This window comes from Candidatus Ichthyocystis sparus, from assembly GCF_900078745.1.
In the GTDB taxonomy this organism is placed as follows: domain Bacteria; phylum Pseudomonadota; class Gammaproteobacteria; order Burkholderiales; family 2013Ark19i; genus Ichthyocystis; species Ichthyocystis sparus.
The window spans coordinates 1-57,671 of sequence record NZ_FKII01000044.1; the positions used below are offsets into that span (position 1 = coordinate 1).

The 57,671-nt window shown below is 36.6% G+C and carries 33 protein-coding genes and 1 tRNA gene (1 of these 34 running past the window's edge); 5 read left to right on the forward strand and 29 right to left on the reverse strand.

Going from position 1 to position 57,671, the window contains the following annotated elements; translation table 11 throughout:
* From A6733_RS01505 to A6733_RS01565, 12 genes are all read right to left on the reverse strand, one after another.
* Positions 1-295 (reverse strand): hypothetical protein (locus tag A6733_RS01505; protein ID WP_141663438.1); only part of this gene is annotated, 295 nt, incomplete at its 3' end.
* Positions 296-1,158: 863 nt separating this feature from the next.
* Positions 1,159-3,144, reverse strand: coding sequence for a ShET2/EspL2 family type III secretion system effector toxin (locus tag A6733_RS01510; RefSeq protein ID WP_092411236.1), 1,986 nt, complete (start codon positions 3,142-3,144; stop codon positions 1,159-1,161).
* 661 nt (positions 3,145-3,805) lie between these two features.
* Positions 3,806-5,818 (reverse strand): ShET2/EspL2 family type III secretion system effector toxin, encoded by a 2,013-nt coding sequence (locus A6733_RS01515; protein WP_092402825.1) that lies wholly within the window; start codon positions 5,816-5,818, stop codon positions 3,806-3,808.
* A 505-nt stretch (positions 5,819-6,323) separates the two neighbouring features.
* Positions 6,324-8,372 (reverse strand): ShET2/EspL2 family type III secretion system effector toxin, encoded by a 2,049-nt coding sequence (locus A6733_RS01520; RefSeq protein ID WP_092460303.1) that lies wholly within the window; start codon positions 8,370-8,372, stop codon positions 6,324-6,326.
* 483 nt (positions 8,373-8,855) lie between these two features.
* Positions 8,856-10,895 (reverse strand): ShET2/EspL2 family type III secretion system effector toxin, encoded by a 2,040-nt coding sequence (locus A6733_RS01525; RefSeq protein ID WP_092411235.1) that lies wholly within the window; start codon positions 10,893-10,895, stop codon positions 8,856-8,858.
* Between the two features lie 745 nt (positions 10,896-11,640).
* Positions 11,641-13,467: a ShET2/EspL2 family type III secretion system effector toxin gene (locus A6733_RS01530; RefSeq protein WP_092411234.1), complete on the reverse strand. Its 1,827-nt coding sequence runs from the start codon at positions 13,465-13,467 to the stop codon at positions 11,641-11,643.
* A gap of 922 nt (positions 13,468-14,389) precedes the next feature.
* Complete coding sequence (locus A6733_RS01535; protein ID WP_092460305.1) at positions 14,390-16,288, reverse strand: ShET2/EspL2 family type III secretion system effector toxin; 1,899 nt, start codon at positions 16,286-16,288, stop codon at positions 14,390-14,392.
* An 866-nt stretch (positions 16,289-17,154) separates the two neighbouring features.
* Positions 17,155-19,035, reverse strand: coding sequence for a ShET2/EspL2 family type III secretion system effector toxin (locus A6733_RS01540; protein ID WP_092411232.1), 1,881 nt, complete (start codon positions 19,033-19,035; stop codon positions 17,155-17,157).
* Positions 19,036-20,275: 1,240 nt separating this feature from the next.
* Positions 20,276-22,600 (reverse strand): ShET2/EspL2 family type III secretion system effector toxin, encoded by a 2,325-nt coding sequence (locus tag A6733_RS01550; protein ID WP_176696754.1) that lies wholly within the window; start codon positions 22,598-22,600, stop codon positions 20,276-20,278.
* Between the two features lie 1,298 nt (positions 22,601-23,898).
* Positions 23,899-26,058, reverse strand: a complete 2,160-nt coding sequence (locus A6733_RS01555; RefSeq protein ID WP_092402595.1) for a ShET2/EspL2 family type III secretion system effector toxin — start codon at positions 26,056-26,058, stop codon at positions 23,899-23,901.
* Positions 26,059-26,644: 586 nt separating this feature from the next.
* Positions 26,645-27,331 carry a nucleotidyltransferase family protein gene (locus A6733_RS01560; protein WP_175330598.1) on the reverse strand — a complete coding sequence of 229 codons (687 nt, stop codon included), beginning with the start codon at positions 27,329-27,331 and terminating at the stop codon, positions 26,645-26,647.
* The gene (locus tag A6733_RS01565; RefSeq protein ID WP_092402599.1) at positions 27,324-28,343 is read right to left on the reverse strand and encodes an aminoglycoside phosphotransferase family protein; all 1,020 of its coding nucleotides are present in this window, start codon (positions 28,341-28,343) and stop codon (positions 27,324-27,326) included. Before A6733_RS01565 ends, A6733_RS01560 begins: the two co-directional genes overlap by 8 nt.
* Positions 28,344-28,464: 121 nt before the next feature.
* On the opposite strand from A6733_RS01565, the gene A6733_RS01570 reads away from it, so the two are divergent.
* The 4 genes from A6733_RS01570 to A6733_RS01585 all read left to right on the forward strand — a co-directional run bounded on the left by A6733_RS01570 (position 28,465) and on the right by A6733_RS01585 (position 33,085).
* Complete coding sequence (locus A6733_RS01570) at positions 28,465-29,772, forward strand: peptidylprolyl isomerase (protein ID WP_092414915.1); 1,308 nt, start codon at positions 28,465-28,467, stop codon at positions 29,770-29,772.
* Positions 29,765-30,769 carry a 4-hydroxythreonine-4-phosphate dehydrogenase PdxA gene (pdxA, locus tag A6733_RS01575; protein ID WP_092402603.1) on the forward strand — a complete coding sequence of 335 codons (1,005 nt, stop codon included), beginning with the start codon at positions 29,765-29,767 and terminating at the stop codon, positions 30,767-30,769. Before A6733_RS01570 ends, pdxA begins: the two co-directional genes overlap by 8 nt.
* On the forward strand, positions 30,756-31,520 hold the full coding sequence (gene rsmA, locus A6733_RS01580; RefSeq protein WP_092402605.1) for a 16S rRNA (adenine(1518)-N(6)/adenine(1519)-N(6))-dimethyltransferase RsmA: 765 nt from the start codon (positions 30,756-30,758) through the stop codon (positions 31,518-31,520). The genes pdxA and rsmA overlap by 14 nt, the downstream gene beginning before the upstream one ends.
* Before the next feature lie 191 nt (positions 31,521-31,711).
* Positions 31,712-33,085, forward strand: a complete 1,374-nt coding sequence (locus tag A6733_RS01585; RefSeq protein ID WP_092487499.1) for an O-antigen ligase family protein — start codon at positions 31,712-31,714, stop codon at positions 33,083-33,085.
* Here the strand turns inward: A6733_RS01585 and bktB are convergent.
* Positions 33,003-34,187: a beta-ketothiolase BktB gene (gene bktB, locus A6733_RS01590; protein ID WP_092402609.1), complete on the reverse strand. Its 1,185-nt coding sequence runs from the start codon at positions 34,185-34,187 to the stop codon at positions 33,003-33,005. The two genes, A6733_RS01585 and bktB, sit on opposite strands and share 83 nt — an antisense overlap.
* Before the next feature lie 157 nt (positions 34,188-34,344).
* Positions 34,345-35,733, reverse strand: coding sequence for a cysteine--tRNA ligase (cysS, locus tag A6733_RS01595; RefSeq protein WP_092402610.1), 1,389 nt, complete (start codon positions 35,731-35,733; stop codon positions 34,345-34,347).
* 207 nt (positions 35,734-35,940) lie between these two features.
* On the opposite strand from cysS, the gene A6733_RS01600 reads away from it, so the two are divergent.
* Complete coding sequence (locus tag A6733_RS01600; RefSeq protein ID WP_139057512.1) at positions 35,941-36,810, forward strand: UDP-2,3-diacylglucosamine diphosphatase; 870 nt, start codon at positions 35,941-35,943, stop codon at positions 36,808-36,810.
* Here A6733_RS01600 and A6733_RS01605 read toward each other — a convergent pair.
* From A6733_RS01605 to A6733_RS01675, 15 genes are all read right to left on the reverse strand, one after another.
* The gene (locus tag A6733_RS01605) at positions 36,807-39,680 is read right to left on the reverse strand and encodes a hypothetical protein (RefSeq protein WP_092411229.1); all 2,874 of its coding nucleotides are present in this window, start codon (positions 39,678-39,680) and stop codon (positions 36,807-36,809) included. The two genes, A6733_RS01600 and A6733_RS01605, sit on opposite strands and share 4 nt — an antisense overlap.
* 110 nt (positions 39,681-39,790) lie before the next feature.
* Positions 39,791-40,915, reverse strand: coding sequence for a molecular chaperone DnaJ (dnaJ, locus tag A6733_RS01610; RefSeq protein WP_092401417.1), 1,125 nt, complete (start codon positions 40,913-40,915; stop codon positions 39,791-39,793).
* 81 nt (positions 40,916-40,996) lie between these two features.
* Entirely contained in the window at positions 40,997-42,952 is a 1,956-nt protein-coding gene (dnaK, locus tag A6733_RS01615; protein WP_092401420.1) for a molecular chaperone DnaK, read from the reverse strand.
* A gap of 92 nt (positions 42,953-43,044) precedes the next feature.
* Positions 43,045-43,605, reverse strand: a complete 561-nt coding sequence (gene grpE, locus A6733_RS01620) for a nucleotide exchange factor GrpE (RefSeq protein WP_092401423.1) — start codon at positions 43,603-43,605, stop codon at positions 43,045-43,047.
* 98 nt (positions 43,606-43,703) lie between these two features.
* Positions 43,704-44,585 (reverse strand): FHA domain-containing protein, encoded by an 882-nt coding sequence (locus tag A6733_RS01625; protein WP_092401426.1) that lies wholly within the window; start codon positions 44,583-44,585, stop codon positions 43,704-43,706.
* An 18-nt stretch (positions 44,586-44,603) separates the two neighbouring features.
* Entirely contained in the window at positions 44,604-45,305 is a 702-nt protein-coding gene (locus A6733_RS01630; RefSeq protein WP_092401429.1) for a YjbE family putative metal transport protein, read from the reverse strand.
* A 79-nt stretch (positions 45,306-45,384) separates the two neighbouring features.
* Positions 45,385-46,266: a succinate--CoA ligase subunit alpha gene (gene sucD, locus A6733_RS01635; RefSeq protein ID WP_092401432.1), complete on the reverse strand. Its 882-nt coding sequence runs from the start codon at positions 46,264-46,266 to the stop codon at positions 45,385-45,387.
* A 17-nt stretch (positions 46,267-46,283) separates the two neighbouring features.
* A complete protein-coding gene (sucC, locus tag A6733_RS01640; RefSeq protein ID WP_092401578.1) occupies positions 46,284-47,447 on the reverse strand; it encodes an ADP-forming succinate--CoA ligase subunit beta in 1,164 nt (387 codons plus the stop codon).
* Positions 47,448-47,496: 49 nt separating this feature from the next.
* Positions 47,497-47,569, reverse strand: a tRNA-Phe gene (locus A6733_RS01645).
* A gap of 490 nt (positions 47,570-48,059) precedes the next feature.
* Entirely contained in the window at positions 48,060-49,715 is a 1,656-nt protein-coding gene (gene groL, locus A6733_RS01650; RefSeq protein ID WP_092401435.1) for a chaperonin GroEL, read from the reverse strand.
* Positions 49,716-49,746: 31 nt separating this feature from the next.
* Complete coding sequence (locus A6733_RS01655; RefSeq protein ID WP_092401581.1) at positions 49,747-50,040, reverse strand: co-chaperone GroES; 294 nt, start codon at positions 50,038-50,040, stop codon at positions 49,747-49,749.
* 199 nt (positions 50,041-50,239) lie between these two features.
* A complete protein-coding gene (tldD, locus tag A6733_RS01660; RefSeq protein WP_092401584.1) occupies positions 50,240-51,682 on the reverse strand; it encodes a metalloprotease TldD in 1,443 nt (480 codons plus the stop codon).
* Positions 51,683-51,703: 21 nt separating this feature from the next.
* Complete coding sequence (locus A6733_RS01665; RefSeq protein WP_092401438.1) at positions 51,704-52,486, reverse strand: nitrilase-related carbon-nitrogen hydrolase; 783 nt, start codon at positions 52,484-52,486, stop codon at positions 51,704-51,706.
* Positions 52,487-52,495: 9 nt separating this feature from the next.
* Entirely contained in the window at positions 52,496-56,674 is a 4,179-nt protein-coding gene (locus tag A6733_RS01670; RefSeq protein ID WP_092411228.1) for a YhdP family phospholipid transporter, read from the reverse strand.
* A 38-nt stretch (positions 56,675-56,712) separates the two neighbouring features.
* Positions 56,713-57,671 carry the 3' portion of a hypothetical protein gene (locus tag A6733_RS01675; RefSeq protein ID WP_139057454.1) on the reverse strand. It continues 325 nt past the right edge of the window, so the window shows 959 of its 1,284 coding nt (coding positions 326-1,284); the start codon falls outside the window, past its right edge; its stop codon occupies positions 56,713-56,715.

The window sequence follows — 57,671 nt, forward strand, 5'->3', positions numbered from 1 at the left end:
CATACAGATCATGAATATTACCAGGAGCAGCTCTCCTTATTGATTCCGTACTTCCCAGTAAATCATGGACTCTAAGTTTTTTAGCTTTATTATGGTATTTAATGCTTTCAGAAACGTATAAAGCTGATAAATGAGTACAAACAATACCCTCACCATCTATCTGAACCTTAGAGTTTAACGAATAAATATTACTGACATGCTTAGTAGATATATATGGATCACTCTTGTCAGAAGACAACAAGGCCTCACCAGAGAAAGAAGAAAACCGCACCGGTAAACTGTCGGAGCACGCCATATTATACATCCAAAATACTTATAGCCAAGCTATAACTGTAGGCAAAACAATAACCCTAGCAGGTTACCTAACTGAAAGAAGAAGATAATGCAATAACCTGTACGATTTAATATATGTGCAAAGTGGATCTCAATAAATTAATTCACACTGTGAAAAAAATTATCACGATCGTTATCAAAAAAGTCATGAAGTATCATCTTGATTGCCACACATGAATAGCAGATTATCTAATAATTTATCAATGTATTATTTATAATTACTATTTTATGTAGTGTCAATCCAAAGTGCTAATTGATTATGTGTACCTATAGGCAAATACGACACAACAACCCTTACTACCCAATTGCATAAAAATATTTACTACTACCATTGCCATATAACAGCAACCATTGCACAATTGTTATCTAATGAACATATGTAATATTAGTGTTGTGATAAACTTACATAATTACACAAAAAAATAGCCAAACTTACTAAAAATCTACCCAAAAATAATATCAAATTGTTACGCTTCAATAGAGTATAAAAATCTTCACATAATGTGCTACATTTATTGAGTAATTTATGAAAAATTAACAAACATCGATTTACTATCACAACAGTTAATGGCAATAACGGTATTGGTAATTCATAAAAAGTACAAGATAGCTCATCCATACCAACTTTTACTTCCTAGATTAAGCTTAGTTATTTTTAGATAATTCTCAAATTACAGAATTATCATTATTATGGCTGAACAAAATTAAAATCAATATAGTTTTTACAGAGATAATATTTACGGTGCTTAGACACAACAAAAGATGAGGAAAAAATAATAAATATAGGTGCAATATCGTAGATAATGAGAACGTAAATTTAGCGTATTATGAATTTACAATTTCTCCTAATTGCAGAAGGAAACTTTCGTATTTCACAGCCCTAGCTCTATCTTCACTTACAAGTTCTGCATACCAATTTGTATGCCTCATATTTTCTAATATAGACAGCAATTCTGACAATACATCAATAGTAAACCCCTTCAACATACTAAGATAAAAATTAACTGTTTCTTCACTTGCAAATAATATACCTGTAATTCCATGAACATTTTTGGCGGCTAATAGATCTGGCCACTTAGATTGGCTAATCGCACCCAATAAAGAACAATATTCCCTGATAGAATCTACATGATTATTTTTAAGCGCTTCAGACAAACCACTACCACGGTAAGACCTTGCTAGTAATATTTCAAACATCATCTTTTCAAAATGGTCTCTAGAAATCATATTACCCAAATATACTAATCTCTCCAATAACCTACTAAAAGAACAAATTGAAGATGCTTTGCCACCATACATGGCAACACATAATCCAGTAACACCTCTATCATCGACAGACATAAGTATAGTAAAAACCATTCTAGCAATATCTAATGCCGGCACTTCATCAGAAAGGTAGACTAATCTATCCAGTAAGCTACCAAAAGCAACAATTGTAGATGCATGTCCTCGCTGCATAGCCATAAATAACCCATTTACATCTACACAATCAGAATTCAGTATAGTAAAAATCATTTCAGCAATTTTGAATATTGAAACTTCATTAGAAAGGCTAATTAATCCATCCAGTAGTCTACCAAAAGCAACAATTGAAGATGAACTTCCCTCCTGCATAGCCATAAATAGTCCACCACCATCTTCGCCTTTACTTGTCCTAGAAACTAATAAATTAAAGATAATATCAGCCAATTTATTAGCAGGTATTCCCCCCCTCAAAGAAAGTAACATATCTAGCAAATCAGAAAAAGCATAGATAGAAGAAGCATTATCTTCTTGCATAGCCACAACAAGTCCTAATTCTCCACGTTTATTACTAGCAATAAGTAAACGTGGCAATACTCTTATCTTTTCATCATAAGATAAACCGTCTAATAAGTAACAATATGCTCGTATAGAATTATGATTATTATTAGACAAAGCAACATGCAAAGCTGAAATATCATGATTTCTACCAAAAACAACATTTTCTCTAACACTAGAAGGAAGTAAAGATAGTTTTTCAGACATCATCATTATATTTTTACTGCATATTCCCTTCTCCATTAGGTGGTATAATGCGCACTCTGAAATACCATCATGTAACAATGTTTCTAATTTTGATAGACACTCGCTTCCTATAGTATCATCACCTCTACATTCGCAGACCATTAATTCATGTTCTTTAGGAACATCTGGTAACTGTTCAAAATATTCACCGTAACAATTACTACCAATAAACTTACGTAAAGAAAACTTATCTTCATTCAAGAAAAAACTCGGATCACTAACTTCGCTGCGAGAAATAACATTAGTTTTGTTTGGATCAAAAAAATGAAGTACATATCTACATTCACTGTTGCCTAATTGATCAGTTTTTAATTTACAAATAACCCTTAATGCCATTGCATGATTACAACTAACCAACAAAAACAATCTTTGACTATTAACACCAGTATTTGTAGCTATTTCATGCAAAAAATGACCAAATCTATCGCAAACTATGATACATTTATTAGATGATTTACTTAACATCTGACCATACAGATCATGAATATTATCAGGAGCGGCTCTCCTTATTGATTCCGTACTTCCCAGTAAATCATGGACTCTAAGTTTTTCAGAATTATTATGGTATTTAATGCTTTCAGAAACGTATAAAGCTGACAAATGACTACAGACGATTCTCTTGCCATCTACCTGAACCTTAGAGTTTAACGAAGAAATGCTACTGACGTGCTTAGTAGATATATATGGATCACTCTTGTCAGAAGACAACAAGACCTCGCCAGAGAAAGAAGAAAGTCGCACCGGTAAACTACCAGAGCACGCCATATTGTACCTCCCAAATACCTATAGCCAAGATATAACTGTAAGCAACAATAACACCAGCAGGCTACCTAACTAAAAGAAAAAGATAATGCAGCAGTCTGTACAATTTAATCCATATGTACAAAGTAGATTACAAAGAGTGCATGTACAAGATTAGCACTATAGGAATCAAGTTATAGTTAAATGCAGCTCAATAAATTAATTCACACTGTTAAAAACAATTATCACGATCATTATCAAAAATAGTCGTGAAATACCATCTTGGTTACCAACACTAATAGCAGATTATCTGCATAATTTATCAATGTATTATTTATAATTACTATTTTATATAGTGTCAATCCAAAGTACCAATTGATTATGCGTACCTATAGTAAAACACGACACAACAAACCCTACTACCAAATTACATAAAAATATTTACTACTACCATTGCCATACAATTGCACAATTGTTATCTAATGAACATGTGTAATACTAGTGTTGTGATAAACTTACATAATTACACAAAAAAACAGTCAAACTTACCCCCCAAAAAATAGAGTATAAAAAATCTTCACATAATGTGCCACATTTATTGAGTAATTAACAGACATCGATTTACTATAACAACAGTTAATAGCAATAACGGTATAGTAGATAATGAGAACGTAAATTTAGCGTATTATGAATTTACAATTTCCCCTAATTGCAGAAGGAAACTTTCGTATTTCACAATTCTAGAACTATCATCACTCGCAAGTTCTGCATACTCATTTGTATGACTCATGTTTTCTAATATAGACAGCAATTCTGATAATACATCAATAGTAAACTCCTTCAACATACTAAGATAGAAACTAATTGTTTCTTCATTTGCAAACAATATACCTGTAATTCCACGAACATTTTTGGCTGCTAATAGATATGGCCACCTAGATTGGTTAATCAAACCTAATAAAGAACAATATTCCCTAATAGAATCTACATAATTATTTTTAAGCGCTTCAAATAAACCATGATCACCACTACCGGAGCTTGCCAGTAATATGTCAAAAACCATCTTTTCAAGATGATGTCCAGAAATCATAGAACCCACCGATACTAATCTCTCCAATAACTTACCAAAAGAACAAATTGAAGATGCTCTACCTTTCTGCATAGCTACACATAGTCCAGTAATGCCTCTATCGTTAACAGACATAAGTATAGTAAAAATCATCCTGGCAATATCCAATGCTGGCACTTCATCAGAAAGGCTAATTAATCTATCCAATAGTTTACCAAAAGAGTCAATTGCAAACGATTCACCCCTCTTCATAGCTATAAATAATCCATTTACACCTTTATTATCAGACTTCAGTATAGTAAAAATGATTTCAGAAATTTCGGATGCCGGCACTTCATAAGAAAGATCAATCAATCTATCTAGTAAGTTACCAAAAGCCGCAATTGCAAGCGAACACCCCCCTTGCATAGCCACAAATAGCCCACTGCCACTTGCCCCATAAGTTAACAGCTCAGAGATCATATTAGCCAATCTACTAGCAGGTATTCTTAGCCTCAAAGAAAGCAACATATCCAACAAATCAGCAAAAGCATTAATAGAATTAGTATTATCTTCCTGCATAGCTACAACAAGCCCTGATTCTCCATTTTTATTACCACCAATAAGTAACAGTGGCAACAATTTTAACTTTTCATTCTCAGACAGACTGTCTAACAAATGGCAATATGCTCGTACAGAATTATGATTATCATTAGACAAAGCAGCATTCAAAGCTGAAGTACCACTACTGCTCCTACCGAAAACAACATTTTCTCTAACATTAGAAGGAAGCAAAGATAATTTACCGGACATCATAATTATATTTTTACTGCATAACCCACTTTCCATTAAATGGTACAATGCGCACTCTGAAATACCATCGTACGACAATGTTTCCAATCTAGATAGACACTCACCTACTCCAACACCACTTCTGGATAAACACCTACTTCCTTCAATATCACTACATTCGTAGACCATTAATTCATGTTCTTCAGGAGCATCTGGTAATTCCTTAAAATATTCATCATAACTATGACTACCAATAAATTTACGTAAAGAAAACTTTTCTTGATCTAAAAAACAGTCTGGATCACTAACTTCGCTACGAGCAGTAACATTAGTCTTGTTTGGATCAAAAACATGAACTACATACCTACATTCTGCATTACCTAGATAATTAGTTTTTAATTTACAGGTAACCCTTAATGACATTACGTGATTACAACTACACAATAAAAATAATCTTTGACTATTAACACCGATGTTTGTAGCAATCTCATGCAAAAAACAACCAAATCTATCACAAACTATAATACGCCTGTCGGACGATCTGTTTAACATGTGACCATGCAAACGATGAATACCACTAATAGCAACAGCAGCTCTTCTTATTGATCCTTCATCTCTAAACAAATCGTATACTTTAAATTTCTTATCACTACTGTGGCATTTGAAATTTTTATAAACATACAAAGCTGATAACTGAGAACAACCAAGCCTCTCGTTATGCACGCTAACCACACAATTCAATGAGACAATATCACCTACGTGCTTCTTGGATATATATGGATCGCTCTTGTCAGAAGACAACAACACCTCATCAGAAAAAGAGGAAATTCTTACCGGAAAACCGCCGGAGCACGCCATATTATTACATCTCCAACATACTTATAACTGTAGGCAATAATCGCCGTTTTAGCATTCCACACCAACCATAAGAAAAGAAAAAAATAACTTAAGTGGTATAGCGTACGTAAGCATAACTCAATGAATAAATTCATAATATGCTGTGAAAAAATCATCGAGATCATTGTCAACAACTACAGTCGCATAGTGATTGCTACATGTGAATAGCGGATCATTATATTAAATAGTTTATCAATGCCTTTATTTATTATTTGGCACTAAAAAGCACCAATTTATTCTGCACACCCACTATTTTAGTACACACAATCACTGTAAAAGATGACTATGCTGGACACGGCAACCTTCGCCATATAATAGCTGGCACCACATCATCATTACTACCAAATCACACTACGTTCTAATAGAGTGCAAAAACACTCACATAAAACATCACGGCTATTAGATGATTTTCAAAAAAATATAAGTACAATATGGTATATAATGAGGGAGTAAATTTATTAGTGTATTACGAATCCATAGCACCTCTTAATTGCAGAAGGAAATTTTCATATTTCGTGACCTTCTCACTATCACTACTTGCAAGTTCTGCATACCCATTTGCACATCTTACATTTTCTAATATGGATAGCAATTCTAACAACACATCAATAGTACATCCCTTCAACATACTAAGGTAAAAACTAACTGTTTCTTCACTTGCAAACAATATACCTGTAACTCCATGAACATTCTTGGCGGCTAATAGATCTGGCCACCTAGATTGGCTAATCATACCTAATAAATGGAAATATTCCTTAATAGAATTCGCTCTATTATTTTTAAGAGCTTCAAACAAAGCATTAGTAGCACCACAACCAGATCTTGCCAACAATATGTCAAAAATCATACCTTCAAGATGATGCCCAGAAATCATACCACCAAAATGTGACAATCTTTCCAATAATTTACTAAAAGAACAAATCGTACATATATCACCTTTCCGCATTGCTACAGATAACCCAGTAACGCCTTCATAATTAACAGACATGAGTATAGTAAAAACCATTCTGGCAATGTCAATACCCAACTCTGGCACTTCAACAGAAAGGCCAACTAATCTATCTAATAGTTCCCCAAAAGCAGAAACTGCAGATGAATGTCCCTCCTGCATAGCCATAAATAATCCATTTGCCTCTCCATTATCAGAATTCAGTATAGTGAAAACCATTTCAACAATTTTTGACACTGGCACACCATGAGAAGAAAGATCAATCAATCTATCTATTAAATTACCAAAAGCAGAAACTGCTCCCGGACATCCCTCGCGCATAGCTAAAAATAGTCCAGTATTGTCCATATCATTGCTCTTACCACAACAAATTAACAACTTAAATATCATATCAGCCAATCTACTAGCAGGTATTCTAAACCTCAACGAAAGCAACATATCCAGAAAACTAGCAAAAGCATTAATAGAATCAGCACAACCTTCTTGCATTGCTAAAGCCAATCCTGATTCTACATCTTTACTTTCATCACCTGTAATAAGTAAATGTGGTAACAATCTTACCTGTTCATCTTCGGATAAACTGTCCAACAGATAACAATACGCTTGCATAGAATGATGACGATCATGATTAAAAGCAGCATGCAAAGCTAACACATTATCACCACATCTACCTAAAATAACAGTTTCCCTGACATTAGAAGGAAGTAAAGATAGTTTTTCAGACATCATCACTATATTTTTAGTGCATAACCCACTTTCCATTAAATGGTGTAATACGCACTCTGAAATACCATCGTGTGACAATGTTTCCAATTTAGATAAACATTCACTCATCCCAACCTTACTTCTAGACAGACTTCCATCTAATACAAGATCACTGTCACAACATTCGCAGATCATTAATTCATTTTCTTTTGGAGCACCTGGAGATTTATTGAAATATTCAGTGTAATGATTGATATCAATAAATCTATCTAAAGAAAATTTAGATCCGTCCAAAAAAAACCTTGGATCGCTAACTTCACTACGGGCAGTAACATTAGTTTTGTTTGGGTCAAAAACATGAACTACATACGTAAGCTCTTCATTACCTAAATGATTAGTTTTTAATTTACATACAACCCGTAATGCCATTACATGACAACAACTACTCAACAAAAATAATCTTTGACTATTAACAGCAGTACCGGTGGCAACCTCATGCAAAAAACAACCAAATTTACTGCAAACTGTAATGCACTTATTAGGTGATTTGTTTAAAATACAATCATACAAGGCAAAAATACCTCTAGGAGCAGCTCTCCTTAACGATCTAGCATCTGTAAAGAAATCATATACTTTAAAGCTCTCACCACCGCTATGGCACCTAATACTTTTATAAACATATAAAGCCGATAACTCAGGACAATTCATTACACTGCCAAATACAGTAACGGAGGAGTTTAATACTTTAATATCATCTACGTGCTTCTTGGATATATAAGGATCACCCTTATCAGAAGATAATGGAATCTCCTCACCAGAGAAAGCAGAAACCCGTACTGGAAGATTGCCGGAGCATGCCATACTACATCCCTCAAAACGCTTGTCGCCCACAATTGTAGACAACAACTGCCACCTTAGCAAACAATAACAACCGTCATAAATAACCTCAAAAACATGTTATGATTCATACTGTACGTAGAAAAGCACTGCCACGAGCGTAGTATGACAACAGCCAACACAGTTAATTAATAAATAATTCACACTATCATACGAAAAAACCGTCACAATCAGCGACAACAAATACAGTATAAAGTACCATAGTGACTACCACACACGAACAGCAGACTATTACATTAAAATAATGTACAGTCCTTACCGCCCAATTACACAAAAACACAGCAACCTTAGTCATGTAATAGCTGGCACCACATCATAATTACCACCAAAACCACACTATGCTCCTATAGAGTGCAAAACACGCACAGAATAGGTCAGAGCTATAACTTTCCCAAAATAGTTATAGTTATAGAACATGGCAGATAACGAAGTCGTAAGTGCAGTGTATTATGGATTTATAATTCCTCTTAGTTGAATAAGGAAATTTTCATATTTCTCGATCTTACTACTGTCGATACTTGCGAGTTCTGCATACTTATCTGCATGTCTCACACTTTCTAATATGGATAGCAACCCTGATAACACATCAACGGTACATCCCTTCAACATGCTAAGATAAAAACTAATTGTTTCTTCATTTGCAAACAATATACCTGTAATTCCATGAGTATTTTTAGCGGACAATAGACCTGGCCACTTAGATTGGCCAATCATACTTAATAAAGAAAAATATCCCCTAATAACACCCTCACGATTACCTTTAAGAGCTTCAAATAAACCATTACTACCGTCATAACCGCTTGCTAGTAATATATCAAACACCATCCCTTCAAGATGATCTCCAGAAATAGTACCGCCCAGTGATACCAACCTTCTCAATAGGTTAGCAAAAGAACAAATTGTAGATGCTTTACCATATTGCATAACCCCACATAGTCCAGTAACGCCTCTAGCATTGATAGACATAAGTATAGTAGAAAGCATTTTAGCAATATCCAATGCCGGCACTTCACCAGAAAGACCAATAAATCTATCCAATAGTTCACCAAAAGCATCAATCGCATGTGATCTATTTCTTTTCATAGCTACAAATAATACACTTTCACCCTGGACATCAGACTTCAGTATGGTGAAAACCATTTCGGCAATTTCTGATGCTGGCACCTCATCAGAAAGTCTGATTAATCTATCTAGTAGACTACCGAAAGCAGAAATCGCACGACAACATCCTTCACGCATAGCCAAAAACAATCCAGTAACATTACCTTCTCCTTCTCCCTCCAAATCAGAAACCAGCAACCCAAATACTATTCTAGCCAATCTACTAACGGGTATCCTTGTCCTCAACAAAAGCAACATATCCAGCAAACTACCAAAAGCATTTATGGATTCATAACAGTCTTCTTGCATAGCTAAAAGAAGCCCCGAACATCCATCCCTATCACTAGCAATAAGTAACCGAGGTAACAACTCTATCCTTTCATAATCAGATAAACTACCCAACAAACGACAATATGCCTGTATAGAATGATGGCGATTATTGGACAAAGCAACATGCAAGGCTGAAACATTGTCACTATTTCTACCGAAAACAACAGTTTTTCTAACACTAGGAGGAAGTAAAGGTAGTTTTTCTGACATCATCTCTATACTCTTAGTGCATAACCCACTTTCCATCAAAAGGTACAATGCACACTCTGAAATACTATCGTGTAACAGCGTCTCCAATTTGGACAAACAGCTCATACTCACTTCAGGATCATTTCTAGACGAAAAACACCATACTCCCTCAATATCACTACTACGACATTCGCAGATCATAAATTCATGTTCTTCAGGGGCGTCTGGAGACGACTTAAAATATCTAAAGTAAAGATTATCATCAATAAATTTACGTAAAGAAAACTTCGATTCATCCAAGAAAAAACTTGGATCACTAACCTCACTACGGGCAGTAACATTAGTTTTGTTTGGATCAAAAATATGAGCCACATACCTACGTTCTTCATTACCTAGATGATTAGTTTTTAATTTACAAACAACCCTTAATGCCATTACATGACTACAACTATTCAACAAAAATAATCTTTGACTATTATCACCGGTATTTGTAGCAATTTCATTCAAAAAATGGCCAAACTTGCTACAAACTAAAATACACCTATTAGATGATTTATTTAAGATATGATCATACAAAGCAAAAATACCGCCAGGAGCAGCTTTACTTATTGATTTCTCATCTCCAAACCAATCGTATACTTTAAATCTCTCACCACTACTACGATATCCAAGGCATTTGTAAACATATAAAGCGGACAACTCAGGACAATTCATCACGTCTCCACGCACCTGAACCGTAGAGTTTAATGCTGCGATAGCACCTACGTTCTTCTTAGATATATATGGAACAGTCTTGTCAGAAGATAACGGTATCTCTTTACCAGAAAAAGCAGAGATTCGTGCTGAAAAATCACCGCGGCATGCCATACCAACCCTCCAAAATAAAAAACCTTAGACCACACTCTTTGATCAACCACACCAACAGTAAGAAACTGGCAAGCACATATGTACAAATACGAAAGGTGAAGCAAAAATAATACAGAGGGCTAGGCTACCATAGTAAAAAACAAAGCACAGTTAAATGTACGTCAGGCATATTAATAAAGTTAATTTACTACTATGATTATGATGATAAATACTATGGTGATAATGCAATTACTGTCGCGACATTAACATATTATAGACAATCAAAAATTGAGGGTACCATCACAATTACTCACATATGAGCAGCACCGAGAGCAGCATCGAGAACTTATTTAATCATCTACAATTGCTGTTTAGTCCAACACCAACCAAAAACATTAATTAATGCGGCGCAATTGTTATGTGACAACACAAACCATCATGAAAAAATAAACTATTGTCTTACCTAGTAATGTCTCTGATATGGAATAACAAAATGTACTAACCATTAATCTATATATTAATCCAGTAATGTTACAGAGCAATGAAGCACATACCCACTACAAACACAGAAATTGCAATTTCTGCCACAAATTAAACATTAATAACGACGATCGTAGCATTGCGGAAGTACTAGCAGCTACTAAACAAAACACTTTCCTACAAAGGCTACAATATTCTTCACCTCGTTATACGCAACTATCACGTCCTAATACATCATATCTTGTAAATTAATTATCTATATTAAACAATAAAAGTGTCTAATGTATTATGAATTTATAATTTTTTCTAGTTGCAGAAGGAAATTTTCATGTTTCTTGATCAACCCACTATCTGTAAGTTTCACTTTCGTATACTTTACATTTTTCAATATAGAGTACAGCTCTGATAATACATCAACAGCAAATCCCTTAAGTATAGCAAGATAAAAATCAATAGTTTCTTCACTTGCAAACAATATGCCTGTAATTCCAAGAGAATTATTGGCTGCCAATAGCTGTGCCCACCTGGACTTGTCAATTCTAGACAACAAAGAACAATATTCTGTGATGGAATCTATGTGATTATTTCTAATCGCTGCAAATAATCCATTTCTAATTCCACCAGATCTTGCTAATAGTATGTCAAATACCATTTTTTCAAGATCATCGCTGGGGATCCTGTCACCCAAAGCCACTAATCTATCTAATAGTTTACCAAAACAGTAAACTGAAGACGAATGGCCCTCCTGCATAGCCATAAATAGTCCAGTCACACATCCCCTGCCAAAAGACATCAGTATGGTAAAAACCATTTTGGCAATATTAGTTACTGGTTCTTTATCGGAAAGAGAAATTAGTCTATCTAGTAGATTACCAAAAGCAAAAATTGCAGCTGAAGACCCCTCCTGCATTGCTATAAATAGACCTGTAGCACTTTCATTACCACCTCTCCTAGCATTTATCAAATTAAAGATAACAACAGCTAATTCACTAGCAGATATTTTCTCCTCCAACGAGATTAATATGTCCAACAGACCACCAAAAGCAATAACAGAGTCATATCTATCTTCCTGCATAGCCATAAATAGCCCTGATTCTCCATTTGAATTACTAGCAATAAATAAATGTGGTAATACTCTTATCTTTTCATCATCAGATAGCGCATTCAAAAAACAACAATATGAATTTATAGAATTATAATTGTTATTAGTCAAAGCAACATGCAAAGCTTGAATGCCAAGACTACTTCTGCCGTAAACAACCGTTTCTCTAATACTAGAAGGAAGTAAAGATAGTTTTTCAGACATCATAATTATACTATCATTACATAAGCCACCCTCCATTAAATGGTATAAAGCACACTCTGAAATACCATCATATAAAAATGTTTCCAACACCGATAAAAGCCCACTTCCTTTAATGTCACTGTTACTACATTCGTATGCCATGAGCTCATATTCTTTCGGATAACCATGTAATCTCTCAAAATATTGACTATACTCATGATTACCAACAAAATTACGAAAAGAAAACTTTTCTTTATCTAAGAAAAAATCTAGATTACCAACTTCACTACGAATAATAATATTAGTTTTGTTTGGATCAAAAAAGTGAACGACATAACTACTATACTCACTACCACTAACTTTATCAGTTTTCAATTTACGAATTACCCTTAATGCCATCGCATGACTACAACTACGCAACAAAAATACCCTTTGGCTATTAATGTCGGTATTTATGGCAATTTGATGCAAAAAAACACCAAATCTATCGCAAACAATAATATATTTATTGCATGATTTACTTACCAAATTACTATACAGACTATGAATATTAACAGGAGCAATTCTAATTATTGATTCGGCACTGCCAAATAAATCATTGATTTTAAGTTTTTTACCATTATCATGGCACTTCATACTCTCAGCAACATATAAAGCTGACAAATGACTACAGACGATGCTTTTGCCATCTATCTGAAACTTGTGGTTTAGTACGACAACGCTTCCGGCGTTCTTCTCAGATATATACGGATCACTCTTATCATAAGATGATAATGGCTCTCCTGAAAAAGCGGAAATTCGTACTTTAGAATTACTCGAGCACGCCATCTTATTTATCCTAAAAACCCATTACAAGAATAGCTTATTCTGTTAAGACACTATATAACAGCCGCTAGCAAAAACAACTGTAAAAATCTATATTATTACCCCCTAAAGATCTCAGAACCATAACTGAATATGTACTGAAATCGCTCAAAAAATAATATTTAACTACTAACATTGATATTTATGGCAGTTTTGCGCAAAAAGACACCCAATATATCGCAAACTATAATACATTTTTACATAATAATTTATTTATTGAAATAATTAGACAGATTATTAAATCTTACTATAAAGTAAGTAACTATAATTACTTATTCTATGCTTTTCAAATAAATTACTACGAACTTTAGTTTTTTTTACTATTAAATGCACTAACACCATATTCTTGCCATATATAAATCTTAGAGTTTGATGAGAAAATGTACTAAACATTTTTCTTATACATTATATGGAACGCCCTTATCAGAAGACGACTATACTCAGGCTAAATTGGTAGAAAAAATTAGCACCGAAAAATTACTGAAATACTCTATCTTGCCTATCCAAAATACTTATTACAATATAATGTATCAGACTACGAATAATAATAGATAGCACAAAAGCAACTGTAAAAAAATATATCAATATCTTACTTAAAACAGGACATCCCCAAAATGTACTGCCAATACAGTTATCATTCATTGTTAGACATATAATTTAAGTTAAAAATACTCCATCCCTAAACCAATTTTTAGTTGTATAACTTTTATATAGACAAGTGAGTTTATTATACTTGAAATTCATCCAGATCAACTTGTAAAATAAAATTAATAATTCTACTTAGATATACAACATTATTAGAGCTTTTAGTATCATCGATTGATATCGACTCAACACACTATATCCACACAATAACCACCGATGTTCTCTACTAATTAAGTAAGAATTAATGCAAGATATGTCTAGTTGAAATACATAAAATATAGTAAGCAAAAAGTATGGCTACAAGACAGCACATAATAAATGCCAAAACACCATCAAAGGCATAGTTTTTCTCAAATTCATAGTTCTTCACAGTTACAGGTAATAGCACAGATGTAGCGTACCTTGAATTTATAATTCTTTCTAGTCCTGAGAGAAAATTTGCGTAATTAACTCTCTGAGCTATATAAAGACAATTTATAGACATTCTATATTCGTTTGTACGCTCTTTAGAATTCTCCAATATGGAAAGCAAACCTGATAAGACACCAACATCAAAATCACTCAGTACGTTAAGATAAAAACCAACAGTCCCTTCATTTGCAAAAAGCATACCTGGTATCCCATTACCATCCTTAGCAGCCAACAGCTCCGGCCACTTACATTTGTTAATCCTACTTAACAAAGAACAAAATGCCTTGATAACAGACAAATCATTATTTACAAAGGCTTTAAATAATCCTCTACCAAAGCCACTAGATTTTGCTAACAATACATCAAACATCATCTGTTCAATATCACCTCGAGGAATACTACGACCCACTAATGCTAGTCTATCTAATAGGGCACCAAAAGCAAAAACTTCGTCTGAACAACCACCTTCCATTGCCACATATAAAGCTGTATCACCTGCACCACTCGCAGCAAGTATCATACCAAAAATGATAGTAGCCAATTCACTAGCAGGTACTTTCCCCCTAAGAGAAAGCAAAATATCTAAAAAATCAGCAAAAGCATAAACAGAATCAGCATTACCCTCTTGCATAGCTACAAGCAATACTGGCAATTCGTTTATATCTATGTCTAAATCTAAATCTAAACCTTGATCCAAACCTATACTTAGGGCTCTATCTAAATTACTACTAACTAACAAGCGAGGTAATAGTCTTAATTTTTCATCATCAGACAGTTTGCTCAAAAAATAACAGTATGCACGTACTGAATTATAATGGTTACTAGTCAAGGCAACACACAAAGACGTAACGCCTCCACTATTTCTACCGTAAACAATATTTTCTCTAACATCAGGTGGAAGTAGAGGTAGTTTTTCAGACATCATAACTATACTTTCACTACATACCCCACTTTCCATCAAATGATGGAGAGCGCACTCTGAAATACCATCATGTACCAATGTTTCCAGTCTCGATAGACTCTCACCACCACAATTAACATCACTATCACTATACTCACAAACCATAATCTCGTTCTCTGTGGGGGCATCTGGTGAGTACTCAAAATATTCCCTATAAGAAGAGGACCCAACAAATCTACGCAAAGAAAACTTTTCTCTATCCAAAAATTGATTTGGATCACTCACTTCACTGCGAGCAACAACATTAGTTCTATTAGGGTCAAAAAGATGAACCACATAACTACAAAATCTACCACCAAATTCATTGGTTTTTAATTTGCAAGTAACCTTTAATGCCATCACATGACTACAACTAAGTAACAAAAATAACCTTTGATCATTAGCCTTAGTATTAGTAGAAACTTCATGCAAAAAATCACCTAATCTATCGCAGACAATAATGCGCCTATCACATGATTTATTTAACATAAGATCATACAAACCATGAACATTACTAGGTGCAACTCTCCTTATTGATTCCTTGCTTCCAAACAACTCATGTACTCTAAATTTTTTACCATTATTGTGATGCTTGATGCTCTCAGAAATATACAAAGCAGACAAATCACGACACACAAGATGCTCGTCACTCACCTTAACGCTAATATTTAATGAAGCAATATCTACAACATTCTTCTTGGATATGTATGGATCACTCTTATCTGAATGTTGCAAATATTCTTCTGAAGAAGCCGAAATACGCATCGACATATTATTGGAGCACGACACATCAACCTCCCAAACAAACACCCACCCGTACGATAGGTGCCATTATCGTTATACATCTGTAAAGGCCATATACGGCAGGTGTGCAACACCGGATCGTCGGTGATACCCTATAGCAAAAAACTTCAACAAAATATAGGGTTATTTACGTAAAGCACCAGAAAGTACCACGACACCTTTGAAAAAGAAACGTACCGTTACCGCTTGCAATGTAAAAGTGCAAACCATCAGCAAAATCATTAATTATGACCACAAGCGAGCATAAAACGACATCATGATCTGTAGTAGCAGTCAAACAAATATGGGCAAAAACTTGCTAAATTTACCAAAAAATATTCCGCTAATCGTCAAAAAAAACTCGCATAACATCAATGTGGTAAATAATTATTGCACTTATCTGGTAGAGTGCAGTGTAACAACTTTGGTAATCCACATATAGGAATATCATAGGTCGTACGTGCGCAAAACTCCACAATTGCCTACCACACTAGTGCAATGTGCAAAACAGCTGTACTGTCCCCGTCACTCGCGCTAAAGATGCCACTATAACATCCTAAATTTAAAAAATGGACTTCGAAGCATTAACAAGAATATAATTATGTTGATTGAAGTTATTTTTAATATGTAAGTACGCAAATTGCAAGAATACTCTAACACCCCCATGTGTGGAGTACTTACTCTAAATTAGATAAAATTGACTCTCATTATGAGTAATTATAACGCTCTGTTACATACAGTTACAACACCGAATATAGATATAATTGCGCATGCAACAAAATACACATAGGCCACGTAAATTTACTAGAAAAAATAAAACATTTGTACAATTCAGAATAACAATAATGTAATCACAAAACATCAGTGCATAATTAGAACTTATGCGGTAGGGTAGGCAGAGCGGCCTTGGAGCGTATAATTTTTTCTAGCCCCAAAAGAAAATTTTCGTATCTAGCAGTCTCTAAACCATTACGACTATTTGCATATTCTATATATTTCCTTGTATATCTTATATTCCCCAATCTATAATGTAATTTTGATAGCACATCAATTGTAAAGCCTGACAATACATCAAGATAAAAATTTATAGTTTTTCCATTTGCAAGCAATATGCCCGGCATACCATAGTTATTCTTAGCCTCCAATAGATCAACCCACCTGTGCTTACTAATCCTACTTAGTAAAGAACAATATGCCCTAATAGCACCTAAGCGACTATTTTTAATAGCCGAAAATAATCCATTACTAACGCTACCAGATCTAGCCAATAGTATGTCAAACACCATATCATCAAGACTATACTTAGGGATATTGTTACCTACGAATACCAATCTATCCAATAGACTACCAAACGAATAAATTGAAGATGAGTGACCCTCCTGCATAGCAATAAACAGCCCACTCACTCCTCTATTATTAACAGACATTAGTATATAAAAAATCATTTTAGCAATACTATTTACTGAAACCGCACCAGAAAGGGAAATCAGTCTATCTAGCAGCCTACGAAAAGCAAAAACTGCAGATGAACGCCCTCCCTGCATGGCCATAAACAGTCCCGTATCACGTCTACCTTCTCTTCTCCTAGCCTCTATCAAATTAAAGATAGTATTAGCTAATACATTAGGAGACATTTTCCATTTCAACGAAAGTAACATGTCCAATAAACTACCGAAAGCGGAAATAGCATCGGCACTACCTTCCTGCATAGCCATAAATAGCCCCGACTCTCCCCTCATATTATTAGCAGTAAGTAAATTCGGTAATACTCTTAGCTTCTCATTATCAGACAATCCACGCAACAAATAACAATATGCGTGTATAGAATTATGACGATTATTAGTCAAAGCAACATGTAGGGCTTGTATACCGAGGCTACTTCTACCGTAAACAATGCTCTCCCTGACACTAGAAGGAAGTAAAGATAGTCTCTCGGACATCATCATTATATTTTTAGTGCATATCCCGTTCTCCATCAAATGATATAAAGCACACTCTGAAATACCATCGTGTATCAATGTTTCAAATACTAATAGAGACTCGCTACCTATAATATTATTGCTACTACACTCATAGACCATTAATTCATGCTCTTTAGGAGCACTTAGTAATTTTTCAAAATATACAGAATAATAACTCCCGGTAAACTTATTTAAGGAAAATTTTTCTTCATTCAAGAAAAGATCTGGATTATCAACTTCACTACGAGCAACAACATTAGTCTTGTTTGGATCAAAAAAATGCACTACATACCTACGTCCAATGTTACCTAAATGATTAGTTTTTAATTTACAAATAACTCTTAATGCCATTGTATGATCACAACTACGTAACAAAAATACCCTTTGACAATTAATCTTTGTATCTATAGCAATTTCACGCAAAAAAACACCGAATCTACGGCAAACTATAATGTATTTATTACATGATTTACTTATCAGACGATCAGGGAGGTCACGAATGTTATCAAGAGAAGCTCTCCTGGCAACCGTCATTATTGATGACGTACTTCCAAATAAATCATGAATTCTAAGCTTTTTACCATTGTTATGGTGCCTAATGCTTTCAGAAACATATAAAGCGGACAGATGATTGCAAACAAGACTCTCACCATCTATTTGAACCTTGGAGTTTAATGAAATAATATTACTAACATTTTTCTTAGATACATATGGCTCACTCTTGTCGGAAGATGACAAAATTTCTTCTGAATAAGCAGAAATACGTATTGCAAAATTATTAGCACACGACATCTTATTTTCCAAACTTTTACAAACAAGTACTAATCGTCACATACAAAAAATAACAGTGTATAAGAACACTAATAATAACTGATAGCAAAAAAACCAATGTATACAACTATACAGTTATTACGTGAGAAATAACAAAGCCCCAACGTACATTCATTGCTATCAGTAAAAATGCCCAGAATTATAACTGAAATATTACTGTTAGACATTTTATTTTTTAGAGAAACAACATAAAACTATTATATCTATAACAGGCTATCAAAAAAAGCACCATCTCAAATATTATTCATAATCACGTAAATACACAACCCACACAGCGAAATGTCATAATTACTAAATACCACAGAGCACCTTATAAAAGAAAAGCGTAGAGTAAAACTTATAAGTACCTATTTTATTAGGAATATAGGGCAACTTACAATTATCAATTGATCCAGATCGATTGAAATATAAAGCCAGATCAACTAAGGTATAAAGATTCATTGACAAACAATACCATGATGCCGATAAAATATTTTATAATAAGTAAATCACGTATAACATAATCACCTATCTTGTACATTCGCCCTTGCAGCATTACTTCTATAACATCTACATATTGATACCACAAATATTCCATATCAGTAAAGAAATAGCATGTCATGGTGCAACACATTTTTATTTCTTATAAGATCGCTGTAAATAATAAAATGTTATCAAGAATATGAGTTTTATACCGCTCCTAGTCAACAAGGGCTTTTGCTTAATCTTTACCTTCCATATGGGTATGGCATATACATCGTATTATTAAGATACTCAAAAAGTTTGCAAACAAAAAGTTAATAGTTAATACATTTCCATTAATTATTGTAAATTTGCACAGTTTATTTTATGTAATTACAATATGTGTGTGTGACATTTTTATAACAATAGAGCAACTTTATTTATAAAGCAGATATTACAAGGTCACGAACTAACTAAAATATATGACAAATTATATTTGTCACCAACACTTACCTGCATCATATCGATTAAAACGTACAATAATTCTCTATTATTAACCAAATATTCGTAGAGTTATTATAATAATATTTAATATTACTTTTATTATACGAGTAACTAGCATAGGAACAACTGATTGTAATTCACACTAACGGCACGGATATTAAACGGCACTAGAGTTTTTTGAGCAGCTAACCCGTTGTATTAACAATGTAGGCACACATAATGACAAGCAGGGTAATATAATACTGGCAAATAAATACTATGTACCCTCAGGGTGTACTACTCCTGGACTAACAGAATCGGCATGCTCTTTGAGCCTATGAAGTAGGATTTGATATGCCTCTATTTCTTTTTCAGTAACATCTCGCGAAAAATAGGAACTCTCTTCATATTTTAGTTTTGATATCAACGCGGCAGATGTAGTACTTGGCAACTGAGTTATTATTGTTAGATAAGCTTCCATTGTCTCTTTGTTAGAGCTCAACACGCTAGGAAATCCTTTGGAACCAATAGCTACCAATATATCTGGCAAACTAGATTCATTAATTTTCCTCAACAAAGAAAGATAAGCAATAACTGCACCTGCATGATTATTTTCTAAAGCCGAGGATAGGGCAGTCATACCATAATCAGAACGTGCAATCAGTAAATGAGAAACCATTTCTGTAAAACGTGTATTTGAAATCGTAGTTTCCAGGGATAAAAATCTATCTAATAAATCGCCAAAAGCATGTACAGTGCCAGCATACCCGTTACTCATGGCCACAAATAATCCTGTTTTACCGTTTGAATCTTTCTCCGTTAACAAATCAAAAACAAATTTTGTCATACTATCGCCAGATAACTTATCACGCAAAGACAACAACCTGTCTAACAGGCAAGCGAAAGCAGACAAAACGCTAGTGCCACCTTTGTAAATGGACATAAGCAAGCACGACAAATCATCGCAACGCTTAGCCATTAACAAACAAAAAATAACTTTTGCTAAATTATCAGCAGATACCTTTTCCTGTAAAAACAGTAATAAAATGTCCATCAAACCACCAAAAGCAGACACAGCACCTGCACAACCTTCTTGCATAGCTATAAAAAGGGAAGGAACCCCATCATTATTACTAGATAACAATAAATCAAAAATCATCTTTGCCAAACGAGAAGCAGGTATTTTTTCACTAAAAAAAAGCAGTCTTTCTATCAAATTACCAAAAGCAGATACAGCACCTGCACAACCTTCCTGCATAGCTATAAAAAGGGAAGGAACCCCTTCATTGTTACTAGATAACAACAAATCAAAAATCATCTTTGCTAAACTAGAATCAGGCATCTTCCCACTAAAAGAAAGTAATTTGTCTACCAAACCACCAAAAGCAGATATAGCATCAGAACAATTCTCTTGCATGGCCATAAATAATCCTGACGCACCACTATTGGAACTTGACATTAGTATATCGAATAGTATTGTGGCAAGTCTGTCACTATCCATTTCATCATTTAGTGATACCAATTTATCTAACAATAAGCCAAAAACACGAACAGACTCTGCATGTCCTTCCTGCAGCGCTATAAACAAACCTGGAACACCACAATGACTTCTAGCTAATAAAATACCTAGCAATAATGATGCCAATTTTTCTCTTGGAACAAGATCTAAAAGTGAAATGTATGGAGCTATAGAGTGGTGCCTATTACAAGATAATGCCATATGCAAAGCCGTCGTATTATCACTACCCCTACCATACAAAATGTTACTACTTTCACCATCTAAGCTCAGTAAAGATAATCTTCTAGACACCTCTGCAATACACGAACTACCACCGTCTTCTACTACATGATATATCAAACATTCTGAAACACCATCCTGAGACAAAGTTTCTAGCTTTAAAAATCCTTTACTATTGTTAACCTCATCCTCACTATACTCATGTATAACACATTCATCTTCTCTAGGTCCTCCAAATGTATTTTCAAAGTAATATCCGTACATGCTAGCTAAAAAAAACTTGCGTAACGAAAATTTATCTGGCAACAAAAAATTATTAAGATCACTAACTTCGCTACGAGCAACAACATTAGTACTATTAGGATCAAAAAAATGGACTACATAACTAGATACAACTTCTCCACTATTATTCACCTTTGATTTATGAACAAGCCTAAAGGACATTAGATGATTGCAACTACCCAATAGAAATACTCTCTGCCTGCCAACTGGAAGATCTCTAGCAATTTCATGCAAAAAATTACCAAACCTATCACAAACAACAACATACTTACTATGAGATCTACTGATTAAATAGTCGCATATACCATCAATATTATCTGGTGCTATACTTTCTATTGATTCTCTAGTTCCTAGTAACTCATGTACCCTAAATTTACTTCCATTATTGAACAACTCTATGCTCTTTAGCATATACAGAGATGACAAATGGGTACACCCTATTGCTTTACCATTCAATTCGATCCCTGAATTTAAATTCTCTATGCTGCTAACATATTTGCCGGATATGTATGGGTCAGACTTATCATCTGCTAGCAATGCATCTAGAGAACATGCATAAACCCTTAAATGTACATCAAACACTATGCTTACATCCAATGTCAATTTAAATTGTCGATAAAGAAAAGCCAAGCCCTATTAGTTGTAGTCAAAGAAACAGCAAATTACGAGTAAAACTGGCATCAATCTGTAGTATCATGCAACACATTACATGTTATGTTGAAATGCATTCTCTCTTATCTTGTCCATCCACACCTACTACACAACATCGTAAACTAACACATGCCCAACTAGTGTTCTGCGCCTCATGTAGTATAGTTTAAGCATAACACTTACAAACTTACAATTGATAATTTTGGCTACGGTGAAGGCACATAATATATTATATGTTATCATCCACACTATGATTTATACAATATAAAATCAAATATTATGCACAAAATATTCATAAAAATATAACTAGACATTGCCATAGTAATAATAAAATTCTACCTCATAAATACATAACACAATATCAGTATTAAGTTACGGATCATAATTTAATATTATAGCAATCAACTTCATAATATATTTGTACATTTTAAGGTTATCTATTATTCTATTCCAATAATAAATACAGCGTGTATCCATAAAATCATCGGGTGACATGTATCATCTTGATTGCACAGCACCAAAAACATCACATGAATAGTAAATTTATTTACAATTGTTATGCATAACTTACATGATTGATTATTAATTTTATCAAGTAATATGAAATTAAATTATTAATAATAAAAACTAGCTACGCACATAAATGAACAAAGCTATTATAAATAAATATTTAATTTTTTAGTAATCACAAAAGAATTATATTATTTCAAATAAGTAAAAATACTTTTTTATTAACAAACCTACAAATATATTACCAACAGTAACATATATGCTAAGAAATTGTATTTTTTATATGATCGAATACACTACCAATGTTTATATAAATAATTAATATAATCATTTATTGCACCTTCATTTGCTTCCTTTATCACACAATTATGATCATCTGTAGTGATTTTAATAAATACAAACTACTAAATAAAATAAATAGTATACTATGCCCATGGAAATACAATCTATGTTTTTACATCATAAAGATCTTTAATATGTTACTCAGACATGCATGTATCATCGTATATGCATATAAAACAACTGCTATTTTTAGTTATATTATTAATATATAAATCGGTTAGCATTAAAAATTACTAGCAGTTCATACTTAGCACTACCTAATTTAATTAGGCGTTATTACCAGAATTCTAAGGTACAAATAACATTTAATAAATGTTCACTATACCTGCTATCGCTTTAAAAGCCTATTTGTAGTAGGATCAGAACTTAATTTTTTATCAAGTAATACTATGCATGTTAGCATGTTCCTCCAGCTTACAAAGAAAATCCCTATAGCATTCAAATTTACTAACATTGGTGCTAGCATGTTCACGCATTACTGTACTTAATTTTGAATATACTACAGAAGCCACAGTAGGCGGCATACTCAACAATACAGACAAATAAAATCCAACAGTATCTTCATTTGCCATCAATACCCCTGGAATACCAGAGTCATTGGTAGCTATTAATAAATCCGGCAATCTGGACTCATCAACTCTCCTTAACAAGGATCCATAGGCTAAAATAGCATCCTTGCAGTTATTCTCTAGAGCAACTAACAAACCCGATGCAACACCTCCAGGAGCGCTTGCTACAATAAGATCATATAACATATCTGTAAAGGTCTCATTTGGCACTCTACCTCTAATAGAAAAAAGTGTATCTACTAAACCAGCAAAAGCAGATATTGCATCTTCGTGTCCCTCATGAAGGGCCATAAAAAGGGCAGACGTCCCTTCTGTACTAGGACTCTTTAGTAAATCAAAAATTATTATGATAATATCATTTCCAAACGTACCATCAATCAAAAGCAACAACTCATCTAACAAGCTGCTAAATAAACAACCAAAAGCAGTAACTGCATTAGAGTGTCCTGCCTGCATAGCCGCAAATAATCCTGGTTGTCCATTAGGGCTCACTGCCATTAGCAAATTAAAAAGCATAGCAATCAGCCTACTGCTATGCATATTACACTTAATGGATATAAGCCTATTTAATAGCAATCCAAAAGCGCTAATAGAGTCAGACTTGCCATTCTGCAAAGCCATATACAATCCTGGAGTCCCTGCATCACTCTTAGCCATTAGTAGATCAAAAATTATCACTGCAAGATCATTACCACTTACGTCAGCACACAAAACTAAAAGCTTATCTAACAAACCACCAAAAGCACAAATAGCACCGTAGTTATTATTTTGTAGAGCCATAAATAATCCAGATGATACATTAGGAACATAAGCCATCAATAAATCAGAAATTACAGTAGCAAATTTATAACAAGACATCTGCGATTTTATCAATTTAAGTATGTCTAGCAGATCTATAAAAGCCCTAACAGACTCAGTACACCCATTCTGCAAAGCCATAAATAATCCTGGGATACCCCTATTATCCCTAGCCATAAGAATATCAGGTAACAAATCTACTAACTCGTTAACTGCAAGACTTGATAGCAACTGACCATAGGCATTTATGGAATCGCTCTTTCCCCGCAATAATGCAATATGCAAAGCTGTTACGCAACAACTGTTCATCCCATAAAGAATACTTTTACCTATTTTACCCACTGGAAGTGAAGATAATCTTCCTGATAAAGATATAATATCTGAACCACTATCACCATCATTCATCAAGTGGTATATCAAACACCCCGAAACACCAACTTGAGACAAAGTTTCAAGTTTTGAAAATCCCTTATTGACTGTTTTATAATCACTATATTCGTGTATGATACACTCTCTCTCCATAGGTCCTTCTGGTGAGCTCTCGAAATAATTTTGATACGCAGTCTCCAAAATAAATCTTCGTAGGGAAAATTTTTTTGCATTTAAGAAATCACTTGGAGAAAAAACCTCGCTACGCGCGACTACATTTGTTCGGTTGGGATCAAAAAGTTTAACTACGTATACGTCCTTCGCGCAACCACCACGATCAACTTTTGTTTTGTGATAAACATTAAACGCCATTGCATGACTACCACTCCCTAACAAGAACAACCTACGTTCACCAACAAGGGTATCTAAAGCAATCTCGCATAAAAATTTACCAAAACCTTCACAAGCAATAATATACTTATTACAAGCCATATCTCTTATGTGATCGTACGTTCCACAAATATTTGCGGGGGCTTCTTTCTCTAGAGATTCTTTTGTGCCGAACAACTCATGAACTTGTAATTTTTTTCCTTCATTTTGATAATCAATACTCTTGACAATATATAAAGAAGATAAGTGAGTGCATAATGCGGTTTCTCCATAAAATTGGGCCACACTATTTAAGTTAACAATATCACTAACGTTCTTAAGAGATACATAAGGATCACTTTTATCGCTATGTGTTAATACTTCATCTGAAAAGGCGCAAAGCCTTATTGGATAGCCAGAACAATGGGCCATTACATACACATCCTAAATAATTGTCACTTACGTTACTTACTAAAATACATGAGCAAGCAACAGCTATGAAGCAATCTTAAGCTAACTGGACAAAACGATTGTACCAACAAATAAATTGATGTATTCACAAAATATATGCATTAAATATACTGACGCTAATTACACATAACATATTCTTGGATAGAAAAAAAGAAGATGTAAGCAATGAATCTATTGTACTGCATAACAGAATTTGTATTTAAATTATCTAAACAAAGGAATTGCCAAAACAAAGGCGCAGTGATTAATTTAGTAATAGTAATTTTTATCTACACTAGTTACTTACACTACTAATAATAACTCTAAACGGTATAGCAACCTCAAGTTCTACATCATATCGTCTAGCCTAATAGCAAAACACATTGTATCTAAGAACAATCATGCATAATCAATATTATTCACACTTAACTTATTATCACAAATAACTAATAACATGCCCTCATTATACACTATATAAGAATTTGAAATAGTGGTACTGTCACTACCTAACGAATTTAGGTAATCATCTTTCTACGAGAGTTACATTATGATTATTCATCTGTAACTATCATAAAAAATATGGATCTACTGTTAGTATTCTATCAATGGTGCCCATATCTTGCCAAATTCCTGGATAAACAGAACCACTAACTTTATTATCTTGAACATAATGTTTTATCATATCTCCTAGCTGAGCAGCTGATGTTTCATCATCTTGAAAGATATGTTTACGATAAAATCCCATACCACAAAAGGTGTATATATTATTTTCTTGCAAAAAAACCACCCCAGAAGAAGACAATGAAAAATCACTATTGTTGTTTATTACTTTTATCAAAAATAAATGCGCTACATATTGAACATTATTAGCTAATAAAAAATTATCCCAAGAACAAAAATCTGTCCAAACATCTGCATTGATAACAAAAAAAATATCCTCAGTCAGTAATTTTTTATCAACAGCATATCGTATTCCAGAAGCTGTTCCCAAAATACTACCGGTATCAGTAATCTCCCTAGAATAGGATATGCTTACTCCCCACTTACTGCCGTCACCAAGATATGATTCCAGCATCTCTCCTAACCATCCTGTATTTATGACAATTGAATCTACTTTCATTCTAACCAACCGTTCAATATGGTACACTACAAGTGGTTTTCCTTTTATAGAAATAAGTGATTTAGGAATTTTATCTGTTAATGGGCGTAAGCGGGAACCACGACCAGCAGCTAATATCATAGCTTGTCTACACACTATTAACTCCATCGGAACGAAGTTTTTGTGTCTGCCTATCAAAACAATAAGATAATGCATCTTTATACTTACTGTTAGGGCCAAAAAGATCGCTAACAGCGGCGGAAACGCGCCATAGAACTCGTGACAAATATGGCAAGTAATGTGACTTACCATCTCGTTTGAACAATCGCACAAAAATTCCCAGTATTTTTAAGTGTCTTTGGAGCCCCATAAAGACATACTGACGATAAAATAGCTCGAAGCTTTCATGCTTATAGGACAATAAAAGATAATATTGCCTCAAAAGATAAAATTCATCATCTTTAGAAACTAAGACATAGACATCACGAAGAAGAGAAACCAGATCGTAATATGTTGATCCTACTACAGCATCCTGAAAATCAATTACAGCTATATCTTGATTGTTAATTATCATATTCTTGCTATGAAAGTCCCTATGGACAAAAACATTGTGATGAGAAGCAACATCCTTGATCACTGATTCGAATAAATCATTCCAAACAACTGATTCATCATAAGATATATAGGGCAAGTACCATTCAACAAAAAGTAGCAGCTCTTTTTTAAGCAAATCTTGGTTATATACTGGCAACACATTATCACATGCAATACCGCTAAACTTCCGAAGAATATGGAGAGCTTGCCTATAAAGTAATAGGCGCTTTTCTTTAGTACATGAATGTGACACTACATCATAGAAGCTTTGGCACCCAAGATCCTCAAGCAATATAAATCCACGTGATATACTGCTCTCGTAAACCAAAGGAACACGTACTTCTCTGTTATCGAGAAGCTTGGCAACATTCAAAAACTCTACTACTTTCTCCCTTTCTGGGGGAGCATCCATTACTATGTAGGACCTTCCATCTGAGGTAGATAGGCGAAAATATCTGCGAAAACTAGCATCAGCGTAGGAATATTCAACTGAACAAATAGAGGCATCGACCCCCATTGCCCAAAGGTAAGCCTCCTGAGCCCGCTCGTCATTTTCGATATCAATCAGATACATAGAAGATAAATATTATGTTAGGCCGTGTTAATAAACTATACTATCGCTACTATTCAACATTGTAAGCTAAAAACTATCACCAGTGGATCTTTTCCATCGTATAATAGGCTGGCTATTTCTTATGGAGCTTCAAGATAAAATGTTGAAATACCGAAGTATTATATTATACATATTCTTTGTAATTACTACGGCCTCTTTTACCATAACACAGTCCTTAGCTGCTTCATTTGTTGAATCAGGAAAACTCGTTGGCGAAGGGCACATAGTAGCTATTGTTGACAAGGATCCAATAACTTCCCAAGAGCTAAAATGGCGAATGTTACAAATTAGACAAATGCTCCCTAACAACCTACCAAAAGGCTTATCTGAGGAGGAGATACGTAGGCGCACATTGGAAATCATGATTGATGAGCAAATTGAACTTAACTATGCCCATGAGCTTGGATTAACGGCTACTGAAGAAGAAGTGGAAGCTGCTATAAACGAGGTAGCAAAAAATAGAAAAATATCTCCTAGGGAGTTATTAGATAAGTGGATTGCCAGTGGAGCACCTGGCTCAGAGTTTAAGCAAGAAATAAAAAGACAATTGCTCCTATCGAAGCTAAAGCAGAAAGTACTTCGAGACATTGTCCGTATAACTCCTGATCAAATTACAAACTTTATCTCCCAACACAGGCATGAAAAAGAGCTACAGCTGGAAATACAGCACATACTTATTCCAATTTCTACGGACAAAGAAAAAGCAACGCAGAATGTAATTGGACTCTTTCATTCTGGGCACACATTTGACAGTTTGGTTATTCAGTTCTCTAAAGCACCGGATGTCTCCAGACATGGGTATATGGGCTGGCGCTACGTAAGCACCCTACCTTTGGAGCTTCAGAAAATTTTGCTGGGTGTTAATGTAGGTGACGTAGCACCCCCGATAGAAACACCGTTGGGAGTAGAAATCATACTGATCAAAAATAGGCGCGAGGTAGAGTCTCCATTTGCTGATCAGACGCAAAAGAAGCTGCAGGTTATAGAGTTAAGCAGGTCATCTAGTGGAGATGCCAAAGCCAAATTGGAAGATATTCGTGAAAAAGTACTGTCTGGAAAAATTTCATTTTCTGATGCTTTGAAAGAGACTTCGGAGCAAGAATACAATATCTTTGATGAACGGTGGGTAAATGTTAGTGAGTTACCAACAACAATAGCGAATGCTGTTCGTAGTCTTGGAAGCAACGGCATTAGCCAGGTTGTAGCTGATGAAGATAATTATTACCTGATAAAAGTACTAGGCAGCAGAAAGCAAAGTTTACCAATTACGCAGCAGCAATCTATAGCAACACAGATGATTATGGATAAACAGGGTGAGCAAAGGTTTGCCAATTGGCTAACATCGCGTCGCATGAAAAGCTATATCAAGGTTATAGACAGTGATGTCTGAGACGATAACAAACAAAATTGTCATAACTGCTGGGGAACCAGCTGGAATAGGACCTGACCTTTGTGTGCTTCTATCTCAAAATCCCTGCCCAAGAGGAACTAGATTTATTGTAATTGCTGATCCTATAGTCCTTGAGAGCAGAGCTAAGTTACTGCGCAAGAAGTTATACCTAGTTCCGTATGATCCTAAAAAAAATCCGGAAGGAATAATGGAGCTTATATCAATAACATATCCGGAACATCCAGTACCTGGGATGCTAAACCCTAAAAACGCATCGATAACACTAGATGGTATAGACCTTGCACTAAATGGTTGTCAACAAGGAGAGTTTGACGCCATGGTAACTAATCCTGTAAGTAAATCCAATCTAATAGCTGCGGGATTACCATTTACTGACCACACTACCTATTTGCAAAAAAAGTGCAAAGCACCCCATGTGGTCATGGTTATGTTTGGGGAACATAGCTGGTGTGTAGCTTTAACGACCGTACATATTCCGTTGAAAGATGTAAGCCGCTCGCTATCTACTGCAGGAATAGTAAGTACTTTGTCTGTCATAGACCATGATTTCTACCTATATTTGGGTAAAAACCCTAAAATCGGTGTTTGTGGGCTAAATCCACATGCTGGTGAGAATGGTCATATAGGACGAGAAGAAATAGAAATAATTTCCCCTGCGATATTGATAGCCCAAAAGCATGGAATTTCTTGTCTGGGACCTATATCGGCAGACACTGCATTTTGTGCTGAGCAGCGCAATCAGTTTGATGTGATACTGGCTAGCTACCATGATCAAGGCTTAGCTCCTTTCAAATTAGCTAACACATTCTCTGGTACAAACGTCACATTCGGACTGCCTATAATTCGCACATCTGTGGATCATGGAATAGCATTAGATAAAGCTGGTAATGGTAATATCTCATCTTCCTCTCTAGAAAGTGCAGTTAAACGTGCCATACAGTTTTGTATAACTAAGAGAACCCATGCCAAGAGCTAAGAAAAAGTGGGGACAAAATTTTCTATGTGACTCCAATGTAATAAAAAGTATAATATCTGCCATCAATCCATCATGTCATGACCCATTTCTAGAAATAGGTCCTGGTTACGGTGCATTAACAGATTATCTTGTAGACATCTCGAATAATGTAATAGCAGTTGAGATTGATCGAGAATGCGTACAATCGCTTAAAAAGAGGCATAATAACCTAGTCATTCTTAACCAAAACATACTCCATTTAGACTGGTCATGCTTATCTGGCAAAAAACGAATTGTAGGAAACCTACCTTATTATATTTCTTCAAAGCTATTAGAGTTATTCTGTAACCATCATAGTAACTTTATTGATATACACATAATGCTACAAAGGGAGGTGGCAAAGAGGATACTTAGCAACCCAGGGGATGTAGAATTTTCCAGAATTTCAATTTTCGTGCAAGCATACTTTGATGTTGAACACATATTTGATATAGAACCTGGGTGTTTTAGACCTTCACCGTCTGTTGTGTCAAGTTTTATAAGGTTAAAAACTAAATCCAATCCTAGGCCAATTAGCAATCTTTGTTATTCCATAATCAAATCTGCTTTTTCACAACGCAGAAAAATGATACGTAATAGTTTATCTTCATTTTTTTCAGAGCTTAACTTTGAAAAAATGGGAATTGATAGCACAAAAAGAGCACAAGAAATGAGTAGGGAAGAATATGAAACTATGGCTGTATTTTTTTCCAAAATTGGTAAAAATTGTTAAATATGTCATAATATTTTTATTTTTACTGCGGATCGCGAATGATCGCACGGGCATTCCTGTTAGTTTTATATGTTACTCGGCTGATACCAATAGCGTTTCTCTCATTATTCCTCGTTGCAGCGCCGTTTCTAAAGTATCTGTTTCGTAGTAGGTATTCTATAGATGCGCAAAGGCTAGGGGAGCTAATAGTAATGGCTAGTTTTTTGCCATTCATAATCTTCAAGCATGCAACAAAAAGCACCTATATCCCTAAAAGAATTGTTGTTCCTATTATTGTGGTTGTTATCCTATCTATAGCATCTGCATTATCTTCTTCATACCCAAGATCTGCTTTTCTAGAAATTGGCTTGATATCAAGCTGTTTCCTGATTATATCTAACGGGGCATATTATTTCTTTCCTCTACACAATCGTGATTCCATGATATGGATTTCTTCCATTATTGTAATAAGCGCATCTTTGGCAATAAAAAATGCCATGGTGGAGTATTTTAGCTGGATAACGCAAAGTGGTAATGATGGCATATTAACTACATTTGATATCGCATACGGGTATTCTAATCCTCGTTTTTTTAACGCCGTTCAGATTATTACTCTATGCTTTTTCCCTTTAATTATCTGCTCATTTTATAAAAGTTCTGTAAAAAAAATATTGATAATAATCAGCAGTATGTACCTATCTATACTTCTTATGACACACGGAAGAGGTGCCTTCATAAGCTGGGTTTCAGTTATTTTTATCACCCATATTGTCTATCGTCAAAAATCAGTTCAGTGGGTTAAAACCAGCTTAATAATACTATTCTGGGGCATTATATTTTACATTTTGCTAACTCAATTTCTTCCCAAATTGTATCACCATAAATATATTACAAACTATGAAACGTTTTGGAGGATAGGACAAAAAGAAGAGAGATTAGAGTTATGGGCAATTTGCCTTAAAATTATGAAGCAACATCCTTGGCTTGGGGTAGGACCAATGGGTCTGAGCAAAAGGGAATATGGAATAAACGGTCATCCTCATAACATAGTGTTACAAATAGCAACAGAGTTAGGAATACCTGCAGCCGTATTAATAATATGGATGGTATTCCTGGCCATATCTGCAGAATTAAGAAAAAGCACAGCAGAGCCCGTACTCTCGATTAGACACATAAGCACAGTTGCTGCTCTCTTAGCAGCCCTTATGTATTCTATGGTTTCTGGAGTAACGATATATCCGGTAGGGCAGACGTGGTTCTTTATGATTTCCGGTTGGGCCTATGCAAACCATGAGCAATTAAGCAGATCAATATACAGCAGCAGGGCAGTAAAAATACCAAAAAGCGTAGTTATATCACTTGTACTAGCATCATCTGCAGCTGTTTTTCAGGGAGTATGGCCGGAAGCTAAAAATATAGACAGCGCACTGGACAAGTACTGTGAAAACAACCCAGTTGAATGTAATCAGAGACGATCCCCTCGCATGTGGTCGGTTGCAGGATTCACGCCTCAACAACCATGGCAATACCCTGACCTCCACCAATACACATTGTTACCAAACCATAACGACCACCGGAGCGCTTAAGTTCATACGCTATCTTAACCATCAATATAGCTCCTGTAGCTGCTATAGGATGTCCCAAAGCGATAGCACCGCCGTTTGGATTTGTCTTGAGTGAATCAAAACCTAAATCACGAGCCACGCATATGCACTGAGCTGCAAATGCTTCATTGGATTCAATAACATCAATATCTTTTAAAGAAAGCTTAGCACGGAACAAAGCCTGTTTAACTGCCTGTATTGGACCAATACCCATGTAATCTGGATCAACTCCAGCATTGCCAATAGAAACTATCCGCAACATAGGATCAACTTTATTATCTCTAACGGCGCTATCAGACATAAGTAGAACTGCAGCAGCCCCATCATTTATTCCTGATGAATTACCAGCCGTAACAGTACCGCCTTTCTCAAACAGTGCCTTTAAACTGCTAAGTTGTTCTTTGGTCTGATCGTGACGGATACGTTCATCTTCTTTGAAGATCTTATGTTGGCGTCCATCTTTTATAGCCAATGGAACAATCTGCGTCTCAAAATAGGAATTTCGTTGAGCAGCAGATGCTCTACGCACGCTTTCCATCGAGTACTCATCCAATTCTTCACGAGTTAAATTGTATCGGCGAACCAAGTTTTCTGCTGTAACACCCATATGAATGATTTTGAATGGATCGTGTAATGCTGCAAGCACCATATCATTTACAGATGCATCACCCATACGCTGTCCCCAGCGCAATGATGGAACTATAAAGCCGCCACGACTCATGGACTCAGCACCACCAGCAATAGAAACTGACACATCTCCTATACAAATATGCATAGCTGCTGTAGCTATGGCATGTAGTCCAGAGCCACACAACCTATTTAAAGTTATAGCAACAGAATCGTGAGACAGCCCTGCAGAAATAGCGGCATATCGTGACAGATAAACGTCTATGGGTTCAGTGGTAATAACATTGCCCATGATCACTTGTTCAACTATGGAAGGATCAACACTAGCCCGCTTAACTACTTCTTTAATAACTTCAGTAGCCAAAGCAGTTGGTGAAAAATCCTTTAGAGAACCACCAAAAGAACCTATGGCAGTACGAACACCACTTACAACCCAAACATTACGTCCAGTAAACACAAACCCCCCCCTTACATCCAACAGTATAACGGCAGAAGGAAGGTATCATACTACCGGGCATAACAAAACGTACAGCAGGCCGCAATAGAATACAGGCTTTACTTTGTATTGGAACTTATTTAGTCTTAACCAAATATCTAGCAAAAAATTAACACTATCACTTGATATAACGCCAAGTAGTGTTTGACTGATTATCTTCAAGTACAACTCCCAAAGAAAGGAGTTCTTGGCGAATACGATCGGCCTCATCCCAATCTTTATTCTCACGGGCAAGAGAGCGTTTTTCAACAAGATCCTCAATAAGACTACTATTCACATCTGTAACTTTAGATTTGTATCCCAAAAACTCTCCTGGATTAAGGTATAGTAGGCCAATCGATCTTCCTAAAAATCTAAGTACACTAGATAGTTCGCTACTTGACAATCTATGGATCTCATTTGCTAACTCGAACAGTACAGAAAATGCTTCTGGGGTAGAAAAATCTTGATTCATTGCTTTAACAAAACGTGCTACATAAGAATTACTGTAATCAAAATTCTCAGGATTAAAAGAGGGCGGATAAGAATATAAAGCACGGTATAGGCGTACTAATGCTTCACGTGATTCAACCAAAGATGAATCTGAGTAATCTATAGAGCTCCTGTAGTGGGACTTTAATAAGAAAAATCTTAGCACCTCTGCATCATATTTTCTGATAAGATCTCTGATGGTATAGAAATTTCCCAATGATTTAGCCATCTTTTGCTTATCAACACGAATAAACCCATTATGCATCCAGTAACGTGCAAACTTTCCTGATGAGTACATACGAGATTGAGCAATTTCATTTTCGTGATGTGGAAACTGAAGATCTGCTCCACCACCGTGGATATCGAATGTATCACCTAGATAATGCAGGCTCATAGCTGAACATTCAATATGCCATCCTGGCCTGCCTTCTCCCCAAGGAGAATCCCATGATGGTTCACCAGGCTTAGCTCTCTTCCACAATACAAAATCACATGGACCACGCTTATCTTTATCCATTTCAACACGATGGACAGCGTTTAGTTGCTCTAAAGTATGTCCAGATAAACAGCCATAATCTTTAAATGAAGCTACAGAGAAACACACATCACCAGAAGGGGTACAGTAGGCAGCTCCCTTTTCTATCAAAGCACTGATCATTTTCAACATATCTGGAACAAATAGAGTAGCTCTTGGTTCTACAGATGGAGGTAGTATCCCCAAATTATCACAATCACTATGCATTGCCTCTATAAAAAAGGATGTAATCTCATCCACAGAACATCCTCTTTCATGGGCACGATCAATAATTTTGTCATCTATGTCAGTAATGTTACGTACAAAGTAAACATCATAAGATAAGCATCGCAACCAGCGTACAACCATGTCAAAGACCATGAAAACACGTGCGTGCCCTAAATGACAGTAGTCATAAACAGTCATGCCACAAACATAAAGACCAACTCTATTTTCCCGTTGTGGGTAAAAGGGCTCTATACGATTAGATAGAGTGTTGTAAATATGCAGGTTTCGATACATTCATCAGCCCCATAAAAGTTGGCTTAACAATTGTTTAAAGGCACATTGTAACAGGTCAACAGTACTAAAAACATGGGTTAATTATTCAAATTTCAGTTGCCTAACCAACTAATTTATGTTAATTATTTTACATGTTTTATGAGAAATATTTTAGGTATTTGGGGCAGATTTGTTATTGCGCTTAATATTTGACGGTAAGAATAGGTTTTGCCATCGTCATTACTTGGAATAAAACTTACTAGCACAAAGAACTCAGTGATGATCCAATCAGAACAATCAATTAACAAGTATCTACATAACAGGTCGTATAGCCTTTTTTTATCTGACCTTAATCTTTGCGAATCAAGACCTGAAGTCTACCAGCTGTTCATGCGTTTTATGAATTCAGAACTTGCCAAGAACGCGGAGAAGATATTTATTCTGGGCAATTTATTTAACATGTGGATTGGTGATGATGATCTTAGTAACTCATGGCCAGCCAAAGTTGCTCATATGTTAGCAATGCTATCGTCTAAGGAGGTATCTGTAAACATAATGGTTGGCAATCATGACTTCTTACTAGGACAGGAATTTTGTAACGCTGTTGGAGCTACTTTACTTTCAGACCCTCAATGTATAGATCTTTATGGAGTAAAAACCCTTATTACACATGGTGATTCTCTGTGTACTGACGACATTGAATATCAGATATTCCGAAACCGTATACGTCAATCTAGATGGAAGCGTGAATTTCTTAGTCAACCCAGTATGATTCGTAGGGCTATTAATAAACAATTACGAACCCACCACGATAATGCCTTAAAGAAAAAACCAGAAGAGTATCTAGACGTTAATCAGAACACTGTATTCGAGATACTATCGGAGACAAAGGCTCAGAGAATTATTCACGGATATACCAATAAGCCTGGAATACACAACCATATTTTTGAAGGAAGGGTCGTACGGAGATGGGTTCTTCAAAATTGGGATGTTTCTGAAGATACATCTCATGCAGGAACATTGATAGTATCTGAAAAAGAGTGTTATGGGTACAATTTTTCTGGAAAGAGCACTGAAATAAACGAGGCTGCAGTTTAGCAAATATCTCTTTTTTTGCGTTCCATCTCATTACGATACTTACTCAAAAAGTGCTTACAGTGCTTTGCTAAATTAAAATCAAAGAAATCATTAAATATTTGCACATGATCTCTAGTAACACTATCATATAGGACTTGTTCTTTACTTTTGCTTACATCTGGAATTATGTTATTTCTACTAAAAATATCATCCAATATTTTCCAAAACACAGAAAATAAAAAATAGATCTTCTGTAGAGCAGCGCTGCCTCTCTTATCTTCTGCAGTATCTAGATACACTTTTTTCATAAGAGAACGTAATAATGAAATATTATCACCATAAAAATTTTGTATAGCTTGTCTCAATAAACCTTCTTTTTTTGAGGAAATATTATTAGATAACAAATTATTTATAAATAACTGAAAACTAGATGATTCTCCAGAGTGAAGGGTTTTATTAACCAAAATAAAAAAGGAATATGATTTCTTTATTTCTTCTGCAGCAATCACTGAAAACCCAACAAAGTCCGAAGAATTGTTTCTCGATAGAGATAACAAAAGATCATCCAAAGTTACTGTAATGCCATCAAATACTGATTTCTGTCTAGCCAAAATTGCTTCAAGAAACTTCTCCTCAAGCACCTCTAATCCTCCCTTACGGGACATTAGATTCATTTCCATAAGCAAATGAAGCGGCATAGTAGACAAAAAAGTTGGATTGATAACAAACCTATGAGACAACATATGGTTAATTTTATTTACAATCTCTACTGGAATTTTATATCCAGTACTAGATGAATATGAATTAATATCATCCTTAATTTTACAAAAAGTACCAATATTGTTAATACAACTTTTGAATAATTCTGTATCTCCATTTTCTCTAAAAAATAGTTTTAATTCACTAACGCACAAATCCATACGTTGTATCATTTCATAAAAAAACAGTTCAGCATCACCAGTTATGCTATTAGAAGTATCTAATAGTACTTTACTAAAATATTTCCAAAAAGAGCTTACATCTGCACTTAATCCATAGGCTAGCAAATCATCACAAAGCATTATCATAGCAACAAAAAAGTTTTCTAAATCATGAGAAAAATCTTTCATGCTCAAAAAAACTTTCTTAATTATCAATTTGGAAAAATCGATACCTTTAACAATATCCCTTCTGGAATCAAGGTTAAATCTTTCCAGGAACAAAAGTAGAAAAACTTTCCTGATAAAATTATCTGAAGCATTAGGTCCAAAAATATAGTGAAAAATGCTATCAAAACGGTTTATAGCACTACCGGCATCAAGTCCTTGAATGGTACTGCTATCAAAATTAGAGCTAAAAGAAAAAGAAAACCTCTCAAACAATGCGTATGCTTTTCTATGAAATGAGAGATCATTAACTAAATTTGTTCTAGATTTAGTTTCTTTATTTAAAACCCCTAATAAAAAATCTAATCCTATTACTTTACATATATTTTTCAATAATTGTATGTCTGATAAGCCAATTAGTGGAGAAAATTTCGTTTCTGCAGACAAAAAATCAATCTGATACAATATATGTGCAGTTTTTTGGGTAACTTCGTCAATAATATTAAAATTAGATAAAACCACGTGGTAGTAGTATAGTATGGATAATGTTCTTATAAAGTGCATATCTACTGATAAAAAAGTACTATCAATTATGCTGGAAAACCCATTGTTACAATATTCGATTAATTCATCAACCAATCTTTTTTCTTTATATTCTATATGCCCCTTAAAATTTAATAATTTTATTTCTCTGGACAATCTTATCCAAAATTTATCATCGCAGTAAAAAATAAATTTTGGATACTCTCCAGAGTTAACATCGGAAATAAATTTTTCTAAAATTAAGTCATTATATGATGAAGTGTGGGATGTATCATTTTTAGCTAAAAACATTAGCTTAGCTAGAGCTGCTATTGGGACAAATTCAAAGAAATTTTCTTTCAGTTCTATAGGCAGGCAAGTAAAAACATAAAAAAACAGTAACGCTGACACTGTATCATGATCATTTTTATGATGAAATATATCTTCACAAATATTCCTGATATTAGAATCAATTTTTGCCACTATATCTTTGTAATGGCTATTACTTGCTTCCTTTTGATATTCTTCGATAAAAAAAGATATATTGTTTTTTACAATTTCTATAGATACAAGTAATACTAACTGATAAATGCCATTAAAAATATCTACCAGCTTATCATTTTTAGTCGCATGGTATCTAACCAAGGATAGTAGTATACCAAGGGAAGAAAATGGAACTTCCTTGTATATAAAACTCCAATCTTCTCTTTTAGATTTACTATCCTCTATGGTTTTAAGGTAATTACAGAAAAAATTAATCCAAGCATCAAATATATGGTCATGGAAAGACTTAAGGGACATGTAATCTTGTTTGTATTGCCATTCAAATAAATCAAGATGAATCTTATATAAACCTGTGCCTACCATGATCAAATCACGAAGCGAGAGTTTGCGCCAATGAAGCAAACATCTATTGCTAATAACATCTAAACCAGAAACTCCATCTATGCGAAAGGGAGAAAAAATTACATGAGCATTTTTCAAATGATAAAGTATCAGTTCATCATAATACTTACCGTAAGCATCTGGAATACAAGAACCAAAAAGGTTACCTAAAGCAAAGCTAAATTGAGAAAAAAATACAGACAACTCGCGTATGAAACCCACCCTATCCTTGAGGATGGTAGGAGAAGAAGAAACATTCAAAAAATGACTGGTATCAAATTTATCTGGAACATTAATGCCACCAGATACTCCAGTTTTATGATCAAACCTACCTAATGGAGAATCGCCAAAATCCAGCCCAACAACCTGAAGAACACCGAAGATCTTGGTGGATCCCATAGAGAAACCTCGTCACTATAATATCAGTAAGAACGAGGCATCATTTTGACGCAAAAAAAGCCACCACTAAAATTACTCAGGTCTATGGAAAGGAATTTATAAAATCATTTTCAAGAAAAAAAATCCTTAACTTTACTAAACCATGAAGCCGCCTTAGGCATATGTCGTTTAGAATCCTTGGAACTAATCTCATCAAACTCCTGTAATAATTCTTTTTGGCGATCAGTTAGGCTAACTGGAGTTTCGATGTAGACATGGCAATGCAAATCACCGGGAACAAGACTATTTACACCCTTGACGCCTTTTGAGCGCAGACGAAACACCTGTCCAGACTGAGTTTCAGGAGGAATTTTCAGCATAGCTGAACCTGAGAGAATAGGAATTTCGATCTCTCCGCCCAAGGCAGCAGTAGCTATGGTTATTGGCATCTCACAGTGCAAATCGTCACCATCTCGCTCAAAAATAGGGTGCGGTGCCAAATTAACCTTAACGTACAAATCGCCAGGAGGAGCTCCATGAGAACCGGCTTCACCTTGTCCTGACAATCGTATATGATCTTTGTTATTAATCCCAGCTGGAATATCTATAGAAATAGTTTTCTTCTTACGAACACATCCTTGCCCATGACAAGAACGACAAGGATTAGTAACAATAAATCCCGCACCCTGACAATGGGGACAGGTCTGCTGCACAGTAAAAAACCCCTGAGACATACGAATCTGCCCAGAACCATTGCAGTGCTTGCATGTCTTTTTGTCGCTACCTGCTGCAACCCCACTACCATTACAGGAGTCGCACTGGCTAGTAATGGGTAGAACAACTTCTTTTTTTACCCCTCGGGCTGATTCTTCCAAGGTAATGGTCATGCTATACTGCAAATCGGCGCCTTTGGCTCTGCTAGAAGAGGATCCGCGAGAACCAAAGATATCCCCGAAAATATCTCCAAAAGCATCAGCAAATGAGTCAAATCCCCCTCCAGTAAACGATGTCCCGGAGCCAGCGGCTCCGCCGCCTAAACCAGCATGCCCGAACTGATTATAAGCTGCCCTCTTCTTTGGATCAGAAAGAACCTCATATGCTTCCTTTATACTCTTAAATCGCTCTTCAACAGTCTTGTCATCCGGATTACGATCTGGATGATACTTCATAGCCAAACGGCGATATGCCTTTTTAATATCAGCTTCAGAGGCATCCCTAGACACCTCTAAAACTTCGTAATAATCTCTCTTCGTCATGATGCCCTATTCATATTCACACAAAAAGGAGATGCGAAACAATCGCACCTCCATAATTATCAAGAAATATTCACACAAAAATTATTTTTTATCTTCAGCTGAAGGATCAACTTCGCTAAACTGAGCATCAACAACATTAGCCTCATCTTTGCTTTGAGATTTATCATCGGAAGGTGCAGCAGATGCTTTCTGTTGATCCGCGTAGATCATTTCCCCTAATTTTTGAGAAGCTTTACCTAGGGACTCAAACTGAGATCTAATGTCGTCTATTTTGCCGGACTTAGACACTTCTTCAGATTTTTTAAGCTCAGACTCTATTTTTTCCTTATCCTCTGCTGGAATCTTATCACCATACTCGGACATAGACTTACCAACACTGTGAATCAGCCCATCCAAATCGTTACGTGCTTTAGCTAATTCAACTATGCGTCTATCTTCATCTGCGTTAGCTTCAGCATCCTTAATCATGCGTTCAACTTCCTCATCTGAGAGACCAGAGTTAGCACGAATGGTTATCTTATTTTCCTTACCAGTAACTTTATCTTTAGCAGATACATTCATAATACCATTAGCATCAACGTCGAATGTAACTTCAATTTGAGGCATACCCCTAGGGGATGGCGGAATTCCTTCTAAATTAAACTCACCCAACAATTTATTTGAGGCTGCAAGATCACGTTCTCCTTGAAGAACTTTTACTGTAACTGCGGGTTGATTATCCTCTGCAGTTGAAAATACTTGCGAAGCGCGCGTGGGAATGGTTGTATTCTTCATTATGAGCTTTGTCATAACGCCACCCATAGTTTCTATACCTAAAGAAAGGGGCGTCACATCTAATAGCAAAACATCCCGAACATCCCCCCGCAAAACAGCACCCTGAATTGCGGCACCTATAGCTACAGCTTCATCAGGATTAACATCTCTGCGTGGATCAGTGGAGAAAAACTCCTTAACTACCTCTTGAACCTTAGGCATCCTGGTTTGCCCACCAACCAGTATCACGTCAGAAATTTGCCCAGCTGACAGACTTGCGTCCTTCAGAGCAACACGACATGGTTCGATAGTTCTATCTACCAAGTCTGATACAAGGGACTCAAACTTAGCCCTTGTAATCTTGATAGCCATATGTTTGGGCCCAGAACTATCCATAGTAATATATGGCAGATTAATATCTGTTTGCTGAGATGAAGAAAGCTCTATTTTGGCTTTTTCAGCGGCCTCTTTCAGTCTTTGCAAAGCCATAACATCTTTTTTCAAATCTACGCCTTGATCTTTCTTGAACTCCTCCACCAAGAAATCTATCAATCGTTGATCAAAGTCCTCTCCACCCAAGAAGGTATCACCATTAGTGGATAACACCTCAAATTGATACTCACCATCCACCTCTGCTATGTCTATTATAGAGACATCAAAGGTCCCACCCCCTAAGTCATAAACAGCAATTCTACGGTCACCGGATACACCTGATTCCTTTTTATCCAGGCCAAAAGCCAGGGCGGCTGCAGTAGGCTCATTAATTATCCTCTTAACATCAAGACCGGCAATCTTACCTGCATCCTTAGTTGCTTGGCGCTGTGCGTCATTAAAGTAAGCAGGAACTGTAATAACTGCCTCACTAACTTCACATCCCAGATAGTCTTCAGCTGCTTTTTTCATTTTTCTCAAAACTTCGGCAGAAACTTGCGGCGGAGCAAACTGCTTATCCCCAGCCATAACCCACGCATCCCCGTTGTCAGCAGCAACAATCTTGTACGGCATTAACTCTATATCTCGCTGAACCTCTTTGTCCTCAAACCTTCTACCTATCAATCTCTTAGCAGCAAAAATAGTATTTCTAGGGTTAGTAACGGCCTGTCTCTTAGCTGGCACCCCAACTAAAACTTCCCCATCAGGCATATAAGAAATCGTAGAAGGAGTAGTACGCGAACCCTCTGAGTTTTCAATAACTTTAACCTTACCACCTTCCATAACCGCAACACAGGAGTTGGTAGTACCTAAGTCAATACCAATAATCTTGTCTGACTTTGATTTCGACATAACTATCACCTATAAAAAAATCGTTGACCTACCATAAAAACTTCCAATTTGGGATAAAAGAACACATCTGCAACTGCTAAAAAATCAGTAAGCTATGTATCCTCAGAAACAGACTCCTTAGAAACCACGACCAACGCAGCCCTAATCACCCTATCATGCAAGCGGTACCCCTTCTGCAAAACTCGCAAAACATGGTTGGGGGGCACAGTATCAGATACCTCAGTAGACATAGCCTGATGGCAATTAGGATCAAACTTCTCATTGACAGGATCAATAGCTGAAATTCCCATTTCAGTAAACAACTTAAGAAACTGCTTATAGGTCATATCTACACCGCCTAGTAAAGTCTCAAGGGTCTGTGATTCAACCCCCAAAGCCATTTCTAGGCTATCGCATATAGGCAGCAAAGAACGAGCAACACCTTCAAGGCCAAACAACCTGGCCTTTGCCAATTCATCTCTGGAGCGGCGATGGATATTCTCCACTTCCGCTTGAGCTCGCAGATACTTATCCCTCATATCTTCTAATTCTACAGAACAATCCCTGTTAACCTCATCTGGCGAAAACTCACCCTCACCCTTATCATCTTCAATTCCATCTTCTAGAGAAGATTTATCAACAACCTCTTCTAAATCTTGAGTAGACGAATCCATAGTCCTCCCAGAAAGTACTTAAAAAAACACCTTACTGAGATCTAAATATAGTATGAAATTACAAATTTTCAAGAGATTTAAGAAGATCAAAGCAACTACTATCTTGGCCAATAAAAAAATATATTCGCCGAATTAAGGGTCAGATAGTCACCATCAAAGAGACGATATAGCTCTCCTACATTACATTTTGCGCCGTTAAGTAGGGGCAATTCTGGTCCCTTCAAACACTCAAGCCAATAGCCAGAAACATCATAAGTAACGGTAAAGACACATTTGTTAGAAGCTCCAACTTTTACATATGGTTTGTTTAGGGACAATCGCCTTTCTGGAAAATTTTTATTTGATGGTTTAACAATCAGTGTTGCCCAATTTTCTGGGGCCCCAATCCATTCATCACTCTCTCTGAGTTCCAATATATCTTCTTTATGAGCAACCTCAACGGCTTCTGAAGTATATGCACTAACATCTGAAACCGACGCATCAACATCTGAAATAGACGCACTAACGTCTGGAACCGACGCACTAATATCTTTAGCTACATCACTTTCATAAGCTGCAGGATCAACAACTCCAGATTTATCAGATGAATCCAATGACAGTGATAGTGACTCCAACCAATCACTACCTGAAATATTAGAATTTAGGTTATGAACAGACGGTTCTGGTTCTACATAGGAACTCTTAGTTGGCGTATTAGGAAATTCAAGACGAATAACACTATTACCTAACCTTATAACATCATCGGGCTTAATACGCGTGAATGACACCAATTTGTCATTAATAAAAGTACCATTAGTACTACTTAGGTCCTTAATATAATGTCCAGAAAAAGTAGAATGAATCTCAGCATGGTAACCACTAACACTTGGGTCACTCAAAATGCAATCATTGCCATGGCGACGTCCAACCCTAATACAGTCCTTATTCACCAATATTGACCTAACTGCTACTCCATTTTTTTCCAAAATAATCATTGCCATAGATCACCCTCCACGTAATCATATATTTTTTTCTTTTCTAGTAAGAATTGTTATCAAGTAGCGAGCAGCGGTTAACAAAATAGCGCAAGTTATAGGGATAGCCCATTTAACAGGGGGGTATCTTGAAACAAATTCTTTAATAAATACATCTCCCGCAATAAGCATGCCTCCGATAAATCCTAAGAAAGCTACGCCTATCCAAAAAACAAAACGGTACCTGTTCAATAAACTTATAAAAAAATTGCTAAAAAACAGCATCATAGGAATGCTTGCAACCACACCAAAAATAAGGAGAAACCTATTGCCATTAGCAATAGAGGCAACTCCTATAACGTTATCTATACTCATTATGAAATCAGCAAACACAATCTTTCGTATGGCGCTAAAGAATCCACCTTTGTTATCAGATTTTTCTAAAGAAGTATCTTCTGGTAGTGATGAGGTGAAGGGGCTAAAAGACATACCGATTGCTAACAGAGACAAACCACCTATAGCACTCAATCCTGGGTATGATAAGAGAGAATCTACGACAAAAAGGGATAAAATACGCACTACCACAGCAATGCCAACGCCCAAGCGCACACAAAAAGTGCGCTGTTTAGGCGGTAAGTGACTGCATATCATAGCAATTACTGCAGCATTATCACCTGACAACAACAAATCGATGAAAAGAATTTCTAAGACTGAAACAGCATAATGCATAGAGAAAACAACCCCCATGGAGTTGCTTCAATTCTATAACGACCTACACAAAACTATAGCAACAGCTTGGATACTAGAGGTGTCTTTAAAGGAGATGTTAGAGAACGGACTTCAACAAAAGCCCTACTTCTGCAGGATTTTTAGTTACCTTAATGCCACAACTCTCCATGCACTCAATCTTTGAGGAAGCAGTACCAAATCCACCAGAGACTATAGCACCAGCATGACCCATTCTCCTGCCGGGAGGAGCGGTAACTCCGGCAATAAAACCTACCACGGGCTTCTTCATATTATCCTTAGCCCACAAAGCGGCATCTTCCTCGTCTCTACCACCAATTTCACCTATCATAACAACAGCATCGGTGTCTGGATCGTTATTAAATAACTCCAGAACGTCTTTATGTTTTAATCCACTAATGGGATCACCACCTATGCCAACAGCCGTAGACTGCCCAATACCAAGCGCAGTCAGCTGAGCAACAGCTTCATAAGTGAGCGTACCAGAGCGAGATAGCACGCCAACACGTCCTTTAGTATGAATATGCCCAGGCATTATGCCAATCTTCAATTCATCAGGAGTAATAACTCCAGGACAGTTAGGTCCAACCAGAAATGTCCTGGAAGCACGCTGACGCATAACACTCCTAACACGGAGCATATCCATAACAGGAATACCCTCAGTAATACAAATCACAAGATCTAGATCAGCCTCAACTGCCTCCAAAATAGCACCCGCTGCTGCTGCTGGGGGAACATAGATTACAGAAACAGTCGCCCCAGTTTGACGTTTCGCTTCGTCAACCGTCGCAAAAATAGGACATCCTTCAAAAAATTGGCCTGCCTTCTGGGGATGAACACCAGCAACAAAACACTTCATGCCGTTAGCATATTCACGACACAATCTTGTATGAAAAGAACCAGTCTTACCAGTTATTCCCTGCGTCAACACCCGAGTACGGGCATTAATTAAAATAGACACAGTACCCCCTCTTTAGATTACTGCCTAACGGCAGACACAATTTTCTGAGCTGCCTCTGACATAGAGCCAGCTAGTATTAGTGACAAACCAGAATCCGAAAGAATTTGATGTCCCAATTTTTCATTAGTACCACTCATCCTAACCACTAGCGGAACAGACAGCGACAGCTCACGGGAGGCCGCAACAAGACCCTCTGCAATAGTGTCACAGTGCATAATGCCACCAAAAATATTGACCAATATGCCCTTAACAGATTTGTTACTCAACATAATTTTAAATGCTTCTGTAACTTTATCACGAGTAGCTCCACCCCCAACATCTAAAAAGTTAGCAGGACTAGCGCCATACAACTTTATAACATCCATTGTAGCCATGGCTAAACCAGCACCGTTTACCAGACATGCTATATCACCATCCAGTGCTATATATGACAATCCAAAGTTAGATGCTCTAACCTCATCTGGATTCTCTTCATCAAGATCACGAAGCTCAACAATGTCCGGCTGACGATATAAGGAGTTATCATCAAAATCTACTTTTGCATCTAAAGCAACCAAGGAACCAGATTTAGTTAATACCAAAGGATTAACTTCCACTAATGAAGCATCCTTCTCACAAAACAATCGAAAAAAATTACCAAACATTTCGAGAGCTTGATCCTCAGCGTTAGTAGGGATATTTAAATCACGACAAAAACGCAAGACTTCATCTTTAGGAAAATCGAGGCCTGGATCTATAAGAAGGCGCTTGATAGCATCAGGCTGAGAATTCGCTACTTCCTCAATATCCATGCCACCTTGAGAGGAAGCAACCATACAGATCTTCTGCGACGGCCGATCAATTAGTAAACTAAAATAATATTCGTGCCCAATATCAACCCCTTCCTCTATAAGAAGACGTCTAACCAACTGTCCTTTGGGAGATGTTTGATGGGTAATTAGATTCATACCCAAAATGCTAGAGGCATATTTACGCACTTCATCAATGGACTTGGCAATCTTTACACCACCAGCCTTACCACGCCCACCAGCATGAATCTGTGCCTTAACAACATATATGGAGCCAGAAAATTTCTCAGCAGCATCAACACTTTCCTCAACGGAAAAGCATGCAAAACCTTTTGGTACCGGAATGCTAAATTGACGAAAGACCTGCTTGGCTTGATATTCATGAATTTTCATTGTAACAACTCCCAGCTCCACAGCAGACACAAAAATAGACGCTCAAAGGTGGCCAGGGGCAGAATTGAACTGCCGACACAAGGATTTTCAGTCCTCTGCTCTACCGACTGAGCTACCCGGCCACGCAAACTACCGATTGTAGGTATACGTGTGCCGCACGTCAACTAAAGAACTTGTAAAGAAAAAATAAACTTCCCTACAAAAAACATAAGTACAAAAATACACATGGTTCAAATTATAAATAACAATTAACAATGAAACTAAACTCTCTGGTCATTAATTGAACACCTCTTAAATGATCTTGAATACAATAAATGAAATTCGTGAGGGAATTTTTTCTATATTATTTTCGCAGTAACTATAAGCACCGTGCCATAGTAAGATTATTTAAAATAGATAACTCATTTACAGTATTTGATAGATATTAACGTACTACTAGCCAAACTAAGTTAAAAGCCATGCCTTCATTAATACATCAATTAATCTATATTAATTTTAAGGCCAATGCCATAAAGTAATATAAATATTAAATTAATTACTTAACAGCATAAAAAAATCCCCATCGCAATTTACGAAGGGGACAATGTGTAGAACATTCACGTGAGGGAAAAATTACATATCCATTCCCATACCGCCCATACCGCCCATGCCACCCATACCACCACCAACAGGAGCTGCAGCAGCTTTCTCCTCTGGTAATTCAGATACCATACATTCAGTTGTAAGCATCAAACCAGCAATCGACGCAGCATTTTGAAGCGCTGTACGAGTAACCTTAGTGGGATCCAAAACACCCATGGATACCATATCACCGTACTCACCGGAAGCAGCGTTATATCCAAAGTTACCTTTTCCTTCCAGAACTTTTGCTATAACAACCGATGGTTCTTCACCAGAGTTAGAAACAATCTGACGAAGAGGCTCTTCTATCGCTCTAAGAACAATACGAACACCGGCATTTTGATCGCTATTAGCACCACAAAGATTAGCTATAGCCTGCTTAGCACGTAACAAAGCTACGCCACCCCCTGCAACAATTCCCTCTTCAACTGCAGCACGTGTTGCATGCAAAGCATCTTCAACCCTAGCCTTTTTCTCTTTCATAGCTAACTCAGTAGCAGCTCCAACACGAATAAGAGCAACACCACCTGCCAACTTAGCACGCCTTTCCTGCAGCTTTTCACGATCATAGTCAGAAGTTGATTCCTCAATCTGAGCACAAATCATTTTCACACGACTTTGGATATCAGAAGCTTGACCGCAGCCATCAATAATGGTCGTAGTCTCTTTTGCTACTTCAACACGTTTAGCTTGACCTAAAGAATCTAAAGTAGCCTTATCCAAAGACATACCCGCATCTGCAGATATAACAACACCACCCGTTAAAACAGCAATATCTTCCAACATAGCCTTACGACGATCACCAAAACCAGGAGCTTTAACAGCACAGGTCTTTAAACTTCCACGTAAATTGTTAACTACCAATGTTGCTAAGGCATCACCGTCAATATCTTCCGTAATGATCAACAGGGGACGACTAGACTTAGCAACCTGTTCCAAAATAGGCAACAAATCACGAATCGAAGAAACTTTTTTATCGTGTAGAAGAATATATGGACTTTCTAAAACAGCCATCTGCTTATCAGAATTGTTAACAAAATAAGGAGACAAATACCCCCTATCAAACTGCATACCTTCAACTATGGCCAACTCATTATCAAGAGACTTACCATCCTCTACAGAGATAACGCCTTCCTGACCAACTTTATCCATGGCTTCTGCAATTATGGCACCAATTGCTTCATCTGAATTAGCTGAAATAGAACCTACTTGTGCAATTTCCTTTGACGTAGAACAAGCCCTAGAGATTCTCTTCAACTCCTCAACAGCAGCCGCAACAGCTTTATCAATGCCCCGCTTCAAGTCCATGGGATTCATACCTGAAGTAACATACTTCATGCCTTCATGAACAATAGACTGGGCAAGAACAGTAGCTGTAGTTGTACCATCGCCGGCAACATCGGAAGTCTTAGATGCAACTTCCTTAACCATCTGCGCTCCCATGTTCATAAAGCGATCTTTCAACTCGATTTCCTTAGCTACCGACACACCATCCTTAGTAACTGTAGGAGCACCAAAGGAGCGCTCGATAACAACATTCCTTCCCTTTGGACCTAAAGTAACTTTCACTGCATTAGCCAAAATATTAATACCATCTACCATCTTGGAACGGCATTCCTGACCAAAACCAACTTGCTTCGCAGCCATACAAAACTCCTATGATTAAGATCTAAGATTATTATCCATCCAGAACCATGCACATAACATCTTCTTCACGCATAACCAATAATTCCTCGCCGTCAATCTTAACTGTCTGGCCAGAGTACTTTCCGAACAAAACTCTATCACCGACCTTAAGAGACATAGCACGTAAACTTCCATCCTCGGCTACCTTTCCGTCACCTACAGATATAACTATCCCTTGATCAGGCTTCTCAGCCGCAGTATCAGGAATCACTATACCTGATGGAGTTTTACGCTCCTCCTCGATACGACGAACTATCAAACGATCACCTAACGGTTTCAACTTCAAAGACATAACAGACCTTTCTTCATAACCTACTGGAAATCCAAATAAACTCAAACTGGAGCAAGAGAGCACGGCCAAGCAATCCCGCTCACCGATTGCTAATGGTAATCACTGATCGATGCTTTTTCAAGGGCAAAAAAGAACAGCGCCAGCTCAAAAATAACAACAGATCAAAAATCACAATGAAAAAAGAATAAGCGGATCAAGAAACTCCGCCAACAACAATTTTGTCAAGTTTCAAGGTAGGTTGGCCAACACCTACCGGAACACTCTGCCCCTCTTTGCCACAGGTACCAACACCACTATCGAGAGACATATCGTTTCCTATCATAGATACGCATTTTAATACATCTGGTCCACTACCAATAAGAGTTGCTCCCTTTACCGGATAGCAAATTTTACCGTTTTCAACCCAATAAGCTTGCGAAGCAGAAAACACAAACTTTCCACTGGTAATATCAACTTGACCACCTTCAAAATATTTGGCATACAAACCGCTCTTTACAGACGATATAATTTCTTCTGGATGGTACTTGCCGTTAACCATGTACGTATTCGTCATGCGAGGCATAGGAAGATGCGCATACGACTCCCTACGTCCATTACCAGTAGGCGAAGCTTTCATGAGACGTGCACTCATTTTATCGTGCATATAATTTTTTAGAACACCATTTTCAATCAAAACCGTGGCTTGAGTTGAAGTGCCTTCATCATCAATATTTAAAGAACCACGACGATTAGCAATAGTGCCATCATCCAAAATTGTTACGCCAGATGTGGCAATAGATTGTCCCATAAGTCCAGAAAAAGCCGAGCTCCCTTTGCGATTAAAATCGCCCTCTAGACAATGACCAATAGCTTCATGCAGCAATATACCAGGCCACCCTGAACCTAAAACTACGGTCATAGGACCAGCAGGAGCCGGGCGAGCAATCAAATTAGTAACAGCTTGAGAAACAGCTGAATCCACATAACCATTCAGCACTTCCTCAGAAAAATAATTACAGCCATACCTTCCACCACCACCAGAACTACCCTGCTCTCTTCTATCACCTTCTTGTGCTACTACTCGTACAGACAGACGCGCCAACGGACGAACATCAGCAACATATACTCCATCTAAACGCGCAATAAGAATTACTTCATGGCAAAAAGCAATAGAGGCCATTACCTCAACAATACGATCATCCTTGGCACGAGCTAGAGCATCAACACGACGGAGAATACCTACCTTTGAGTGATCAGATAGAGAGGAAATAGGATTATCAGCAGAATAAAGCACTGCAGGACGGACCTTAGGGGAAACAGGACCAACAAAAGATGAACCCTGACGTCCTATAGATTTAACAGCGTTCAAGGATTCATTTATTGCTTGCAAAGAGATAACGTCAGAATAAGCCAATGAGGATTTATCATCTCGCACAGCACGCACACCAAACCCTTGGTTAATACTAAAACTACCTGACTTTACTATACCCTCCTCGACCCCCCAACTTTCAAACTGACGAGCCTGAAAATATATATCTGCATCATCAATTTTAGTATCTGCCAACGCATGCAATGTAGAAAAAACTTTGACTCGAGACAAGCCAAAAGGCTCAAGCAAAGTACACTCCGCTAAGGACAATGCAGAATCATCCGACATAAGAAATCCTTTTCCAAACACTCAACGACGCATTGGCAACTTATATCTGAGCGCCATCAAAAATTCCATATCAACAAAAGACGTAACAACAGCCTCATCATCAGTAGAATTACTTAAGATAACACCCCAGGGATCCACAATCATAGAGTGACCCCAAAAATGAGACTGCCCAGTTTTACCAGAACAATTAGCAGCTATCACAAAAGCCTGATTTTCAATGGCTCTGGCACGCAATAATACTTCCCAATGATCCTTTCCAGTCTGATAGCGAAAGGAGGAAGGTACTACAAAAATATCCGCTCTTTGTGCAAGAAACAACTCAGGAAAACGCAAATCATAGCAAATAGCAAAACCCAATCGAGCAAAAGGCGCATCATAGGCAACGGGCATCTCCATTCCTGCAGAAAATCGCTCGAACTCATCCACAACCTGATCACAAAAACGAGCATAAAACAAATTTCTTTTATTGTAGCGTAAGAGAATATCCCCTGAAGGTCCGTATAAAATTAAGGTATTGTTTGGATTATCTTCGCTGTCAACCTTTGTGGGCAACGAGCCACCGACCAACCAACACCCGTAACACGAAGCGAGCCTAGAAAGAAAAGATCGAAGATCATCCAATACATCTAGATCACTATAATCTTCCGCAAAAAGCTCTGGCAAAACAACCAGCAATGCCCCGCTAGATACAGCCTCCGCGACCAAATATTCAACACGCTCCAAAAACTCAACAAACGGTCTAGCTGCAAAATGTCTCTTGATCTGAATTGCCGCTGCTGTAAAACCTCTTTTTTCTTCCAGCATACAATCCAGCTACCTCTTAAAATCCGGTGATATAGAGCAATGCTCGCTAATCTTCTGTATGGAAGGGTCAGACCAAGGACCAACAACCTTGTAACTCTTAGTTAGTAAACTACCAATAGGATCACGAAATATGCTCTGTGCCACCAAACTGATCACACCAGCCACCGGAAACCCGGCCAACACACTAGCAACGGAAAAAGTATTACTCACCTTCGGTAAAACACAAAAGTCCATATCAAACGTGCGGTCCACGGTATTAGCAGACCCAGAAACCATGACCCTACTAGATGGACCACGAATATCCAGGCCTTGAGTCATAAGTATACCATTATTAATCTGCAAAGAACCTACAAGTGAATCAAAAGAAAACCCTGATGAAAGAACATCATGAAAATCTAGAAGTACCCTGCGCGGCAATTCTTTAAGATTAAACAAGCCCAGCAAACTCCCAATTCCTGTATTAATCTGTTTAAATTCACCCTTCTCTAAGTTTAAGTTTACTGTTCCTGAGATAGAAGTACCTAGCCAAAGCAAAGGAGATCCTACCCAAGAGACAGAACCATATACAACACCAGAACCGCCTTCAATCAGGGATTTTTGTTTCCAAGATGAAAGAAGGCTACCTGCATCATAAAAGATACCTTGAAAATCCATATCGTTAATCTGTTGCCCACCAGACAAAATCATCTGTCCTTTCATCTCTAGGAGTGCATTATCATTCTGGATAGCAAAAAGCTGCACGTCTGACTTATCACTTTGATTTACTACCTGCAACTTAACGCTACCTACTGGCACATCATTAAACTTCAAAGATTGAATATATAAATCTATGTTTGGCCAGCCGAAAATAACATTCTTAGATTCACCAATTTCCCCAGACACATCATTTGAAATTGAAGCTGAATCTAATCTGATGGAAAGTTGTCTTTCATCATTATTCCAGTTAACTGTCCCAGATAGTCCAGAAGAACTAATTTGCGATAATATTTTATTTCCTGAGATAGTAACATTGGCAGCTAAATCATCTACAGAAAGAACACCAAGTTTAGCCTTCTTGCTAAATATATGCAGACGATATGGAACCTTACCCACCTCCTGACCAAAAACACCAGCTCTCATTAAAGAGATCCATCTATTTTGATCAATAAAAGCAGTGTTTATTGAGATATCCCAAACAAATTTACCATCCTCTTTATTAACCTCATCTTTTTTACCATCATCCTTCTTAACATCCCCTTTATTAGCATCATCTTTCCCATTGTTCATGGAAGAAGGGTTGGCATCTTTTTCCTGTGCAGGAGCAACGCTACCAGTATTACCAGAATAATTATTATTAGAAATAGTATTTGGTTCAGAGCTTGGATTATTAGCATTTACATGCGGTAAAACAGCATGTGCAGGCTCAACCTCTTTTCTTGAAACCAACCTTGACAGTCTATATTCATGATCGCCACCTACAACCCGAGATGAAAAACACGAAGATGGTACCCCACTAACGCCAGCCAAATTCCCACTTGATAAGGTGTAATTGGACAAGTCTTTACTAAAATCATCCAAAGGTGCATAACTCAACTTTAAGCAAGTATGCTTATGCTTAAGAAATACATCCATCGAAAAACTATCGTCGTGGGCAGTATACAAAATGGATACAGGCCACTCACCATTTCTAACATTTTTATGAAATGGCTCGGGAAATGCTGAAAATATACCCACCAAATTGCTATCAACACGAACATTCCAGCTATCGGTATCGAACGACCTATAAGCACCAACATATGCATCGAAAGATCCATTCAAATATACCGATGGCAGCTTAACACCAAGAATGTTACTGAATAAACTGTGAATATCACCCTTGCTGACAGCTGAAATCGCAACATCTCCTAGTGAATTGCCAGCTATATAGCCCTTACCCCAAAATTTGGGTGGCATAAGCAACGAACCAAAATCGATAAAATAACTACCATTACAAACGTTAGCTAGTGCCCTATCTGATACAAGGTGATAGATACTACCGTTGTAGGCAAAATCCTTCCGCAGATTACTACCTTCAACGTATATAGAGTAGGAAAAATTATCACTATCAGACTTTCCCCACAGTGGTATCGACAACATCATATTCTGTATTTTCAAACTCCCCAAAAAGTCGGGGGATTTAAAATACTTGACTAAGTATCCAGGAATTGTAACAACATTCGACAAGCTAGAGAGAGCAACAGCGTAATCGGACACTTTAGCCTCTGATGTTTTAGCTTGAATTAAAATATTGCTATTAAAATCATCTGTGTGAAAATCGTTTATCAGTAGCCTAAATTTCTTAACAGGAATTGCCCCAAAAGAACAAGATCCACTTGCATCAAGGGAACTATTGTTAATCTTAGCCATACCATCAACATTAGTGAAACTAATACCATTGCCCAAAGAAATAGACGTATCTTTTAGATTTATTCCTAAATACCAATTGGTATGGGAGGAAAAATTTCCCTTGGAATCAATACCTCCGGATACTCTGACATCAGCGTATGGAATACTTCCACTTATAAATGAGTGCTTAATCCAACTACGGACGGGATAGGAAACAGCATCAGGCAAATGATCGCGTAAAAACTCAAGTGACTTGGGGAAAAGTGTGCCGTTGAGTTTAACGGAATTTTGTCCTGAACCATCGGGGCAATATTCAAATCTACCATTAAAATTAGCCAGTGCAGACATTATAGATATAGACTTAGCACCAAAACACATCGCTTCCTTGCTTTTGTCTGAACGCCAAAAAAGCTTTCCCGAAACCTGAGATTTCCATTTCGACACATTCCTTAATAGGGAATGCGGGTCTAATAGTACAGTTGCATGATCCAGAGAAATATCACCCCTGTCCTGATTGCCCAAAATAGTAGCCTGGTATTCATCAAGATGCTTCAGCCAAAGAAAGCCATCTGATGGAGTGCCTCCAACACTAGCACTAATATCCCATAAAGGATCGTTACCATGACGGTGCCATTTAAAATTAAAATCTCTCACAATGCCATAAGGAATCCTATTAATAACGGATTCATAGTGAGGAAAAAATTGCCTACTAGTTATAAGAAAAAGGTTCTTTAAGGAAGGAGTAGCTACATACGAAAGCACTGAATTGATCTCTTGCAAATTTTCCAAAGAAAATGGCCGTGTCCACCTGAGGTTTATAGAATAATTTTGCGGCATTTTTCCAAATGAAACCTTCTGGTTTCTGATGTTGCGTACATACAAAGTGGAGAACCGCGAATTGCCCCAATACAGTCCAACATCCATGGCTAGGTATGGTTCTTCCCAAGAAAAATGCTGGTCACTTATTTTTATGCCATGACTAACCAACTCGCCCTGAACACCACTAGGAATGTTGTCAGTAACGGCAACCCTTCCAGAAAAATCTATTAATCCAGAGTATTTGATCTTTTCCAAAGAAGATGGCATAAAAAAACGTACGGCCTGCAAATCAAGACCATTTACCAAGAAATCTACATAATCGTCACATACCAGACGATTATTTTCGTAAGTTGCATATCCAGAAATAGTAGCAGAATGGTAGTACTTACCTCTACGAAACAAATCAACAATGAAACTGATCCTTGTGGAAGAAACACGTAACAACCTCCCATCTATACCTCCACTGAACCTAATAACTTTCTTCTGCTTACCCTCTAACCAAGATAGATCTAGGTTATGTAGTGAAATTTCCTTCACTGATTGCAAAAATTCTTTAGCTGTAGAAGATTTATAATACCCACCCAAAGGTAGAAGGATATCGTCGAAGGTGAAGTTGTTTAACTCAAAGTGATTAAGAGTATGTACTACAGATAAAGTTACACCATCTACATCAATTGAACTGGGCCGCAAATATCCCCGCAATAAACTCCACCAGGTGGAATAAAATATAACTTTGGAAAAATCAATATTCTTCTTCGTATCAGTACCAGAATAGACATGCACGCCTCTTGCTGTAACGTGTGGGTACAAAGACAGTAAAGACAAATCTAGAGAGGAAAATGCAAGTCTATAGTCACCAATAACAACGGTCTTACCTTTCCATCTGGATTCAAAATCTCTTATATTTTCGTGAGCAAAACGCGCCAGGGAAGAACCAAAAATACAAGCAAAAATAGCAACCACCACCAGTAGCCATCTTCTATTTTGCCTAAAGTAAATTTTCATAACGGCCCTACAAGTTTTAAAATCGCGAAATATCACCGCTAACCAACCGACCGCACCCCATATTGAGATTCTATAACTGATTTAACATAGGAATAAAAGAGGCTACCAGTACCTGCCGTTTGCAAAAACCAAAGCAACATATCCTTATTGCAAGATCGTAAAAAATGCACTAACTGTTTCTCACTAAAGACGTCCGTAACTGACTCTAAAAGCTTGGCTTTCAGACGAGTTAAAGATACCTCCAATGCCCCTATAAGGAAACAACCTATCTCTTCTTTTAGGTGATCAAAAAAATCTAATAAATCCAGGTATACATCCAAATCGACTTTACTGGACTTGGATAGCAGTAATTTTTCAAAAAAAACGACAACAGCAGCGCGCTTTGATTCATAAGCACTCAAAAACCACCCAGAACAATCCAATCGCCCATAGATTTCGTTAATAACCGCTGTAAGAACTAAAACACGCTCCTCATTTCCGGTAGCATTTACAATTGAAACACTAAGATAATCAGGAAGATGTGTAAAAATCCTTAGCTCATCTAGGGAAAAAGAATGTAAGCGAGAAAGAATTATTCTGGATATGGTAACGGAAATACCCTTTAGAAGCTCAAATCCTAAACCTGCACAACGAGGATCACCACGGGACATTCTCTGAACTGAGTTGATGATTCTCATCATATTTTTACGAGAAAGTATGTTAATAATTGATAAAAACCAATCAACAGACTTCTCATCATAGGATATGGTATAGACATGCATTACCAAGCGCTGGAAAACCACATCATAAAAAACATCGTTTAGAGTAGTAGAAAGAGGCAGCACAAAAGAGTGTATAGCAACCACACGGCTAGCTATAGCATCAAAACGCTCCTCATCTATAATATAGCGGAAAGATAACAATGATTGCAGAATATGCCCTAAATGAAGGCTAATATGAAATACGGCCGTACTAAACTGTACATCACCTTTTTGGGGCCTAATTTTAAGTAAGATCC

Coding starts and splice junctions, on each gene's coding strand:
- A6733_RS01510 (WP_092411236.1), bottom strand. CDS start 3,144: ATGGCGTGCTCTGGTAGTTTACCGGTGCGACTTTCTTCTTTCTCTGGC.
- A6733_RS01515 (WP_092402825.1), bottom strand. CDS start 5,818: ATGGCGTGCTCCGGCGGTTTTCCGGTAAGAATTTCCTCTTTTTCTGAT.
- A6733_RS01520 (WP_092460303.1), bottom strand. CDS start 8,372: ATGGCATGCTCCGGCAATCTTCCAGTACGGGTTTCTGCTTTCTCTGGT.
- A6733_RS01525 (WP_092411235.1), bottom strand. CDS start 10,895: ATGGCATGCCGCGGTGATTTTTCAGCACGAATCTCTGCTTTTTCTGGT.
- A6733_RS01530 (WP_092411234.1), bottom strand. CDS start 13,467: ATGGCGTGCTCGAGTAATTCTAAAGTACGAATTTCCGCTTTTTCAGGA.
- A6733_RS01540 (WP_092411232.1), bottom strand. CDS start 19,035: ATGTCGTGTGCTAATAATTTTGCAATACGTATTTCTGCTTATTCAGAA.
- A6733_RS01555 (WP_092402595.1), bottom strand. CDS start 26,058: ATGGCCCATTGTTCTGGCTATCCAATAAGGCTTTGCGCCTTTTCAGAT.
- A6733_RS01565 (WP_092402599.1), bottom strand. CDS start 28,343: ATGTATCTGATTGATATCGAAAATGACGAGCGGGCTCAGGAGGCTTAC.
- A6733_RS01570 (WP_092414915.1), top strand. CDS start 28,465: ATGGAGCTTCAAGATAAAATGTTGAAATACCGAAGTATTATATTATAC.
- pdxA (WP_092402603.1), top strand. CDS start 29,765: ATGTCTGAGACGATAACAAACAAAATTGTCATAACTGCTGGGGAACCA.
- rsmA (WP_092402605.1), top strand. CDS start 30,756: ATGCCAAGAGCTAAGAAAAAGTGGGGACAAAATTTTCTATGTGACTCC.
- A6733_RS01585 (WP_092487499.1), top strand. CDS start 31,712: ATGGCTAGTTTTTTGCCATTCATAATCTTCAAGCATGCAACAAAAAGC.
- cysS (WP_092402610.1), bottom strand. CDS start 35,733: ATGTATCGAAACCTGCATATTTACAACACTCTATCTAATCGTATAGAG.
- A6733_RS01605 (WP_092411229.1), bottom strand. CDS start 39,680: ATGGGATCCACCAAGATCTTCGGTGTTCTTCAGGTTGTTGGGCTGGAT.
- dnaJ (WP_092401417.1), bottom strand. CDS start 40,915: ATGACGAAGAGAGATTATTACGAAGTTTTAGAGGTGTCTAGGGATGCC.
- dnaK (WP_092401420.1), bottom strand. CDS start 42,952: ATGTCGAAATCAAAGTCAGACAAGATTATTGGTATTGACTTAGGTACT.
- grpE (WP_092401423.1), bottom strand. CDS start 43,605: ATGGATTCGTCTACTCAAGATTTAGAAGAGGTTGTTGATAAATCTTCT.
- A6733_RS01625 (WP_092401426.1), bottom strand. CDS start 44,585: ATGGCAATGATTATTTTGGAAAAAAATGGAGTAGCAGTTAGGTCAATA.
- A6733_RS01630 (WP_092401429.1), bottom strand. CDS start 45,305: ATGGGGGTTGTTTTCTCTATGCATTATGCTGTTTCAGTCTTAGAAATT.
- sucC (WP_092401578.1), bottom strand. CDS start 47,447: ATGAAAATTCATGAATATCAAGCCAAGCAGGTCTTTCGTCAATTTAGC.
- groL (WP_092401435.1), bottom strand. CDS start 49,715: ATGGCTGCGAAGCAAGTTGGTTTTGGTCAGGAATGCCGTTCCAAGATG.
- tldD (WP_092401584.1), bottom strand. CDS start 51,682: ATGTCGGATGATTCTGCATTGTCCTTAGCGGAGTGTACTTTGCTTGAG.
- A6733_RS01665 (WP_092401438.1), bottom strand. CDS start 52,486: ATGCTGGAAGAAAAAAGAGGTTTTACAGCAGCGGCAATTCAGATCAAG.
- A6733_RS01670 (WP_092411228.1), bottom strand. CDS start 56,674: ATGAAAATTTACTTTAGGCAAAATAGAAGATGGCTACTGGTGGTGGTT.